This is a genomic window from Pedobacter terrae, from assembly GCF_900100705.1.
Lineage (GTDB): Bacteria > Bacteroidota > Bacteroidia > Sphingobacteriales > Sphingobacteriaceae > Pedobacter > Pedobacter terrae.
On record NZ_FNCH01000010.1, the window covers coordinates 115,343 to 173,013 of the forward strand.

Annotated in this window: 37 protein-coding genes and 1 pseudogene (1 of these 38 cut by a window edge); 20 read left to right on the forward strand and 18 right to left on the reverse strand. The window is 42.2% G+C overall.

All coding sequences use genetic code 11. The annotated features are described in order from the left end of the window. Window positions 1-141: 141 nt before the first annotated feature. Window positions 142-1,776 (reverse strand): ribosomal protection-like ABC-F family protein, encoded by a 1,635-nt coding sequence (gene abc-f / locus BLR60_RS14020; protein WP_090500890.1) that lies wholly within the window; start codon window positions 1,774-1,776, stop codon window positions 142-144. A 216-nt stretch (window positions 1,777-1,992) separates the two neighbouring features. Here abc-f and BLR60_RS14025 point away from each other — a divergent pair, with 216 nt between their 5' ends. Both BLR60_RS14025 and BLR60_RS14030 read left to right on the forward strand, forming a co-directional pair. Beyond that, window positions 1,993-3,009, forward strand: coding sequence for an SDR family NAD(P)-dependent oxidoreductase (locus BLR60_RS14025; protein WP_090500892.1), 1,017 nt, complete (start codon window positions 1,993-1,995; stop codon window positions 3,007-3,009). A gap of 227 nt (window positions 3,010-3,236) precedes the next feature. After that, complete coding sequence (locus BLR60_RS14030) at window positions 3,237-4,049, forward strand: helix-turn-helix domain-containing protein (protein ID WP_090500894.1); 813 nt, start codon at window positions 3,237-3,239, stop codon at window positions 4,047-4,049. Between the two features lie 101 nt (window positions 4,050-4,150). Here BLR60_RS14030 and BLR60_RS14035 read toward each other — a convergent pair whose 3' ends face one another. Continuing rightward, window positions 4,151-5,215, reverse strand: coding sequence for a hypothetical protein (locus tag BLR60_RS14035; protein ID WP_090500896.1), 1,065 nt, complete (start codon window positions 5,213-5,215; stop codon window positions 4,151-4,153). Window positions 5,216-5,513: 298 nt separating this feature from the next. After that, a complete protein-coding gene (locus BLR60_RS14045) occupies window positions 5,514-6,287 on the reverse strand; it encodes an SDR family oxidoreductase (RefSeq protein ID WP_090500901.1) in 774 nt (257 codons plus the stop codon). Between the two features lie 194 nt (window positions 6,288-6,481). Here BLR60_RS14045 and BLR60_RS14050 point away from each other — a divergent pair. Next, window positions 6,482-6,726 (forward strand): annotated as a pseudogene (locus BLR60_RS14050) (winged helix-turn-helix transcriptional regulator). Between the two features lie 640 nt (window positions 6,727-7,366). Here the strand turns inward: BLR60_RS14050 and BLR60_RS14060 are convergent. Together BLR60_RS14060 and BLR60_RS14065 are read right to left on the reverse strand one after the other, a co-directional pair. Further along, a complete protein-coding gene (locus BLR60_RS14060) occupies window positions 7,367-8,008 on the reverse strand; it encodes an alpha-ketoglutarate-dependent dioxygenase AlkB family protein (RefSeq protein ID WP_244155661.1) in 642 nt (213 codons plus the stop codon). Continuing rightward, window positions 7,987-8,481 (reverse strand): hypothetical protein, encoded by a 495-nt coding sequence (locus tag BLR60_RS14065; protein ID WP_090500903.1) that lies wholly within the window; start codon window positions 8,479-8,481, stop codon window positions 7,987-7,989. Before BLR60_RS14065 ends, BLR60_RS14060 begins: the two co-directional genes overlap by 22 nt. A gap of 219 nt (window positions 8,482-8,700) precedes the next feature. Between BLR60_RS14065 and BLR60_RS14070 the strand changes: the two genes are divergently transcribed. The 4 genes from BLR60_RS14070 to BLR60_RS14085 all read left to right on the forward strand — a co-directional run bounded on the left by BLR60_RS14070 (window position 8,701) and on the right by BLR60_RS14085 (window position 16,722). Further along, window positions 8,701-9,429, forward strand: coding sequence for an ImuA family protein (locus tag BLR60_RS14070; RefSeq protein ID WP_090500905.1), 729 nt, complete (start codon window positions 8,701-8,703; stop codon window positions 9,427-9,429). Continuing rightward, window positions 9,429-10,886, forward strand: coding sequence for a Y-family DNA polymerase (locus BLR60_RS14075; RefSeq protein WP_244155662.1), 1,458 nt, complete (start codon window positions 9,429-9,431; stop codon window positions 10,884-10,886). Before BLR60_RS14070 ends, BLR60_RS14075 begins: the two co-directional genes overlap by 1 nt. A 50-nt stretch (window positions 10,887-10,936) precedes the next feature. Beyond that, the gene (locus tag BLR60_RS14080) at window positions 10,937-14,164 is read left to right on the forward strand and encodes an error-prone DNA polymerase (RefSeq protein ID WP_090500907.1); all 3,228 of its coding nucleotides are present in this window, start codon (window positions 10,937-10,939) and stop codon (window positions 14,162-14,164) included. Between the two features lie 284 nt (window positions 14,165-14,448). Next, window positions 14,449-16,722 (forward strand): GH92 family glycosyl hydrolase, encoded by a 2,274-nt coding sequence (locus BLR60_RS14085; protein WP_090500909.1) that lies wholly within the window; start codon window positions 14,449-14,451, stop codon window positions 16,720-16,722. 157 nt (window positions 16,723-16,879) lie between these two features. On the opposite strand, the gene BLR60_RS14090 is transcribed toward BLR60_RS14085, so the two are convergent. The 5 genes from BLR60_RS14090 to BLR60_RS14110 form a co-directional block, all read right to left on the reverse strand. Continuing rightward, window positions 16,880-17,986, reverse strand: coding sequence for a glycoside hydrolase family 88/105 protein (locus BLR60_RS14090; RefSeq protein ID WP_090500911.1), 1,107 nt, complete (start codon window positions 17,984-17,986; stop codon window positions 16,880-16,882). 29 nt (window positions 17,987-18,015) lie between these two features. Next, window positions 18,016-18,339, reverse strand: a complete 324-nt coding sequence (locus BLR60_RS14095) for a hypothetical protein (protein WP_090500913.1) — start codon at window positions 18,337-18,339, stop codon at window positions 18,016-18,018. A gap of 36 nt (window positions 18,340-18,375) precedes the next feature. Further along, on the reverse strand, window positions 18,376-20,049 hold the full coding sequence (locus BLR60_RS14100) for a RagB/SusD family nutrient uptake outer membrane protein (RefSeq protein ID WP_090501000.1): 1,674 nt from the start codon (window positions 20,047-20,049) through the stop codon (window positions 18,376-18,378). Window positions 20,050-20,059: 10 nt separating this feature from the next. Beyond that, window positions 20,060-23,125, reverse strand: a complete 3,066-nt coding sequence (locus BLR60_RS14105) for a SusC/RagA family TonB-linked outer membrane protein (protein WP_090500915.1) — start codon at window positions 23,123-23,125, stop codon at window positions 20,060-20,062. A 208-nt stretch (window positions 23,126-23,333) separates the two neighbouring features. After that, the gene (locus tag BLR60_RS14110) at window positions 23,334-24,905 is read right to left on the reverse strand and encodes a family 43 glycosylhydrolase (protein ID WP_090500917.1); all 1,572 of its coding nucleotides are present in this window, start codon (window positions 24,903-24,905) and stop codon (window positions 23,334-23,336) included. A 259-nt stretch (window positions 24,906-25,164) separates the two neighbouring features. Here BLR60_RS14110 and BLR60_RS14115 point away from each other — a divergent pair, with 259 nt between their 5' ends. Both BLR60_RS14115 and BLR60_RS14120 read left to right on the forward strand, forming a co-directional pair. Continuing rightward, window positions 25,165-28,359 (forward strand): ligand-binding sensor domain-containing protein, encoded by a 3,195-nt coding sequence (locus BLR60_RS14115; protein ID WP_244155663.1) that lies wholly within the window; start codon window positions 25,165-25,167, stop codon window positions 28,357-28,359. 1 nt (window position 28,360) lies between these two features. After that, a complete protein-coding gene (locus tag BLR60_RS14120; RefSeq protein ID WP_090500921.1) occupies window positions 28,361-29,152 on the forward strand; it encodes a response regulator transcription factor in 792 nt (263 codons plus the stop codon). 260 nt (window positions 29,153-29,412) lie between these two features. On the opposite strand, the gene BLR60_RS14125 is transcribed toward BLR60_RS14120, so the two are convergent. Both BLR60_RS14125 and BLR60_RS14130 read right to left on the reverse strand, forming a co-directional pair. Further along, complete coding sequence (locus BLR60_RS14125) at window positions 29,413-30,768, reverse strand: Gfo/Idh/MocA family protein (RefSeq protein WP_090500923.1); 1,356 nt, start codon at window positions 30,766-30,768, stop codon at window positions 29,413-29,415. Between the two features lie 9 nt (window positions 30,769-30,777). Beyond that, a complete protein-coding gene (locus tag BLR60_RS14130; RefSeq protein ID WP_090500925.1) occupies window positions 30,778-31,515 on the reverse strand; it encodes a 3-keto-disaccharide hydrolase in 738 nt (245 codons plus the stop codon). Between the two features lie 745 nt (window positions 31,516-32,260). Here BLR60_RS14130 and BLR60_RS14135 point away from each other — a divergent pair. Further along, on the forward strand, window positions 32,261-33,772 hold the full coding sequence (locus BLR60_RS14135) for a glycoside hydrolase family 43 protein (protein WP_167354741.1): 1,512 nt from the start codon (window positions 32,261-32,263) through the stop codon (window positions 33,770-33,772). Between the two features lie 132 nt (window positions 33,773-33,904). Here BLR60_RS14135 and BLR60_RS14140 read toward each other — a convergent pair whose 3' ends face one another. From BLR60_RS14140 to BLR60_RS14160, 5 genes are all read right to left on the reverse strand, one after another. Then, on the reverse strand, window positions 33,905-34,903 hold the full coding sequence (locus BLR60_RS14140) for a DUF4973 domain-containing protein (RefSeq protein WP_090500929.1): 999 nt from the start codon (window positions 34,901-34,903) through the stop codon (window positions 33,905-33,907). Window positions 34,904-34,922: 19 nt separating this feature from the next. Next, window positions 34,923-37,010 carry a RagB/SusD family nutrient uptake outer membrane protein gene (locus BLR60_RS14145; protein WP_090500931.1) on the reverse strand — a complete coding sequence of 696 codons (2,088 nt, stop codon included), beginning with the start codon at window positions 37,008-37,010 and terminating at the stop codon, window positions 34,923-34,925. Between the two features lie 3 nt (window positions 37,011-37,013). Continuing rightward, entirely contained in the window at window positions 37,014-40,094 is a 3,081-nt protein-coding gene (locus tag BLR60_RS14150) for a SusC/RagA family TonB-linked outer membrane protein (RefSeq protein ID WP_090500933.1), read from the reverse strand. 21 nt (window positions 40,095-40,115) lie between these two features. Then, the gene (locus BLR60_RS14155; protein ID WP_090500936.1) at window positions 40,116-41,501 is read right to left on the reverse strand and encodes an IPT/TIG domain-containing protein; all 1,386 of its coding nucleotides are present in this window, start codon (window positions 41,499-41,501) and stop codon (window positions 40,116-40,118) included. Window positions 41,502-42,388: 887 nt separating this feature from the next. Beyond that, window positions 42,389-42,745, reverse strand: coding sequence for a DUF6597 domain-containing transcriptional factor (locus tag BLR60_RS14160; RefSeq protein WP_090500938.1), 357 nt, complete (start codon window positions 42,743-42,745; stop codon window positions 42,389-42,391). Between the two features lie 121 nt (window positions 42,746-42,866). Between BLR60_RS14160 and BLR60_RS14165 the strand changes: the two genes are divergently transcribed. Then, complete coding sequence (locus tag BLR60_RS14165) at window positions 42,867-43,361, forward strand: nucleoside deaminase (RefSeq protein ID WP_090500940.1); 495 nt, start codon at window positions 42,867-42,869, stop codon at window positions 43,359-43,361. Window positions 43,362-43,561: 200 nt separating this feature from the next. On the opposite strand, the gene BLR60_RS14170 is transcribed toward BLR60_RS14165, so the two are convergent. After that, the gene (locus tag BLR60_RS14170; protein WP_090500941.1) at window positions 43,562-45,052 is read right to left on the reverse strand and encodes an alpha-amylase; all 1,491 of its coding nucleotides are present in this window, start codon (window positions 45,050-45,052) and stop codon (window positions 43,562-43,564) included. 379 nt (window positions 45,053-45,431) lie between these two features. Between BLR60_RS14170 and BLR60_RS14175 the strand changes: the two genes are divergently transcribed. The 9 genes from BLR60_RS14175 to BLR60_RS14215 form a co-directional block, all read left to right on the forward strand. After that, window positions 45,432-46,040, forward strand: a complete 609-nt coding sequence (locus BLR60_RS14175) for an RNA polymerase sigma factor (RefSeq protein ID WP_090500943.1) — start codon at window positions 45,432-45,434, stop codon at window positions 46,038-46,040. 92 nt (window positions 46,041-46,132) lie between these two features. Next, window positions 46,133-47,308, forward strand: coding sequence for a FecR family protein (locus tag BLR60_RS14180; RefSeq protein WP_090500945.1), 1,176 nt, complete (start codon window positions 46,133-46,135; stop codon window positions 47,306-47,308). A 435-nt stretch (window positions 47,309-47,743) separates the two neighbouring features. Further along, a complete protein-coding gene (locus tag BLR60_RS14185) occupies window positions 47,744-51,295 on the forward strand; it encodes a SusC/RagA family TonB-linked outer membrane protein (protein WP_090501002.1) in 3,552 nt (1,183 codons plus the stop codon). 10 nt (window positions 51,296-51,305) lie between these two features. Next, the gene (locus tag BLR60_RS14190; protein ID WP_090500947.1) at window positions 51,306-52,676 is read left to right on the forward strand and encodes a RagB/SusD family nutrient uptake outer membrane protein; all 1,371 of its coding nucleotides are present in this window, start codon (window positions 51,306-51,308) and stop codon (window positions 52,674-52,676) included. A gap of 17 nt (window positions 52,677-52,693) precedes the next feature. Further along, a complete protein-coding gene (locus tag BLR60_RS14195) occupies window positions 52,694-53,662 on the forward strand; it encodes a discoidin domain-containing protein (RefSeq protein WP_090500949.1) in 969 nt (322 codons plus the stop codon). 30 nt (window positions 53,663-53,692) lie between these two features. After that, complete coding sequence (locus BLR60_RS14200) at window positions 53,693-54,829, forward strand: TlpA disulfide reductase family protein (RefSeq protein WP_090500951.1); 1,137 nt, start codon at window positions 53,693-53,695, stop codon at window positions 54,827-54,829. A 25-nt stretch (window positions 54,830-54,854) separates the two neighbouring features. Further along, window positions 54,855-55,988 carry a TlpA disulfide reductase family protein gene (locus BLR60_RS14205; RefSeq protein ID WP_090500953.1) on the forward strand — a complete coding sequence of 378 codons (1,134 nt, stop codon included), beginning with the start codon at window positions 54,855-54,857 and terminating at the stop codon, window positions 55,986-55,988. A 387-nt stretch (window positions 55,989-56,375) separates the two neighbouring features. Beyond that, a complete protein-coding gene (locus BLR60_RS14210; protein ID WP_090501004.1) occupies window positions 56,376-57,326 on the forward strand; it encodes an SDR family oxidoreductase in 951 nt (316 codons plus the stop codon). Beyond that, on the forward strand, window positions 57,327-57,671 hold the 5' portion of the coding sequence (locus BLR60_RS14215) for an arylesterase (RefSeq protein WP_090500955.1). 240 nt of this gene lie beyond the right edge of the window; only the first 345 of its 585 coding nucleotides appear in the window; it begins with the start codon at window positions 57,327-57,329; its stop codon lies off the right edge, out of view. It begins immediately after the preceding gene.

The window sequence follows — 57,671 nt, forward strand, 5'->3', positions numbered from 1 at the left end:
TGGGAATGACGATCTCTTGAGGGATATCACCTGATAAAAATTTATCTGTCAATCATATTGATTTAAATTCAACTTAAAAATTCGATAAAAAAAGCAGTTCTTTTCAGAACTGCTTTCAAATTTTAATATTGGAAAACGCTGTTAGCTTTGCTCGATTTCCTTCAAACTGTTCATTTTTTTATAGGCTAAGAACCCTTTTATATCTTCAAAGTGCTCACGAACCCTTTTATTGCCGAATTCAAATACTTTTTGTACCAATCCATCTAAGAAATCACGATCGTGTGATACCAAAATCAATGTACCATCGAAATCTTTCAGTGCATCCTTAATAATGTCTTTGGTTTTCATATCCAAATGGTTGGTAGGCTCATCGAGGATTAATACGTTTACAGGTTCTAACAACAATTTAATCATAGCTAAACGTGTTTTCTCGCCGCCAGAAAGCACTTTAACCTTTTTGGTCGTATCATCCCCACTAAACATAAAGGCACCTAAAAGATCTTTGATTTTTATGGAGCCGTCACTTAACGGAATCTGATCAATGGTTTCGAATACCGTAAGGTTCTCATCAAGCAAAGCAGCCTGATTTTGTGCAAAGTACCCTATTTTAGCATTATGACCAACCTTTAAACTCCCTTCAAAATCGATCTCACCCATAATAGCTTTAATCATCGTCGATTTACCTTCGCCGTTTTTACCAACAAAAGCCACTTTTTCTCCCCGCTCGATGACCATAGATGCTTTTTCGAAAACAACATGATCGCCATAAGTTTTAGTAAGCTCTTCTACCATGACCGGATACTGACCTGAACGTGGTGAGGGCGGAAACTTTAACCTTAATGCCGATGTATCCACTTCATCAATTTCGATTACTTCCAGCTTCTCGAGCATTTTTACACGCGATTGCACCTGTAAGGTTTTAGAATAGGTTCCCCTAAAACGATCAATAAATTCCTGGTTATCGGCAATAAAACGTTGTTGTTCTTCGTAAGCCTTTAATTGGTGGATACGACGGTCAGCACGCAGCTGCAGGTAATGGGTATATTTAGCTTTATAATCATAAATTCTACCCATGGTTACCTCAATGGTACGATTGGTGATATTATCAACAAAAGTACGGTCGTGTGAGATGACCATTACAGCCTTTGCAGAATTGATCAGAAAATCTTCCAGCCATTGAATACTTTCGATATCCATGTGGTTAGTAGGCTCATCCAGTAAAATCAGATCGGGTTTCTTTAATAAAATTTTGGCCAACTCAATTCGCATACGCCATCCACCCGAAAACTCTGAAGTTTGACGGGTAAAGTCTTTGCGTTCGAAACCCAAACCTTTTAGCACTTTTTCTACTTCTGCATCGTAATTGATTTCTTCAATCGAGTAAAATTTTTCACTCAGTTCCGATACACGCTCAATAAGCTTCATGTAATCATCGCTCTCGTAATCGGTACGGATAGTCAGCTGTTCGTTCAGCTCATCAAGCTCTTTTTGCATCTGATTTACCTCTGCAAAAGCTTTCATGGTTTCCTCAAAAACAGTTACATGATCTTGAGTGAGTAAATGCTGTGGCAAATAGGCAATTACAGCTTCTTTCGGACCTGTTACGCTACCAGAGGTAGGCTTGGCTACGTCAGCAATTATTTTTAGTATGGTCGACTTGCCTGCGCCATTTTTACCCATAAGGGCGATTTTATCGTTCTCATTAATCGAAAAGGTTACATCGCTAAAAAGGGTAGTTCCGCCAAATGAAACGGAGATATTATTTACATTAATCACGAAGTGGGAATATTAAGTTGGTGGCAAAGATAAAGGATAGCAGTTAAATTTTAGTTAGAATAAACTACATAAAGAATAGCAGTACGTCGCACTTCATTTTTGATTTGACATTTGAAACAAAAAATGACCTTCTCAACAAAGCAAATTGACATGCTTAACAAAATCTGCCTATAGTTATCCACCTAAATTTGTCCTATACATTTAATTAAATCAATAATGGAAAATAATAATTATCAAGGCGCATTACAGCAGCCACTGGCTTCAGGTTTTAGCGCAACCACAACAGTAACAGAAGTGATAGCAGGGATTGACCTTAAAGGAAAAATTGCCATTGTAACCGGTGGTAATGCTGGTATTGGTCTGGAAACCACAAAAACACTGGCCGCAGCGGGAGCAACCGTGATTGTACCAGCCAGGGATATTGAAAAAGCAAGAAAAAACCTGGAAGGTGTTTCAAACGTAGAAATAGAGGCAATGGACCTTGCAAAACCCGAAACCATTGATGCATTTGCTGAAAAATTCCTGGCAACACGCAGACCGCTGCATATTTTAATCAATAATGCAGGAATCATGTGGGTGCCTTTGCAAAGGGATAGCCGTGGATTTGAAGCTCAGCTGTCAACAAATTACTTTGGACAGTTCCAACTGGTGGCCAAACTATGGCCAGCACTTAAGAATGCAAATGGCGCACGTGTTGTCAATGTTTCCTCGCTAGGGCATCACATGGCAGCTTTTAATTTCGATGATCCTAATTTCGAACACAGGGAATATCAAACGCTGCTTGGATATGGACAGTCGAAAACAGCCAGTAACCTTTTTGCGCTGGAATTGGATCAACGTGCAAAGGCACATCAGGTAAGGGCCTATTCGCTACATCCTGGATCGATTGCCGGAACAGAACTAGCCAGAGATGCTGACATAGAATTGTTTAAACAAATGGGCTTTTTTGATGAAAGCGGAAACATGCGTCCGGAAATATTAGCCGGCCTTAAAACTATCCCGCAGGGTGCTGCAACTTCGGTATGGGCGGCTACCAGCCCATTGCTTAATCAGATTGGCGGCGTTTATTGTGAAGATGCCAATATTGCTGAACTGCTATCAGACGATCCTTCCCTTCAAACCCAGGCTAAATTACATCAATGTGGTGTAATGGATTATTCGCTGGATGAAAGTAATGCTAAAAAGCTATGGGCATTAACCGAGAAAATGACAGGTATTGAATTTAAATTATAAGCCTGAAAAACTTAGCCGGAAATGTCTCCCTAAATACAGGTGGCAACAGTGGTATTGACTATGCCGCAGCCAAACAGCCCAAAGAAGACAGTGCACACAGATAATCATCACAGAGAAAGAAAGAAGTTTGTTTTGCAGGTTTATTGCAGACCAATCCAATTTAACAGCTATCTGGTGGCGGCCAGTGCATATAATGGAAATGACACAAAAACCATAACTTTATCACAATGGAACATATATCTAAATACCTTACTAAGGAAATTAAACTTTCCTGTTATGAAGATAAGCTGTTTAAATCTGACCTGATGTTCGACGACCACATGCTGGTATGGTTCATTTCAGGAGAAACCAAAATCATTCAGGCGGAGTCTACTTTCATTTTTAAAACGGGTGATATTTTCCTGATTCCAAGAAACGAACTGGCAACCATCATTAACTACCCGAAAAATCGCTTACCGCATAAAACTGTGGTGATGCACCTATCGACCGAGCGATTGAAAAAGTTCTATGAAAAAACCGAGCAGAAAAAGAATATAGAGCCGCAGCAGAAAATTTATCATTTTAACAATCATCCTTTATTGGAAAGCTGCCTGGCTTCGTTGATTCCCTATTTTGATGTGAAGGGTGAATTCCCGGAGAATCTGGCTACCCTTAAAATTGAAGAGGCCATAAATATCCTGCGATTGATCGACCCTACTATAGACAGTGTCCTGGCCAATTTTGATGTTCCCGGTAAAATTGACCTGATCGATTTTATGCAGCGCAATTTCATGTTCAATATGTCATTGGAAAAACTAGGCTACCTAACCGGCCGAAGTTTATCAACATTCAACAGGGATTTTAAAAAGCTGTTTCATACCACACCTCAAAAATGGCTAACGGATAAAAGATTGGAACTGGCCTATTATCATTTAGCAGAGAGAAAGAAAAAACCGACAGAGATTTATCTCGAAGTCGGTTTTGAAGACCTTTCCCACTTTTCCTTTGTCTTTAAAAAGAAATACGGTGTCTCTCCAAATCAAATTTCAATCAATAAGTAAAAACAAATGGTATGCTCAATTATAACCCTAAACTATATTGGTAAAGTAAACCTGAAACCACTTGCATTGAATATACATCACCAGGTGTTTAATTTCAGCTGCTAATGAACATCAATCGCCTTTATCAGAAATAACTGCCTGTAGTTTGGAGCGTAGAATGAAAAACCATTGGGTGAATGATAAAAAGCAGGATGATAAAGTTCAGCGGAAGATCCAGCTTCCCAAACCTGGTATAAATGTGGTTTGTATCCATTGTGCTTCTCTTTCTCTACCACCAGTTCAGGAACCATAAACTCAAAATTCCTGCCTGCAATACCGGTTTCAAAAAATCCCTGCCCGCGCCAGTTATAAGTACTAAATCCACCATTCCCACCGCCAATGATGTGGTAATATTTCATTTTTTCCTGAGGATAAAAATACAAGAGTTTAACATTCTCAGGTATTTCAAAACTTACTTTTCCACTGCGAAAAACATCTTTACGAAACCTATTGCTACTTTCCTCATCCGGTACATTCGTATAACCCTGCATTTTTTGCCATAACAACTGCCATTTTTGATCAGTATAAAAATAGGCTTGTCTGTACCAAACGCCGTCATTTGCAACAGAACTGAAAAACCAATATTTAGCGCTTGCTTTTATTTTACTAATCATGGCTTCCACTTTTTCATCCGACCAGCTCGAATCAGCATTCAGCTCAACCACTTTATGCCTGGTGGTGTCACCATTAAGCGGCCAGGTATTATAATATGCATTGTTGTCACTGGTATAAACCATAAAGCCATCTATGAATTGTGTCCAATAACTATTACCAGCCGCATAAATAGAGTCAGTAATTGATCCTGTTTTATCTATTTTATAATAACGGTTATCATACTTTGTATCTTCATCAACCGTTGCGTCGCAATCTATAATCAGTTGATCATTTACTGATGTAAAAATACGAATGGGATTAGGAGAAGCCGCGCTTGAAACCACTACCTGGGCAACCAGACTTACCTCAAAAACATTTGATCTGTAATGCTCATTGATTTCTTGAAAAGCAGCATATTTGGAAGCTAAAGGTTTACTATTTCGTCCTACAATTAATTTATCAATTGGATAAAAAATATAGATTCCCAGAGCAACAATTAAAATTATACAGATCCATATCCACATTTTTTTCATCTCTTTAATACTTATTCATGTAGTGCATGCTTTCCAAAAAGTTTCATTTTGATTTTTCCCGTCTGAAAATTAACAGCAATATCATTTCCCAACTTTCTATTAATCCGAAATCTACTAAAAATACGCCATTTTAAAAAAAAGCAGCTCTTTTTAGAACTGCTTTTGGTCTTCCTTCTTATTTTCCCAATTGGATGGGCAGGTGCAAAGCTTTTTTTCATAGCAAAACTAAGAATCATTTAACCTACATTTAGGTTATTCGTATTTAGTTCGAAATTAAATCTAAAACAATCAACCGTTTTTATGTTGTTGGTAAAGCACCACCGTCTACAGCATAATTTGTTCCGGTGATATACCTGGCTTCAGCAGAAACCAAAAAAGCCACCAGGCTGGCAATTTCATCAGGCTCGGCCATTCTGCCTAAAGGAACCCCAACTTTGTCCATAACAACTTTAAAAGCATCATCAACCGTAATATTTGAAGAATTTGCGATATTCTCTATGAAATCCATCATTAACGGCGTTTTTACAACCCCAGGAGAAACGACATTGACACGTATTCCTTTTGAGCCCAGTTCATTTGCCAACGCTTTGCTATACGCGTTCAACGCGGCTTTTGCTGAGGAATATGACATGGTCATCTCCCAGATTGGCAATTTTGCGGCTCCGGTAGATATATTAATGATTACACCACTATTTTGTTTGATCATTGCAGGTAATAATAACTTATTAATTCGCACTACCGATAAAAAGTTCAATTGCCAGTCATTATACCAGTGTTCATCTGTAAGTGCATCAAAACCACCGCCCGGACTTAAATTGGCACCTGCATTATTAACAATAATATCTATTTTGCCATATTTTGTAAGAATTTCTTTAGCAATAACTGCAGCACTTTGTGGCTGGGTAAGGTCTGCTGCGATAAAGTAATGTTCATTTAAGTTTTCTTCTGGTGCTGTTCGTGCAGTTACTACCACCTGAGCACCTTTGCTGCTGAGTTTATCGGCAATAGCTTTACCAATGCCTTTCGTTCCGCCGGTTACCAAAGCAACCTGCCCTTTTAATATTGTTTCCATATGATTTATTTTAAATGAGTTGTAAAGTAAATTACAATACTTTACTTTTGAAAGTAGGAACACCTATGTATAGTAATACCATAAAGTAAAGCTTAACTCCAGATCAGATACTTATGAACGAAAAAAAAAATAAAAAAAACGAAGAACGCTGCGCACTTCAGGAAATTTTAGCCATAATAGGTGGAAAATGGTCAATGTCAATTATATATGCATTGTTTCATGGTAAGAAGCGTTTTAGCGAATTAGAGCGGATGATACCTAAAATTAACACCCGGATGTTGGTAAAGGAATTGAAGAATATGGAGGCAACGGAATTGTTACCAGAACCGTTTTTGCAACTGTGCCGCCAACAGTAGAATATGTATTAACTTTAAAAGGGGAAAGATTAGAACCTTCTATCAGCGAACTTTATAAATGGGGCCTTGAGTATGTAAATTGAGGTTGAGGTTAAAAAACGTATTGAGCTAAATGATGAAAATTTACTCCAAGATTTTATTTCCATGCAGCAGCAAATATTAGAAAACCACGTAAGTCAAAATCAACTACATCAGATCGATAATCGGGCATATAACGCAAGCTAAGCACAATACCAAAACATCCATCGGTATATTAATCAAAAATATCCAATGCCACGATAGTTTAACCAATCATATAACCTCCAACAAGCGGACCCAAAAACTGGCCCATGAGTGCAGGTATAATTGCAAAATCAGAAACCACTTACCGGCATAAATACCGCAAGTGTTAATACATAACCGATAATGGCATTTTGCATGTTTAATGAAGTATTGATGAAGATCCTTTGCAATTGCCGGCAGCGATGTTTTGAGTATGGTCGAATCGAGCATCTGCATAAAAATAGCAGTAGCCAATATCATTGGCAGGAAACGTCTCGTAGCCTCTATATTTCTGGGGGTAAATGTTGTGGCATAGCTAAATTTATCTGTTTTGATGATATAACGTTCGGTATTTTTAAGCTTCCAGATTTATCTTGCCCAGGCACTATATTAAATGGTTGTATTTATAACATCTCACATACAAATTTGCTTGTTTAAATCTTAAACTTCACTACAGATATGTCAGACAGATGAATGGATGATTCGTCTAAAAGTCAGGTTTACCCTTGGCCCAATATGTTGGGAGGTCTTGGCAATCCGGTGTTCCCATTTGGCCTGCAGATCCCCTTTCATGACTAAAAGAGATCCATGTTCCAGCCTGACGGCATATTTCTCCCGGTGATTTTCTTTTTTCCTAATATCAAAACTACGTACCGCACCAAAAGAAACGGAGGCGATAACCGGGTGCGATCCCATTACGGTTTCCTTATCGCTATGCCAGGCCACCGAATCATTACCGTTACGATAATAATTAAGCAGTACACTGTTAAAGGTAATTCCAGAAATGGGCTCTACCAATCTTTTAAGTTCTAAAAGTGATGTTGTCCACTCCATCGGCGGGGATTTGCCAAGGGCTCCATAGTCAATGCCCGCAACATCTCCATACCAGGCGGTAAGCCTTGGTGTAAGTACTTCCCTATCGTACATCTTCACGAGCCTTTGCTGCCAGGGAGTGTTTTGAACAAGTTTTGTAAGCAACAGGTCGCTTTGATCCTGATCGATAAAACCTGCATGGTATTCGAGCACATCCTGTGGTAGTCCCGCAGATTGCCCGCTAGGAGCAAAAAAACTCAATTGTTCCATTACCTGTTTACCTCTTCCCATCCAAATGATTCTTTTTTATAAACCAGAGGCTTTGCACGTAATGAGAAATCATCTGAAAAATCATGGTTGAATACCTGGAAATTTACGGCCCACTCATCTTTGAGCAGCCCAGGGACAAACCTGGAGAATATTCGCTGAAAGCTTTTAAAGCTAATCCCCTCTTTACAGATGATCATATAAGCTGTATCAGATCTTAACACCACCTTTTCGACCAGATTTGGCCAGCGCGAACAGATCTCCTTCGGAAGGCAATTAAAATACTGTGCATCAATATGCTTTGTTATACCGATTAGTAGATCTTCGTTCAATTCGTCACCGCTTTGTTGCCTCCAGGTGCCTTGCCATTTTTCCATACAGCCAATCAGTTCACCATCCAGCACAATCTTCCAAGGCTCTCCAGCTCCAAAGCAGATCAGCTGATAAACTGCTGATATTCCATTTTCACCCTCAAAAAAATATTCCAACTCCGTCATAAAAACGATTCTTTTTTATCTTTCAAAGATCAAATATAATTATTTTTACTAAATAAATTAGTATTTATTAACATTTATTATGACTTAAAACCAGTTCATGACACATTTAAAACCATTATCAATTATTTTTGTTAACAATTCATAATACTAATATTTTTAGTATTAATTTTACCTTAAGGTGTTTGTATTATTTTATCATTCACCAGGAAAAAAGTGGATATGGCTATAGTTAAAAAGGAGATCATTAGCAAACTTCAGGAACAGATCCTGAATCTTCAGGGCTTTAAGCGTGAAAGGAATGCTGATGCGATAGACTTTGGACTGGGCATAATTTCTACGGCTTTCCCGGGCAATGTATTTCCATTGGCTGCCCTTCATGAATTTTTAGCCACAAACCTGGAAGATGCTGCTGCGAGTGGGGGTTTTATCTCGGCACTTCTTTCTGCCCTGATGAAAAAAGGTGGCCTTTGCCTTTGGATTAGTACCCAACGAAAAATCTTTCCCGCTTCGCTCATCACTTTTGGCTTGTCGCCCGAACGCATCATTTTTATTGACCTACAAAGTGAAAGAGATGTTTTATGGGCCAGTGAGGAGGCCCTAAAGTGCGAAAGCCTGGCTGCAGTGGTTACAGAACTGGATGAAATCAGTTTTGCGCAAAGCAGGAGACTTCAACTGGTGATTGAAAAAAGCAGGGTTACCGCTTTTGTGATCCGAAAAAATGCTGAAAAGCTCAGTTCTACCCTGGCGGCCTCCAGGTGGCGCATATCAGCTATGCCGAGTGCAGCCATTGATGGACTACCCGGACTAGGTTTCGCCAGGTGGCACGTTGAGCTGCTTAAAGTTAAAAACGGCATACCGGGCAACTGGATGATCGAATATGCATCAGGAGCTTTCAGACCGGTAACCCAGGTACCTTTTGATGGTTTGAAAATCAGGAGGGCGGTGTAATGCAGAAAAGATACATGTCCATATGGTTTTCTACGCTGCTCACCGACTGGATCCGCATTAAGTGCCCACGATTAAAAGATCTGCCGCTTGTTTTTTCAGATAAGGCCGGTAACCGAATGGTTATTACCGCTGCCAGTAAAGAAGCTACTTTGCTCGGTATCCATTTAGGAATGCCGCTGGCTGATGCCAGGGCGATTGCTCCTGATTTGGAAGTTATTGAAAACCAATGCCACAAATCCAAAAAACTATTAGAAGCGCTTGGCAGGTGGTGTATCCGTTACACACCATTGGTGGCTGTGGAGGAAGATCAGGGCCTGATTTTGGATATCAGTGGCTGTTCCCATCTATGGGGCGGCGAAAGCGCATATCTGCGCGAAATCGTTAACCGCCTACGTGGGCTTGGCTATGCCGCCAGGGCTGCTATTTCAGATACCATGGGCACCTCCTGGGCCATATCTCGTTATGGAAAGGTTTCTCCCATTATTAAAAGTGGTGAAGAGCTAACAGCACTTCTGCCTTTACCTCCAATGGCGCTCCGCATTTCGATCATAGCCAGTCAAAAATTGATCAAGCTTGGACTGAAGACCATTGGCAGTTTTATTTCCATGCCCCGATCGGTACTGCGCAGACGGATCGGAGAAGACAGTATGGAAAGAATTGAGCAGGTATTAGGGCAAAAGGAAGATTATTTTTCACCGATTACGATCCCCGAAGTTTATAGCGAAAGATTGGCCAGTATGGAGCCGATCAGAACCCGGAAAGGGATTGAAATCGCCATAGAAAAACTGTTGTCTAACCTTTGTGCCAGCTTGCAAAGGGATGGAATGGGCATACGTTCGGCCCTGTTACAAAGCTACCGGATAGACGGCCGGGTAATTAAAACCCAAATAGGCACCAATAGTCCTAGTATCAATACGAGCCATCTTTTCAAGCTGTTTTCACTCCAGATCGATAATATCGAGCCCAAAATGGGTATTGAGCTTTTCACCATGGATGCGGTTAGGTTTGATCAGCTGGATCCGGGTCAGGAAGCTTTATGGATGACAGAGAAAAGTATGGGCAACCAAAAGGTCATTGAACTTTTGGATAGGCTGGCTGGAAAACTGGGTGCCCAGGTTATTCAGCGCTATTTACCACAGCCTCATCACTGGCCGGAACGATCCATTAAAAAAGTGGATTCCATTACTGAACCTCTTTCTTTACCCTGGCGTACCGACCGCTTACGCCCGGTACAGTTACTCAAAGTACCAGAGCCTGTTCAGGTTACGGCACCTATCCCGGATTATCCGCCAATGCTGTTTCGCTATCAGGGCGTTACCCATCAGGTGAAAAAGGCAGACGGGCCGGAGCGCATTGAACGCGAATGGTGGCTGGAAAAAGGCGAACATCGCGATTACTATCAACTGGAAGATGCAGATGGAAAACGCTACTGGCTTTTCAGGTCGGGGGCATTATAGTTCAGAGAAAGCCTCCCAATGGTTTATACACGGTTTTTTTGCTTAATAAAATGGAATATATAGAACTTCAGGTAACCAGTAATTTTAGTTTTCTCAGGGGGGCTTCACACCCGGAAGAACTGATCGACCAGGCGGCAGCCATGGGTTACCGCAAGCTCGCCATCACCGATCGCAACACCCTGGCAGGAATTGTGCGTGCACATGTAGCAGCCAGAAACCACGCTATCAAGTTGATTCCAGCCTGCAGGCTTGATATACTGGATGGCCCGTCGTTATTGGCTTACCCAACAGACAAGGCGGCCTATTGTCGTCTTTCTGCCCTGCTGAGCCTAGGCAATAGCCGGGCAGAAAAAGGCAGCTGCCACCTTTATCAGGCTGATGTGTTTGAACATTGTGAGGGAATAAAGTTTATCGTAATTCCTCCAGATGAAATGAATTCAATGTTCGATTATCAGGAGAACTTTAAAGCTCAACTGGCAGATTTCAGAAAAAAACTGGCTAATAACCTGTTCTTAGCGGCAACAATGGGTTATACCGGAGATGACCACAAAAGACTGTTCAGGCTAAACCAGTTATCGCAGGTGCTGGATATTCCACTCATTGCCACTAACGATGTACATTACCATCATCCTGATCGGCGCGAACTGCAGGATATACTAACCTGTACCCGCGAAAAATGCACAGTTCAGAACGCCGGATTGCTGCTCCACCAGAATGCAGAGCGGCATTTAAAAGACCAGGCAGAAATGGCCAGGCTCTTCCGGCAGTATCCGCAGGCGATAGCCAACAGTGTATTACTGGCAGAGTGCTGCCATTTTTCACTCGACAGCCTGGAATATGTTTATCCGGAAGAAACTACGACCGATGGAAGATCCCCGCAGGAGGAGCTCATCTATCTTTCGTGGAAAGGCGCCAGGGAGATGTTCGGGGAAGAAATTCCGGAAAAAATTGCGGCCAACATTCGGTATGAGCTTAAATTCATGGAGGAAATGAACTATGCCTCCTATTTTCTTACCGTATATGATATCGTCAGGTTTGCCCGTTCAAAAGGCATATTATGTCAGGGCCGTGGGTCTGCGGCCAATTCTACTGTTTGTTACTGCCTGGGCATTACTTCGGTCAACCCCACCAAGTTCGACCTTCTTTTTGAGCGCTTTATCTCTTCAGCAAGAAATGAACCGCCGGATATTGATGTGGATTTTGAGCATGAACGCAGGGAAGAGGTGATCCAGTATATTTATCAGAAATACGGCCGCGACCGGGCGGCCATAGTGGCCACCGTAACCCAGCAGCATCAAAAAGGTGCGATACGCGATGTGGGTAAGGCCATGGGACTTTCAGCAGATACCGTAGCTAAGCTATCTGGGGCAATATGGGAATTTACCGATGAGTGGTTTGAAGAGGCGCGGATACTGGAAGCCGGACTTAACCCCAAAGATCCGCTTTTAAAAAAGGTATTGCAGCTCACCGGGCAAATGATGGGCTTTCCACGCCAACTCGGCCAGCATACGGGTGGATTTGTGATTACACAAGGAAAACTGACCGACCTCTGCCCCATTATTAATGCGCGTATGGCAGAGCGTACCAATATAGAATGGAACAAAGACGACATTGATGCGTTGGGTTTTTTGAAGATCGATGTGCTTGGGCTAGGCATGCTCACCTGCATCCGCAAAGGATTTGATCTGGCTAAAAAGCATTACAATCTTGATTTAACCCTGGCCAATATTAACGAAAAGGAAGATCCTAAGGTATATGAGATGATCAGCAATGCAGATACGATTGGTGTTTTTCAGATCGAAAGCCGGGCACAGCAGTCTATGCTGCCACGTTTACGCCCCAAGTGTTTTTATGACCTGGTAATCGAGGTGGCCATTGTACGCCCGGGACCCATTCAGGGAGATATGGTACATCCCTATTTGAGAAGAAGGAATAAGGAAGAGGCTGTTGAATACCCCTCACCAGAACTGGAAGAAATATTAAAAAGAACGGAGGGTGTGCCTTTGTTCCAGGAGCAGGCGATGAAAATTGCCATAGTAGCGGCAGGTTTTTCCCCGGCCGAGGCAGATGCTTTAAGGCGCAGCATGGCCACTTTCAAGTTTAAGGGCCTGGTCAACCAGTTTGAAAAAAAACTCGTCGACGGGATGCTGGAACGCGGCTATAGTGAGGATTTTGCCAAACGCATCTTCAAACAGCTGGAAGGTTTTGGAAGTTACGGTTTCCCAGAGAGCCATGCTGCGAGCTTTGCGCTTTTGGTATATGTATCCTGCTGGCTGAAATGTTTTTATCCTGATGTTTTTGCGGCGGCACTGCTCAACAGTATGCCCATGGGGTTTTACCAACCGGCACAGATTGTGATTGATGCCAGGAACCACGGTGTGGAGGTTCGTGCGATAGATGTTAATTATTCGGCCTGGGACAATCTATTAGAGGAAAAAAGTGGAGAATACCATGCCATTCGCCTGGGCTTTCGCCAGATTAAGGGGATTGCCACAGAAGAAATGGAATTGCTGATTAAAGGAAGAACTTCCTCTTATAGCAGAATACATGAAATTATGGATGCCGGAGTATCACAGCATACGCTGGAAATACTGGCTGATGCAGATGCCTTCCGTTCGCTGGGAGTAGACAGGCGACAGGCACTTTGGGAGGTTTCGGCACTGGCAGACCGCCCTGTTGGTTTATTCGAAAAACAAACCTCTGAAAGTGAAAAAGAGCCACAGTTATCACTGCCACTGATGCGTAGCGCTGAGCATGTAGTACAGGATTATGCCACTACAGCACTATCTCTCAAAGCACATCCCCTGAGTTTTGTACGTGAAAAGCTGAATTTGCTAAATATCTTTTCTACCAAAGAAACCGCAGCATCCTGGGATGGAAGGTTGGTAAAAGTTGCCGGGCTTGTACTGGTACGCCAGCGGCCTGGAACTGCTGGTGGAGTCTGTTTTATCACTGTGGAAGACGAAACAGGCGTAGCTAACCTGGTTGTTTTCCAACATCTTTTTGAAAAATACCGAAAGGAAATCCTGGGCGCCAGGCTTCTGATGGTTGAAGGAAAACTGCAGCGTGAGGGTGAGGTGGTACACGTCATCGTTAAACGCTGTTTCGATCTAACGAAGCTGTTGAAAGGGCTAACTGATGCAGGACAGGAAGAACTCCCTTTGCTAACACTTTCAAGGTCGGATGAACGCGCCCCTTTTCCAGCCGAAAACAAACGTACACAGAAAAGAGAGCAGGCAGATGGAACAGTTTTCCCTCCGGCCAGGAATTTTAAATAGTTTCCGTTTTGATAGCCTTAAAGGAAAATCTTCGTCAGGGTTTAACTGCCGCCATGCGAAGATTTTGTTAAAAAAGGTTTTCAGTTCTACCCCACCTAAAAGCCTAAAATTACACCTGATATTTTTTGATTTTAATGTAATTTTGATGATGTTTAATAAATCGTTTTACTAATATCTTTAAAACTTTATTCGATCCATCATTAATAATACATTCAGAAGCGGGAACGAATCCCTTATCTTTTTCAAAAAATATTAAGTTTGCCTCCTCTACGGAAATTTCAAATATGAAAAAATACCTTTACAGTTTAATACTTTCGGTTTTACTGGTTACCATATGTAGTAATCTTGCAGATGCACAGATGGGAAAACAACCTGTAGATTATGTTAACCCATACATCGGAAACATCAGCCATTTACTGGTTCCAACCTACCCCACCGTTCATCTGCCTAATAGCATGCTCCGGGTTTATCCTGAACGTGATAATTTTACGTCCAACACCATAAATGGCTTACCAATAGTGGTTACCAGCCACAGGGGCAGTTCAGCTTTTAACCTGAGTCCTTTCCAGGGCGATTTAAAAAACGCCAAAAGTACCGTTCCTTACGGATATGACAATGAAGTAATCAAACCTTATTATTATGCGGTAGATCTGGATGATTATGGCATTAATGTACAGTTTGCCCCTTCGCACCAGTCTGGAATTTACGCGATAAATTTTACAGATACCAATCGTCCCGCCTACCTTATCCTGAATACAGGAGACGGATCACTGCAAGTAAACGGAAATGTGGTGAGCGGATTTCAAAAACTCGGCAATAACACCAAAGTTTACATTTACCTCGAAACTGATTTACAACCAAGTGCCTCTGGTACACATCAGGATGATGGAATAAATGTTAAAATGCAAAGTACCTCTGGCCGAAATGCTTATCTGATTTTAAAATATGCTGCAAAAATCAAACAGGTAAAAGCACGTTATGGGGTATCATTTATCAGTATAGAACAAGCCAAAAAAAACCTGCAACGCGAAATCAGGGATTATAATCTCGAACAGGTAGCACAGACCGGAAAAAATATCTGGAATGCTGCACTTGGAAAGATTATGGTACAGGGTACAGATGAAACGGCAAAAACGATTTTTTATACCTCGCTTTACCGGACTTACGAACGCATGATCAGTTTATCAGAAGATGGAAAATATTTCAGCGCATTTGATGGAAAAGTGCACAGCGACAATGGCGTACCGTTTTTTACTGATGACTGGATCTGGGATACTTACAGAGCCACACATCCGCTGCGCGTAATTATTGAGCCAAAAATGGAGGGTGATATGATTAATTCCTATCTGCGCATGGCAGAACAAATGGACGATCACTGGATGCCAACTTTCCCTGAAGTTACGGGAGACAGCCGCAGAATGAACAGCAACCATGGTGTAGCCACTATCATTGATGCTTATAACAAAGGACTAAAAACCTTTAATCTGGATGAGGCTTACCGATACTGTAAGGCAGGCATTACCGAAAAAACCCTGTCGCCATGGTCGTCTAAAAAAGCGGGGGTACTGGATCAGTTTTTTAAAGACAATGGCTATTTCCCGGCTTTACGTGCAGGTGAAAAAGAGACCGCGCCAGAAGTACATGGCTTTGAAAAACGTCAACCCATAGCGGTAACCCTGGGCACAGTTTATGACGAATGGTGTTTGGGAAATATCGCCCAACAGCTGGGTAAAACTGATGAGGCAAATTACTTTCTGGATAAAAGCAAAAGCTACCATACCGTATTCAATCCGGATACCCGTTTTTTCCACCCAAAGGATGCCAATGGCAAATTTATCGAAAACCTGGATTACCGCTTTTCGGGCGGACTTGGCGCACGCGAAACTTATGATGAAAACAATGGCTGGCTTTACAGATGGGATGTTTTGCATAATATCGGCGATCTGGTAAACATGATCGGCGGCAAACAGACTTTTGTTGACGAACTTGAAAAAATGTACAATACCCCACTTGGCAAAAGCAGATTTGATTTTTATCACCAGTTGCCAGACCATACGGGCAACGTCGGACAGTTTTCGATGGGCAATGAGCCTGCCATGCATATCCCCTATTTATATAACTATGCAGGCCAGCCCTGGCGCACACAAAAAAGAGTACGCAGTTTATTAACGCAGTGGTTCCGCAACGATCTAATGGGCATTCCCGGCGATGAAGACGGCGGCGGTTTAACTTCCTTTGTCGTTTTTTCTCAAATGGGGTTTTATCCCATTACACCCGGGCTTCCGATGTATGTAATTGGCAGTCCGACATTTGCCAACGTAAAAATCGATATCGGAAAGGGCAAAAAATTTGAAGTGGCCTGCTTAAATTATGCTCCGGAAAACAAATACATCCAATCGGCAAAATTAAACGGCATACCATGGAACAAATCCTGGTTTAGCCATGCAGATCTGATGAAAGGTGGTAAACTGGAACTGGTGATGGGAAAACGCCCAAATAAATTATGGGCTGCTGACGACAGCGCTATTCCTCCATCATTTAAAATGCCTGCGAAATAGAAGATTAAGGGCCTTAAAGCCAGATAAAAATAGCAAATCAATGTCTCGCGAGGAAATAATTAAGATAACCTGGGGACAAGCCCCAGGATTATCGCAATGTGCGCCAACCAGCCCTATGAGAGGGGGCTGAGTAGTACCAAATACAGCACACAAAACTTTACTTTTCCAAAAGAGCGAAAGTACACCATAAGTATGGAGACTGTCCGTGCATATCGCCTATGCTCCTCGGGCGATCGTAATAATACTGTTTATCATTTTTCTTGTTTGTACCTACACATACTTCAGTAACATCACCCTTCTCATTGATATAAGGTACCAATGCCAACCAGGCTTTACGGGCCACAGCTGCATATTCCTGTTTATCCAGCCAACCCTGTTTCACTCCGCTAATCAGCGCATAGGTAAACATGGCTGATCCTGATGTTTCGGCCCAACAATCTGGCTCATCAATCAACTGGTTCCACATACCACCTGGCCTTTGGTAATCTTTCAAACTTTTCATCATTGTTTTATAACCTTTCAGGATCCGCGGGCGGTCCTTGTTGTCTTTCGGTAGTAAACGCAACAACTCTGTCATGCCTGCGGCCATCCAGCCATTGCCACGCCCCCAGTAAAACGGCACATCGGGTGCATGGTAGAAAAGGCCGTTAGGGCGTTGTAATTCATCCAGATAAAGTACCATTTCACGAGCAGCACGATCGATGTATTTCCGGTTGCCGGTGGCTTTATAGGCCTGAGCCTGCACGATGGTAATCATATACATATCATCGATCCATAGGCGGGTTTGCCAGGAAAACCCTTTGTCTGCCCATTCTTTCTGCTTTTGATCAGCATTTTGCGGAAGCGTCCACTGCGTATCTGCATAGGGTATGCCGAGGTCAAAATAACGCTTGTCTTTAGTGATCAGATAGAGTTCTAAAGGCAGGCTGCCAAACATATTTAAATCAACGTGGTTCATAACCGGTAAAAGCTGTTTTTCCTGCGAAGTGAGTTTCTCAAACCTTTCTTCCAAAAGAGATAAGAGCTTGGTGTCCTTTGTTAATCTGGCATATCGAAGCGCCCCTGTCCAATTAAAGGTTTCGGGATAGCTGATCCATTTACCAGCATGGAGCATATGTTTTCTATCAGGAAAGCGGTACGCTAAGCGTTTTCCCACTTCCTCTGGTCCAAATCCTTCCGGAAAATCCTTTAATAGATTGTGCTGGGCAAACAGGAATTTACTGGTAATTAAGAGTAAAAATAAGGCAATTGATTTTCTACACATATACGTTTATATTTTGGTCATCATTTTTTTTAGTGGAAAATTTTTTCTTTTAAAAAAATATAATCAGCTATTACGTTCAGCATGGTCTGATAATAAATATTTTTTTTTGGTCCAGCGTCGCCAAAGCATATCGCATGGCCTGCGCCTCCTTCAATTTCAGAAAAAACGAATTTAAAATCAGGTGAATAAAGCCAGGAATACAGTGTGGCATCGAAATGAACAATGTGGCATTCGATACTGTAAGCCCTGGTTGGTAAACTGAAAAATTCAAGGCAATAGGCTACTTTCAATTCTACAATGCCATAACCGAACAGATCAACCAGGACTTGTATTTTTTCAACCGCTTTTTCCATTTTTTTTAGCTTCACGTTTTGCAGGTAAGCCTATTATTAATAGCCAGGATTCTGTTCCAGTCTTGCCCCATTGTTGCGCTCAATTTCTGAAGCAGGAACAGGCCACAGGTTATAAGTGGTAAGTACATCGTTATAATAAGGATTACATTTCTTTACACGATCGTAAACCAGACCGAGCCTCATCAGGGTGATCCTTCTTTTCTCTTCCGATCCCAGCTCACGCATCCGTTCATCTAAAATATAATCAATGTTTACATTGGCAGGCAATACGGGAGATGCATTTGACCTGGCGCGTACCACATTAATATCAGCCGCAGCTTTATCAGGCTGGCTTAAACCTAAATAGGCTTCGGCCCTGAGCAGGTAGGTTTCTGCCAACCTGAACATATACTGATCAGCATAGGTTCCACCTGCACTCGCTTTAAGCAGCAGCTGCGATTTATCCTGAAACATCCCGTCAGGATGATCGCCGGGGGTGGTTACTTTTGATTGAAAAGCATAAAAATCTCTTCGCGGTACTGTAATCCCCGCTGGCGGGTTGATAGTGGATATGGTTTGCCCAAAGCGTGGATGTGCCGGATTAGTTACCTTAAATTCGCGCACAAAGTTGAATGGTGCATTTCTAAAGTCGTTGTTAAAATCGCTCTGCCAGATCACGTCCGAAAAATATCTGGTGGGTATTGCCCAACCGATTCCTCTACCACCGCTATAATCGCTAATGGGGTATAAAAATGGCTGAATACTACTTCCGGCAAGCCTGAAAGTGAGAAACTGTGGGGCAAAATGCCTTTCCATCTGGTAAGAGCCGCCAATACCTGTAGAAACGGTCCCACCGCCGGGTACATCGGTTTCAAACTGGATTACCCAAAGGCTTTCCCTGTTGGTTCCGTTTTTTCGGTTTTGGTTACCGCGCTGAAAAAGATCCCAATACACATTTTTTGTAGCGTCTGAAGCTTTCACCCCGAACCTGGTCGTCATCAGGCCAACATTGGGGTTACTGATTACGGTAGAAGCTGCATCTACCGCATTTTGAAACTGCCCGGCCGCCAGGTAAACTTCTGACAGGAGATGGTAAGCCGCAAGATTGTTGATTTCCCCATCCTGTACCAGGTTGATGGCAGGCAAATTCGATGAAGCAAATTTAAGGTCGCTGATGGCCTGCTCCAATACCGCGGCTTTAGGTGCACGTACATAATCTGTTTTAGGAGATACCACCTCAGTGGTATTTAAAGGTACACCACCGTACAAATAAGCGAGGGTACGGAAAGCCAAGCCCCTGAAAAATTTCGCTTTGGCTTCCATTATGTTTTTGTCTGCAGGAGACAAAGCCGAAGCAGGAATACGATCGATAATGGTGTTAGACTCCGCAACAATCTTGTAAAGGGATGTCCAATGAATCAAAGGAATTTCGGTACTCAATGGCGAATAAGCTGCAACCATATTGGTATGCCTTGTTATAGACGGCTGACCATCAAAAACAAGATCACAGCCAAAAACATAATCGAAAGGCCGTTGCTCACCACTGTTATAAAACTCGCTTCTTACCCGACTATATAAATTGTTCACGGCAGCATCAAAATCCTTAACATTATTGTAGGCATTTGAGGTACTTAGAAAATCCAGCGGTTCTTCGTCCAAAAAAGATTTTTTGCAAGAGAAAAACGTTATGATGAGGGCAGCAGCTATAATTGTAAAAGTTATCTTTTTCATCGCTTTTTTTTTAAAATGTAACATTAAGACCTAAAGAATAGCCTTTAAACACAGGCCTCCCATCATTGGTCAATCCCTGGTTGGTTTCAGGATCCCAACCGTCCCACTTGGTCCAGGTAGCCAGGTTGCTTCCACTTACAAATACATTCAGGTTTTGCAGTTTCATATGTTCAATCAGTTTTCCGCTGAATTTATAAGAGAGCGAAACATCCTGTAGCCTTACAAAACTGCGGTTCTGAAAAAGTGGTGGGTTTAAAGTTGCGGAAACAATAGAACGGGGATATTTGCCATTGGGATGATCTGGCGACCAGAAATCAATGCCGCTGAGGTAATTATTTCTGATGGAATTATCATCTCTGATCAGCCGCGCGGTATTGCCGGCAAGGTAAGACTTGTCTCCTCCCTGAACTGAATTTAAGAATATACTTAAGGTAAAGTTCCTGTACTGAAAATTGTTCAGCAAACTGATCCTGTAGGCCGGGGCTGATGATCCCAATACCGCTCTATCGCTCGCATTGATTACCCCGTCGCCGTTTTGATCTACAATGCGGTAAGTGCCCGGAGAATAACCGGTGGGAATTTTTTCGCCTACCTGCCAGATTCCGTTTACCTGGTAATCGTAAATTACAGCAGTGGGCCGACCGATAAAAAGACCACTTTGTGGAAGATCATCTTCAACACCATCGCCGTTAAGATCGCCCAATAGCTTAACCACTTTGTTTATGTTCCTTGCAAAATTTAAGGAAGATGTCCATTTAAATTCATTGCTGTTAATATTTTTCGAGTTTAGGGAAAGCTCGATACCTTTATTGTTCAATTGCCCAATATTCGTCAGGATGTTACCAAAACCCGTAATTACCGGAATATTAACCGAGTAAAGGAGATCGGTTGTTTTGGTATCGTAATAATCGATTACACCCGATAACCTGTTTTTAAACAGAGTAAATTCAAGACCTAAATTGGCGCCCGTGGTACGCTCCCACTTTAAATCCGGATTGGATAAGGAATTTACCTGCTGACCAAATTGTGTAGAACCGCCATCACCAAAAACATAGGAGGCACTTACGCCCACGTTGGCAAGAGATGAATATCTTGTGGTCTGATTTCCGGCAACGCCGTAGCCTACCCTAAATTTGAGGATATCTACCCAGCTAACCTTAAAAAAAGGTTCCTTAGAAATATCCCAACCAGCTGATATGGATGGAAAAATACCGTATTTGTTGTTTTCTGCAAAACCCGAAAAGCCATCTCTCCTAACGGTACCGGTAAACAGGTACTTACTGTCGTAATTGTAATTGAGGCGGAACATCTGGTAGTTCAGCGTTTCCTTCCATGCATTGGATATGGCAAAGCGGTTGGTACCCTGTTGCAGGTTATCATAACCAAGGGTTAACCTCGAAAAACCTGTTGAGTAAGCCCTGGTATAACTGTTATCACGTTCTATGGCACCGTATAGCAAAGTCCCGGTAAAGCTGTGTTTACCAACCGCTTTATTATAGGTTAAAAGGTTATCAAAGGTATAATCATAATAGGTGGTATTTTCTTTTGAGGCCTGCCCGGTAAGGTTGGCATCGTACATGTTCGAAATATTTTTAAAATCGAGGCGGTAATTATTACCAAAACTGATTTTATAACTCAGGCCTTTAACGGGCAGTTGTACATTACCATAAACATTGGCAAAAAAATAATTGTGCCGGTCGTAATCTTTAGCCTGGTAATTCAGTAACGGATTAACCACATTGGTATTGAAAGGATTGATTTTAAAGTTCCCGTTGTTATCCCAGGGCAGAATTAATGGCGACATGAGATTAATATCCACAAAATTTGGCTCTACGCCATCTTCATTTACAAAAGTACCAAACGATTGCAGGCCGATGGTCAGCCAGTCTGTCGCTTTGGTCTCGATGTTCGCCCTGATGGTTTTCCGTTTGAAAACATCGTTATTAATAAAACCGGAATTCCGCGTTAAACTGCCTGATAAAAGGTAATTAATTTTATCCGTTCCACCTGATACGCTGAGTTGGTTATCCACTATTGAACCTGTTTTAGTGGCTTCATCATACCAACTGAAATCGTTAGGCAGCAGATTGCCCTGTGCATCTTTCATGGAAGCATCTACTTTGCTTACCAGATTAAATGCAGGATTAGGCCTGGTAAAATCGGGCGCAAGAAAGGCTTCATCGTAATATAGATATTTAATATGATCTAAATATTCATCCCTCGCCATTGGCTTTAAATCAATATTAGGTTTTTGGGTGGCGTATTGGGTAGAAAATGAAATTCTGGTCCGGCCGATGGCACCTTTTCTGCTGGTGATGAGGATTACACCATTCGCCGCCTGTGCACCATAAACTGCAGTGGCACTCGCATCTTTCAAGATGTCAATAGAAGCGATATCATCCGGATTAATCGAAGTCAAGGATCCGTTATATTGTACCCCATCCAGAATAATCAGCACGTTCTGGTTGCCGCCCAATGTATTTTGCCCACGTATGCTGATGCCTGGTGTGGCACCTGCACGGTTAACCTGCCCCACGTTTAACCCTGGTACCGTTCCCTGTAAAAGATTGGCCACATTGGTGGTGGGTGCATTTCTAAAATCATCAAGATTTGCCCGCACGACTGATCCGGTCACATCTGCTTTTTTCTGTGTTCCATAACCCACCACCACCACCTCATCCAGGTTGGCCTGTGCCGACTTTAACACCACATTGATATTCTTCAGATTACCGACCGTTACCTCCTGTACATCATAACCGATATAAGAAAATACCAGCACCGTTTGCGCATCAGGTACACTGATTTTGTACACCCCGTTTTCATCTGTTACAGCAGTGGTGGCTCCATTTTTTACCTTAACCGAAACGCCGGGTATCGGTGATTTTGTTTTTTCGTCTGTTACCTTACCGGTGATGCTGATATCAGCCGGGCTGAGGACAGCAAATCCAGGTTTTATATTCAGCTCCACAGCAGCCATACCATTATTGCTGGCGTTTGCTGTAGTGAAAATGGCCAATATCATGACAGGCAAAAAAGTGATGACTATAATTCTTTTAGGTAGAATTCTATATCTCATATTTGGTTAAAATTATTGAATGCGCGAAACCTCATAAATGGGCATTACTGGCTTAGCGAAATAAATAAAGCAGTGATGCAGGTTTTTTATATCTGGTTTCCTGGTATCAAAGTAAAAAAATGCTGTTTACAAAAAATGTTCATTTCTTTGTCGTTTTATCTCAAAATGATACGGGTGGTTGAGCATGATGTGGATCGCTCAACCCTTCTTATTCGCCTGCAGGAACCGGAATATTCACGCCGGTTGCCGTGGCCGTTCCAAAATTGGGTGAGCCATCTGCATTCCAGGTCAGCCTTTGCATCCTTGGCGTTCTTGATCCATTGCTGGTATTGGCCACGCTGCGGGCATGGTAAATAAACCAGTTTTCGCTATGCAGCACGCCATTCGGATCGGTATAACTACTGGTAAAAAAACCATTGTGGCCAGGTCCATAAACCCCATTGGCATCGCTTTTAACAAATACCTGCTTTTTATTAATCCAATCGGCTGCTACCATCGGGTTGCCCCCATCTTTTAGCTGAATCTGCGCCAAACAATAATTATCGCTGCTGTAGCGGCTGGCAGAATAAATAATAAATACCGGACTGCTGGCATCTTTTCTAAGCATAATAGGGCCCTCGTTAACACCCGTCCCCAAAGAGCCACTCGGTTCATATTTTTCCCAATTATTGGTGGGCGATGATATTTTTACCCTGTCGCTGTTTATTGTCCATGGGTTGGACATCTGAGCGATGTAGATGTATTGTTTGTATTTAGTAGCCACATTTTCCCATCCCGACCAAATGAAATAATTTGAAGTGCCAACAGTTAAAACAGATCCGTCAATTGCCCATTGATCGCTGGGATCGCTGATTTTACCTTTAAATGTCCAGGTACCTGTAGTAGGATCGGCATTGGCATTCTCAAGCACATACATGCGGTGGGTAACATCGCCTCCATCATTCGCGGCAAAGTAGAGGTACCATTTCCCAGAAAGGAAATGCAATTCGGGTGCCCAGATATTAGACGAATAAGCTGCACCAGCCGGAGGTGTCCATACCACTGTTTCTGCTGCTGTAGAAAGCAGAGACATCGTTTTGGTTTTCCTCAACCCGATATTACTCCCCCGCGTATACATAAAATAATAATAACCATCCTTTTGGGCAACATAAGGATCGGCCCGGCTTGCATTAATCAGCGGATTCTGGAAATTGGTATCGTGAAAATTAAACATACCCTGTGTACCGGTTAAGGTGGTTTTCTGCCTGATTTTAGCACCAGGTGTACTGCTTTCGGGATCAACAGCCATTTTCATCCCAGTGGCTTTGTTGGTAAGGGTATATACATTATTACTGCCGGTATAATCAATAGCCCATTGTTGTGCATCGCTGCCATCATCGGTACCCTGTTGCAAAATAGCGCCTGATGTAGCTGATGGTGATTTAAGGCACTTATTGCTGGTCATATTAACCAGTTTGTAATAAGTGGCGTCAGTTTTTACCAGCTTCCATTTTTGGCCATTGTTCGGAAACCACGACCATTGCTGGATTTCGGCATTTTCTGCCGTAGAGTTACCGGTAACTTCTACTACGGGGCCATTGGGTAAAGATGAAGTTCCACGGATGCGGTATACTGCCCCATCAATTAAGGTTCCCAATGGAGGTGCTGCGGCAATTACATTTAAGGCCGCCAGTTTTCCGATTTTGTTTGCGTCAATACCTTCGGTTGATGGTCCTTTCTGACAGGAACCTGTTAAAACCACCAGAGCGGTTGCCAGATGAATGAATACTTTGTTTCTCATAAGAAAATACTAAAACTGCAAAGGCGCGGGTAAGCTGGTTGAAGGATTTGCAGCAAGGTTATTAATTTGGTTAAATCAGATCAAAGTAAAGGAATGATACCTGTAAAATTTGTTCATCTTTTTGTCGATATGTCTCAAATCACCATCTCAAACCTACACAAACAACTGATAATCAACACCTAAAAAACCGCTTATTTAAAATCCGGCCAGAAGGTGCCAAAACATAGATTACACCACAAGCGATTTATATATATTTGATATGAACTTGAATATGCGTTTTGTATTATTTTTCCTGTTACTGAGCTCATTCTTTGCAGTTTCTACCTGCGAAGGGCAATCTCATTATTTTAAGCAGTACCAGGCGGATGATGGTTTGGCGCATAATTCAGTCAATACGGTAATACAAGATAAAAAAGGCATGATCTGGGTGGGCACCCGTGGTGGTTTAAACCGCTTTGATGGTTATACTTTTAAAACCTTTAAAGATGACAAAAGCAGGTTCGGAAACATTGGCAATAACATTATTGTTAGCCTAGCTGAAGATAAAAACGGCATATTATGGGTAGGAACCGGTCGTGGTATTTTTAAATATGACCCCGTTAAAGAGCTGTTTACACCGCTAAAAACTGACTTTAAAAAATATATCAATGCTATTCTGCTCGATTATGAAAACAACCTTTATTTTTTAGCGAACCGGGTACTTTTTAAATATGTACAGCGGGATCACAAGATAATAGACTTAAAAATAAGTGCAGCCTGCATAGCCATTGATGAACATCGGAACATTTTGGTTGGCAATGATAATGGCGAACTGGTTACCTACAATCCGGAGGATGGATCAAAAAAGATTGTTAGAATTATTGGTGAACATGTACCATCAAACCTGCGGTCGATCAGCAAAATATATCCAACGGGCAACCATAATATACTGGTAGGATGTTTTAAGCGGGGATTGAAAAGTTATAATACCAAAACCGGCCTGATCAAATCGCTAATCTTTAAAAACAGCGACAACACGGATATTTACGTACGCGATATTACCCCAGGTGAAAAAGATGAGTATTGGATTGCCACAGAATCCGGTATTTATGTGTATAACCTGGCCACAAATACCAATGTGAACCTGCGTAAACAGCCTGGCGATCCTTATTCCCTTCCTGATAATGCAGTATACACAGTTTGCAGGGATAATGATGGTGGCATGTGGGCCGGTACTTATTTTGGGGGATTGGGTTATTTCTCCAGGAATAATGCACGATTTGAAAAATATTATCCGCTATTAGGTAATAATTCTATTTCCGGCAATGCAGTGAGGGAAATCTGCCCTGATGATAAAGGCAATTTGTGGATCGGTACTGAAGATGCCGGTGTAAACAAATTCAACCCTAAAACCGGCCTGTTTACCAATTACAAAGCCAACGGCAAAGCAGGCCATTTATCTTACCCTAATATCCATGGCCTGCTCGCTTTGGGAAATCAATTGCTGGTGGGACCGTTTTTACATGGCATGGAAATTATGGATATAGATAAGGAAAAAGTGACTGACCGTTTTAAGACCATTGGCGAAGAAAACGAGGAAACCAGCGACTTTGTACTTTCGATCCACCGCGCTAAAGACGGTACCATTTATGTGGGTACGGGTTATAACATGGGTTCGGGGTTATTTATCTTTAACCAAAAGAAAAGAACATTTAAACGGATTAAAGAGATTCCGGTAAATTCATATGTTTACGATATCTGGGAGGATCGGTTTGGCAATATCTGGACCGGAAGCGTATCGCGTGGGGCATTTTATTTTCACCCCAAAACGGGTAAACATGGCAACATTTCTTTTGGCGAAAAGGTTAACAATAAAATTATCCATGATTTTCCGGTCTGCGGCATTATAGAAGATAGTAACCATGCCATGTGGTTTACTACGGAAGGCGGTGGCCTGATCAGGTTGAGTGCAGACCGGAAAGTACTGAAAAAATTTACAACCGAAAACGGACTGCCCACCAACATCCTGTTCCGGGCATTAGAAGACAACTCAAAACATTTATGGATCAGCTCGCTTAAAGGGTTGATCTGTTTCGATCTGCAGACCGAAAAATTTAAAATCTACACCAAATCAAATGGCCTGATTACCGATCAGTTTAACTTCAGTTCGGCGTATAAAGCGCCAAACGGCAGAATGTATTTTGGATCGGTAAGGGGAATGATTTCTTTTGATCCAAAAGATTTTGAACACAAAGACCCTGCCCCCCCTACTTTTATTACCGGCTTTCAGATCAACAACAAGGAAGTTCTTCCTAATGTTGAAATTAGTCCGCTGGGCAAATCCATTTCTTATACAGATACGATTGTATTGGCGCACAACCAGAACAACTTCAGTATTGAATTTGCTGCGCTCAATTATTCTTCTCCTGAAGTAACCAGGTATGAATATTTAATGAAAGGTATAGACCAGGCCACCACTTACCTCAACAATAACCGAAAAGCCTATTTTACAGATTTATCGCCGGGCAATTACACTTTTTTGGTCAGGGCGAAAAGCAATGTAGACAGCTGGACAGGCAAGGAGCGTCGTCTTTTTATTCAAATCCTCCCGCCATTCTGGAAAAGCACTACGGCTTATATTTGCTATCTGCTGATGATTGCTATAGGCCTGTTTATAGCCATTCGTTATTATCACCGCTATATTGAGCGAAAAAACCTGAATAAATTACAACTGTTCGAACACGAAAAGGAAAAAGAGATTTATCAGGCCAAGATTGAATTTTTCACCAATATTGCCCATGAAATACAAACGCCACTTACACTGATTTTAGGTCCGGTGGAAATGATGCTGGAAGAAGCACCGGCACAGCCCCTGAAAAGCAGCTTGCTGATGGTTGAAAAAAATGCAAACCGCCTAGCAAAACTAACCAATCAACTGCTCGATTTCCGCAAGACCGAGATGCACCAGTTCGGCTTAAACTTCGTGAATACCGATATCAACAACCTCTTGAAAGAACAGGTAAATGCTTTTAAACAGGAAGCGCTGAAAAGTAACATTTCACTTGATCTCGAAATGCCCAAAAACCATATCATTGCATTTGCCGATCGGGAAGCATTGATCAAGATTTGCAACAATTTAATCTCCAATGCCATCAAATATGGAACAAGCCAGGTCATGGTACGTCTCAGTATATCTGGCGAAACTGATGGTCACTTTAGCATTACCTTCACCAATGATGGCAAGGGAATTCCCCTGCAATACCGCTCACAGATTTTCGAACCATTTTTCAGGTTATACGGCAAAGATAAACCTGGTACAGGTATCGGGCTCTCACTGGCAAAGTCGTTGGCAGAACTGCACAACGGTTCCCTACGGCTTTTGGAAAGCGATATGGATAAAGTGGTTTTTGAATTGATTTTGCCTATACACCAAAAATTTGAATTTAAATTGAGCAGCTGGAAAAAGATAAAATAGCATGATGGAAAGCATTTTAATTATTGACGACAATGAAGATATCCTCGAGTTTTTAACGCAGGTATTCGGAAACACGTATAAATTGCATTTGGCCATTAACGGGGAGCTTGCTCAGGAAATTCTGGACAATGAAATCGTTGATCTGATTATTTCGGATATTATGATGCCTGGTATTGACGGATTTGAACTTTGCAGGCTCATCAAATCGAACGTAGAATACTGCCACATCCCCATTATCTTGTTAACCTCCAAAAATACGTATAAAGCTCATATTGAAGGGTTGGAAGTGGGTGCTGATCTGTACATTAAAAAACCATTTTCACCACAGCTGTTACGGGTACAAGTGGCTAACCTACTCCAGAACCGGTTAAAAATAAAGGCCCATTTTGCCAGTTCACCTTTTGAAGATGTGCGGGTGGTGGCCAACTCTAAAATTGAAGAGGCCTTTTTAAAAAGACTGGATGAATATGTCCGTAAGAATATTCAGGATCCTTATCTGGATATCGACCAATTGGCCGAACACATGCATATGAGCCGTCCAACCCTCTACCGTAAAATAAAAGCCATTTCTGCACTATCACCAAAAGAACTGATTGATGTAACCCGTCTTAAAAAAGCAACCAAACTGATTGCCCAAAACGAATTCACTTTTTTTGAAATTGCAAAATTGGTCGGTTACAGTTCACAAAGTTTATTTAATAAAAATTTTCTCAGGTATTTTAAGGTTACGCCGCAAGAGTATATGAATTCGCTTAGCAAGGATACTGACGGCCAAAATCCGGCACCTTATTAGCTTTATAAACATCAAGTTTTATGCGAAAAGTCTGTGAGGACACAGACCCTGGCAACTTAGTGAGCTTAGGTATGATAAAAAAATGCTTTTTATCAATAGCATTGAAGACAGATCTCTGTATGCAATTGCAACATGTAAGAAACATCAGAACATACAAGCTTATGTGTCCGTTAAACGTCTGATATGTTAAAAAAACAAAAGACAAATAGTTTAATCAAGGTCTGTGAGAACACAGACCTTGGCACTTTGTTATTGAGCTGTTAATATTTAAAAACTTTTCCTTCTACCATTACTTCCTGACGGGTGGCATCAAAAGTGGCCTTTCCGCCGGTGCGTACCGCGGCATTGGTCATTATATTTGCAACAGAATGTTGATAACCTGCCTCTACCGGGGCGTTAGGTTCTTTCCTGCTACGGATACATTCCAGCCAGTTGCGCATGTGATTGGAGCTTAATACATCGGCACCTGTATTGGCCGATGCTGCCGCAGCAGATGGGGCTGCAAGTTTAATTTCAGGCAATAGGTTCGGCTTCATTTTCATGGCGGCTGCCGCTCTTTCACTCAAGCCCCCATGCGGTGAGATGGTATTGGTAATCAGGTTGAGTTCCCCTCCGTTCGAATAATAGATCTCCGCCGGTTTTTCATCACCATTGTGCATCCTCGAGCTAAATACCACCTGAAAACCTTTGGTAAGGTCATCAAATGGTCCGTAATCAAAAACAGCCGTAGTGGTATCCCAATTGCGGCGACCATCTTTCCATTGATAAATGCCGCCGTTGGCAGTTACGCTGCGCGGATGGGATAAACCCGTAAACCAATGTACCGTATCAATCTGATGGCTCATCCATTGGCCGGGCATACCAGATGAATAAGGCCAGAAAAGACGATACTCCAGGTAAATCCTCGGATCAAAGGCTTCGTAAGGGCGGTTTAACAAAAACCGTTTCCAATCCGTGTCTTCTTCTTTCAGTTTGGCCACCAGATCAGGACGGCGCCATCGGCCAGGCTGGTTCACATTCCAGCTGAGTTCTACCATGGTAATGTCGCCAAACTTACCCTCTTTAATAAAATCGGCAGCGGCTTTGTAATTTTGTCCACTGCGTCGTTGTGAGCCGATCTGCAGAATCTGTTTAGAAGACCTTACTGCTTTTAACACCGCACGGGCATCTTCCATAGTTTCGGCAAAAGGTTTTTCGCAATACACGTCCTTTTTATTTTTTACCGCTTCAATGGCATGCAATGCATGTGCAAAATCAGGTGTACTAATGATCACAGCATCGAGATCTTTCAGGGCGTAAAGTTCATCGTTATTTTTACAGGAGGTGATGTCATGGCCAATTTTACTTTTGATATGCGCAGCTCCTAAAGCACGGCGATAATTCCAGAGGTCGGAAAGGGCAACAATATCAAAGTTTAGTTCTTTATGGTGGTTTAAAAAGCATGGAAAAAGCGTATCCTTAAAGCGGTCGGAAAAACCGACTACTCCAACCCTCACGCGATCGTTAGCACCGATAATATTCGCATAACTCTTAGCCGACATCCCAAAGGTGCCCACATAGGTGCCCGCCGCAGCAATTGCAGCCTTTTTTATAAACTTTCTTCTTGATTCTTCCATCATGCCTGGTTATTTAAGTATTTTTATTTTGAGGTTCCGGTAAGAAACCTTGTTTCCATGATCCTGTATCAGGATATGGCCTTTTTTAGCCTCTCCAAAATTTTTCCATGTTTTGTATTTACTTCCAGCCACCAATTTTCTAAAATCTTCCGATCCACGCTCATATTCCACTACTTTTACCCCATTTAGCCAATGCTCGACATGATTGTCCGGGTAGACCCGCACTTCGCCACTGTTCCACTCACCAATCGGTTTAATTACCGAAGCAGGTTTGTTGGATGGAATAAGATCGTATAAAGAAGCCAGTTTGCGGTTACCGTTTTTGCCCAGTTTTGCATCCGGATGTTTTTCGTCATCCAATACCTGAAATTCGAGACCAATGCCTGATAGATTTGTTTTTTCTTCTTCGGTTACAAAATATTTTATACCGCTGTTTGCACCTGGAGTAAGTTTGAAATCGAACTTTAAAATAAAGGCCGAAAATTCATCCTGGGTTACAATATCGCCCCCAGAGCCCTGCTCCTGTCCGTTTGATGCCAATACCGTTAAAACCCCATCTTTCATTTCCCAGCCTTTAGCCGGAAACTGTCCTTTGAATATGGCACGCCAACCGGTTGCGTCCCTGCCGTTCCAAAGCAGTTTAAACCCCTCTTTTTTCTCGCTTTTGCTCAGTATATTTTGAGCATAACTTAGGTTTATGGCAAAAGTGCCCAGCAATAGCATGTAAATTAACCTGTAGTTTTTCATTGAATTTAGTTTATTGTATTTGTTTATGTGTTTAGAGAACCTGGTTTTTAGGCTGTGCGCCAGGTGCTTCAGCCTACCATAACCAAACAGGAAAAGCCTGATTTAATCGATGCCGCCATACTGATGTCCATCACGTCTGCACTTAATACGCTTTACTGGTTTATAATTGGTTCTCCTGCCAAAGTAAGCCAATGGACTTTGTAAAATATGTTCAATTTATTGTTGATTTGTCTCATTTTACCTGATCAAAAAGGAGGAATGAAGCCATATGCCCGGTTTAACAATGAATGATATAAAATATAATCAAACGCGCATAAACAAAATCAAAACACTATAAATCAACAACTTAAAATTAAACACATCACTAAAATAGAAACTAAAATACAGCAAAAAATGTGGTATTCAACATTAGTAAATACTGCATTTAAGCTTACCAGCTGGCCTTGGCTGTCATCTTCCCTGTATTTAATTGTTTATTTTCGGGCAAATAACCAACTCGCAAAAAAGAATTAATATCTGCAAATACATGCTCAATTTTCGATTATCTACATCTTTTAAACAACCTCTAAATGGCTTTAAGTGCACACAAAAGCAAGGAGATTTAGTCGCACAAACACCTCATCATTTTAATATGCAGCCTTTGGTCATTTGCCTGGTTGCTTTGCTGATTAGTTTTTGCCTCTTTTCCTGCGGGTTAAAAAAAGTACGATCAGTTAGTTCGTATACCAGAACTCAACAACCTGCATTGATAAATCCCGCCTTACCCGGCGATAATCCGGATCCTTCTATCATTAGGGTCGGAAAGGTATATTATGCCACCTCGACCACAAATGAATGGGCGCCTTATTTTACCATTTATAAGTCCACCGATCTTAAAAACTGGAAACTGATCAATCATGTTTTTCCAGATGGCTATAAGGATATGAAAAACCAATGGGGAGAAAATAATTTTTGGGCATCTGAACTGGTTTACGATCAAAAACAAAACCGGATTTACGCCTACTATACCGCGCATAACCGCGAAACAAAAGGTAACCCAGGTTTACAATGCGGCACCGCATGGATAGATGCGGACAAAATTGAAACCGGTAAATTTACCGATAATGGCCCTGTGATTATTGAAGATGAATGCGGTGCCATAGATGCCTTTGAATTACAGCAAAACGGCAAAATTTACGCTTTCTGGAAAAACGATGGTAATGGTTGTGGTAAAGAAAGCTGGATCTGGAAGCAGGAAATTAACGATAGCCGTACCAAACTGCTGGGACAGAAAAGCAAGGTATTTACCAACAGTCAGCCATGGGAAACGGGATTGGTGGAAGGCGCCTGCTTTTTTACATTGGGAGAATATGTGTACAGCCTGTATTCGGTTGGCGGCTGCTGCGATGCCAAATGCAATTACAAAACCGGCATCGCCAGAACAAAAGACCTGAACAGCGGCATATGGGAAAAATATAGCCGTAACCCGGTTATGGTGAGCAATGATAAGTGGAATTGTCCCGGCCACGGCACGGTGGTAAAAACTGCCGATGACAGGCTATTTATGCTCTACCACGCTTTTAATAAAAACTATGATGTTTTTGTAGGTCGCGAAGGCATTATAGAAGAACTGATTGTTGGGGCTGATGGCTGGCCTGTACTGCACAACGCTACCCTCCCCAACCGACCAAAAGCTGATCTTGATTTTATTGACAATTTCGAAAAGGATCAAAAACTGGATCTGGCCTGGCAGTGGCCTTCCAAATCGCAAAGACCAGCAATGGTTTTTAATGAGGGCCTAAAGCTGTCGGCATCTAATGAAAACCATGGGCTTGGTACCTTTTTGGGACAATACATTAAAACTGTGAATTTTAGTATCAGCGCAGAAGTGAATCCTGGGGATGCGAAAACCGGCATTTGCCTGGGTGGAGCAATTTTTAAAAGTAAATGGCCGGGAGAACTTGGCGGAATAGGCATTACGGTATCGAAAGATAGCGTGGTCGTTTTCGACAATTTTGAGGGGAATTACACCATTCTTAAAGCATCAGCCGAACATTTAACTAACCCGGTGCAGCTGAAAATGCAGATTAGTCATGATGGCAGACAGATCGAATTTTTCTATAAAAAACAAGCAGCAGAATGGCTTAGTTTTTATCGTACGGATTTTCTAGCCGACAAATATGTGCCCTGGGGAATGGGCTACCGGGCTGGCATTCTGGTAAAGGGAAATCCATCCCAAACCGGCACTTTTAGTAGCTTTAACCTAACCAATAATTAGTTTATGCTTTCTATTGGTTGGTGTTTCACCAACCAGTCAGTTTCCCGCTGACCAAATATTCATTATTGCGATAACTATTTTATAATACTGGTCGGTAAGACACCGACCAGTAGATGTACCTAATCATAGTAGTTACCATTGAATTTGCTGATCTTCATCCGGTATCAGCGTATTCAGGTCACGCTGCATGGATAAAGTTCCCTCTACTTTATATTTCAGCCTTTGGCCAGGAACAGTGGTGTAATCTTCAAACTCATAAGACAGGTAAAGGGTGGTATAAATATGTTTTAGATAAGGAAGTTTCGGATCCATAGCCTCATCCCTGGTATAGTAAGATGGTGTTGCCCCGATCTTGAATTTATTATTCCCGGTATTGTCGCTCCAGATTTCCAGTTTCTTCTTTTGAATATCAATTTTCTCGTCGGTAAATTTTATAAATACCTTATACTTCTTACGGTCCAGGTAATCGATATCCCTGATCCCTGCATAGAGAAAAATAGTTTTGTCATCCACCACATAAGTTCTGTGGGTGTTTAAGGTTAAAGGTTCGGTATCTCCTTCCAAAAATATTTTGTACAAGGTGCCGCCGTATTCACCTGAGTAATCATTAAAAGGCGTAATGCGTAACATGGTTCTGCGGTAATATTTATTTGGATTCGCCTGGTAATCGTACGAAGGATCGCTTAAAATCTGTAAGGGCAATACCCATTTATCTGCCTGATCAAGGTTACCCAGGGTAAAATCAATTGGTATGGTAACCGTACTTACGCCTGCAGGCGCCGTTATGCTTTGCGGCATGCTATAATAATTTTTATCCAGCTGCCTGAAATACAGTTCCTGGCGATGGCCATATTGTTCCTGGTTCAGTTTGGCAAGGGTATCAGGATCCAAACCGATATGGATCGTACGGTCTTTAACGTTTGGGGTAGAGCCGCTGATAATAACCGGTAAGTTAAATCTTAATTTCCCCTGGGCATTGTAACGGATGTAACACCAGGTTACGCCCTGGGCAGTTGGGTTTGATTTAAATGATGCCATTTGGACGAATTGCTCTTCTTTCCACTCATCACGGCATGATACACAGCATATCACTGTTGTTACCATGAAAATTAGTTGATATATACGTTTCATTTTTATAAAGGCTAACGGGTTATTCAGGATTTGTCCAACCAGGGTTTTGGGTAAGGTATTTATTACGTTTTAATTCATCATAGTGAATTGGCCAGAACCACATTTTAAGCGTAAAGATGGAAGGCAGAGATGGCGTTTCTACCACGGTATGAAAAAGGTCTGCCTGTGCTTTGGTAGCATAAGCATTGTATCCGTAAACCGGTGCAGATTCTTCTGATGGAGCATCCGTCCAGCGACGCAGATCGAAATAACGTTGCCCTTCTGCAAAAAGCTCAATCTGACGTTCTCTTTTTAATTTGATACGGAACCGGTTCGGATCAGCATATACATCGCCTGCATAATCAGACAGTCCGGCACGGATGCGGATGGGCTGGATTCCCCTTTTCATTTCTGAAATGTTACGTGATATCGCGTGTGTCCGGCTTCCATCCCACGAAGGGATATTGTATGAACCATTTAGTTCATTTAAAGCCTCCGCGTAAATGAGCAATACTTCTGCATAACGGATGGAAGGATCAACTTTTTGCTTCATCCTGCTTTGATCATAAGCCGTAACAGCTACATTACTAATGTCGTCGGGATGGATGTATTTTTTGATTCCCACACCTGTTCTGGGCCAGTAAGAAGTATTTTTGTAGCCGTTAGGGTCGCCTCTGTAATAAAAAATCTGCATGTTACTTTTTTCATCTTTTACGCTTTCGGCATTCAATAAATTCCAGGTAGAACCGTTGTAAGAAACCGAAGCATAAAAGCGGGGTTCGCGACGGGCAAACTGTTTGTTTACCCCAACACCCAGTGGTCCAAGTTCGGGATAGCTGGCCAGCTCTTCCTGTTTTACATAACCTGTTGCACGAGGTGCCGAATTGTAACGGCCTTCATAACCCTGCCTACCGGCGTACATGCTGTTCATCCCTGGTATATCATTTCCATCGTTCGTATAATAGGCGTCTACCTGTTTCTGCGTCATGCCATGCGAGTTGTAACCTTTTCCTTCCAGGCGCGGCAACTGGTGCAATACCAGCACATTAATCCCTTCCCCACCCTGGTTTTGACCATGGGTAAAAATCAGTTCCGGATTTTGGTAAGCCGGAACCGTTCCGTTAAACAAAGAGCGATAAGATTCGAAAGGATCAATATCGCTCCAGCCAGAAGGCCAGGCACTGTTAGAAAAGTTGCTGTCGAAAGGTGGCGTTACCGTTGCCGGATAAGCGGCATCACCTGTTGCCTTTTTATAGGCTACGTATAAGCGGTACTGCCCTAAATCTATCACATCTTTTGCCGCGGCGGCTGCCCTCGCCCATTTTGATTCATCATACGTACGCGAAAGTAAGGGCTTACCATCTTTGGTTACCATTGCTGCCGCTACTTCTGCTGGTGCTTTTCCGTTAGCCAACGGACTTGCAGCATATAACAATATTCTGGCCCGCAGTGCCAAAGCGGCGCCTCGGGTAGGCCTGGCAACCTGTTGTATACCCTGTTGAGCAGAAAGGCCTCTGGCAGCTTCCGCAAGTTCATTAGCGAGGTAAACGGCACATTCTTCATAAGAATTTCGCGGTTGGGCAATATCATCATATTCTTTGGTGTAATCGATACCTTCGCCGGCTATAATGGGTACAGGACCATAGGTACGTAACAATACCCAATAAAAGTAAGCCCTTAAAAAGCGGGCCTGCCCTTTTAAATCAGCAATTTCTTTTGCTGTAAACTTGGTATTGATATCGATGTTATTAATGAAAATGGAAGCTTGCCTGATTCCTTTATAAGCTGTATTCCATATTTCTTTGCTTTCACCGTTCAGCCCGTTCTCAGTATACTGCCCGTTTTTCCATCTTTTATATCCATCACTTTCATCACCATAATACATGTCATCAGCAAAATTAAAGGGTACTGTTTTTTTGCTGCTTACATCCTGCATATAGTTGCTGCCTAAAAAAGAGTATGCCTGTGCAAGCCATCTGTTGGCATAATCGGGGTTAGTAAAAACCTCTTCCGTGGTTAGCCTTTCATTAAAAAGGTAATCGGAGTCGAGAAATTTCTTACACCCACTCATAGTGACAACAGCGATCAATAGGCCCGATACCACCATTTTTTTTTTCAAATTTTTCATTGCTTATAAATTAACTGATACGCCTAATGATAATGTTTTGCTCAATGGATAAACTTTGCCGGTTGAGCTTCCTAACTCCGGATACCAAAGTTTAAACTTGCTGAAAGTAAGCAGGTTGGTACCGATTAAAAAGAAACGGACATTGTTTAAATGCGCCCTGTTAACCAGGGTTTTGGGCAATGAATAACCAATATCTAATGTTTTTAAACGCAGGTAAGAACCATCCCTGAGCCAGAATGTTGATGCCCTGTAATTATTGGCATTTGGGCCATACGTTAAACGCGGATAATCGGCATTGGGATCTTCATTAACGCCTAAGGTCCAACGGTTACTATCGGCAATATCGTTTAAAATATTTCCCCAGTTCTGACCTAAACTGAACATGTAAACCGAAGAGCCATTGATAAAATAAGTCGATTTGCCTACCCCCTGAAAATGCACATTGATATCCAGGCCTTTCCAGCTGGTTGAAATACCAAAACCATAGGTAAAGTTAGGGCGGGTGGTTGCGCCAATGGCTACAATGTCATTGTCGTCAATCATGCCATCCCCGTTGATATCCTTATATTTGATATCGCCAGGCATTACCTCGCCAAAGCTTTGCCTCGGACTGTTACGGATATCATTATAATCGGTGAACAGGCCTAAATCGATCAATCCCCTCGCCTGGTCCACCCGGTGGCCTTCCTGAAGTTTGTAGCTGTAAATGGTGTTTTCTTCATCCCTTTCAATAATTTCATTTTTGCTATAAGTGGCGTTGCCACGCAGCGTAAAATCAACGTTATTGAGCTTTTGTTTAAAGGTAAAACTCCCATCAAATCCGTGGGCTTTTACCTTACCTACATTGGCTGATGGATTATTTTCCAATCCTACAAATCCCGGAAGGAAATTCCGGCTCATGTAAATGCCGTCACGCCTTTCCCTAAAATAATCTACTGCTCCGCTGATCTTGTCGTGAAATAAAGCATAATCTATCCCCAAATCTTGTTTCGTCGCCACTTCCCAGGTTACATTTGGGGAGGCTACTGATGAATAACGGATGCCGGTCCAAGGATTTGAAGAATCGAAATCTCCAAAATTATAACCACCTGCCGCCATCTGTTCTAAGCTGTAGAGATAAGGAAACCGGATATTACCTAAATTATCATTCCCTGTTTTTCCGTATGAATAGCGGATTTTAAACATATCTACCCAGCCCAATTTCTTTACCAGTGGCTCCTCGCCCACATTCCATGCACCAGAAATGGCCGGAAAAAACCCAAACCTGTAATCTTTATGAAAATTTTCAGAACCAGTGTAGCCGAAATTGAAGTCCACATAGTAGCGTGAATTCCAGTTGTAGTTCACCCGCCCTGCAAGGCCCTGGTTGCGGCGGGCAATTGCGTTTTTTAGATCCGTACCAATATTTTGGGTAAAGACCCTTGAGGCCTGGCTATATTTGATTACAGCGCCAAAATTATGCGATGCAATATTGCGGTTGTAATGGGTTTCCCATTCGAAAAATTCATTTTTATTGCCATCCGAACCAGCCGACTGCGTCATTTTTTGTTCTTCTTTAATCCGTTTGAACACCAGTTCGCCTGCAGTATTCCGGTAACGGTTTGCGCTCCACAACTCCGGGAATTTATAACGCTTGATGTAATTATTGTTATAGGTATCGTACCCGAAACGACCTATAAAACGGAGTCCCCTGGTAATGAAATCTAGACTTTGGTTCAGGTTTAGCGTGGTTTGGATATTGTTGCTCCAGCTTTCGTTATAACCGGTCATAGTACCCTGTACCCAGGGGTTAAACCGATCCATATCATTATCCGGATTCGTGTCGCCATCATCACTGGCGGGAATTTTCCCGTCAGAGTACCTCATCGGCGAGGTGATGGCATTATAGCCCATAAGCGCTGTCCAGATGGCATCGCTACCTACCCCGGGGTCGTTTTGTTTACGCAACGAGCCCGATACCCCTACGGTTAACAGGGTAGTTTTGGTAATGTCCATGTCTACGCTTAAACGGTAGGTATATTTATTAAAACTGGCGTTGGTATTATAATCTTTTAAGGCATCGTCTACCTTGTACATCCCCTGCTGGTTCTGGTAACTACCCGACAAATAATAGCGGGCTGTTTTTCCGCCCCCGCTCAGGTTAAGCATACTGCGTTGGCTCTTGGCTGCGTCCCGCAGCACAACATCCATCCAGTTTACATTTGGAAAGAGGTCCGGATCGAGTCCCAAACGCAGAATTTCAAGCTCCGAACGGGAGAAAAGTGGTTCCTGATTACGTACAATTTTGGCTTCGTTGGCCATTGAGGCATATGTATAACCATCAACAAACTGCGGAAGTTTAGTAAGCGTGTTATAAAAGCCTTCTACTTTTGCATTGATATTCACCTTACCCTCTTTTCCCCTTTTGGTTTTAATCAATATTACTCCATTTGCACCTCTACTACCATACATAGCGGTTGCTGAGGCATCTTTTAATACCGAAAAAGATTCTACATCTTCTACATTGATTTCGTTCATATCGCGTTCAAAACCATCAATCAATACCAAAGCTGCATTGCTGGCACCAAAGGTAGATATACTCCGCACCCAAAATTCGGAAATGCTGCCCGGCCGCCCTGAAGTTTGCATGGCCTGGATCCCTGGTACCACGCCGGCAAGGGCATCGGCCATTGAAGTGGAAGGATTGGATTTCAGCTGGTCGACGTTTACTGTGGTAATGGCGCCTGTAATGGCAATCTTTTTTTCGGCACCGGTAGCCGTTACCACCACTTCGTTGAGTACACTCGCATCCGATTCTTTTAAGATAACATTCACCACACGCTGTTCTTTTACCAGCACCTCCTTCTTCTCATAACCTACGTAAGAAAATACAAGGGTCTGGTAGGCAGGCATTTTAATACTGAATTTACCTTCTCCATCAGTAATGGCTCCCAAACCAGGCAGGTTACTCACAGAGATGCTTACCCCTGGAATAGGCAGTTTTTTTTCATCAGTTACCGTTCCTTTAACAATAACCTCCTGTGCCTGGATGGTAAAGGAAATTCCAAGCATCAAAAGGCAGGTTAACAAAATAAATCTCATCATTATATCTGGTGTATTTTAAAATTATTCTTCTTTAGCTATTTTGCGGATCAGCCAGTTTCCGGTGTCGCCGATATAAAAGCATTTCCTGGTTTCATCATAGGTAATGGCCTGAGGATTATTGAAACGGGCCTCTGTACGTAAGTCGCCGTCAGCGTAACCACTTGTTCCATTATTGCCACGTCCGGCAAAGGTGCTTACCCTTCCCTGTGGTGTTAAGGTGCGGATGGCATGGTTGGCTTTATCGCAGAAATAGAAATCGTATTGATCTCCTCCAGCAGCTTCATAATCGGGGTTTTCCACAAATACCCCTTGCACAGGGCTGTTTAACCGCGCATTTGTACCTATTCCATCGGCATAACCGGCAGTACCCGCCGCTCCGCAAATGGTATATGGTATTTTAAAAGTCTTGGTAGCGCGATCATAATCGGTACGCATAATGAAATGTTTATCATATTCAACCAGATAGGCATAATCTCCCGACGGGTGCATCACCATATAAACGGCTACAGCACTGTAAGGATTGGAGAACACCGGTTTATCCTCTTTGGTATTAAAATCATACCTGCGAATATCGCCGGCCCTAAACCTTGAATAATAAAGTTCACCATTCTGAGGGTGTATCATGGTTCCATTTACCCCGCGGGCATAAACTTCGATCGCTTTCTTTTGTAGAAAATTAGATTCGCGACTAAAGATATAATTGCCATATTTCGTGTCGCTGGAATGGTTATGCGAAACAATCATGTCCTGGTTGCCATCAATTCGCCAATTGATAATAGATACCCTATCAAGATCCGTCCTGAAATAACTCACATATTTCTTATCGAAATCGATAAGGCGACAACTGTTCACATCTGCTGAAAAGTACAGGCGGTTTGGGTTTTTCGGATCAAGGGTGAGCCAGGTGATTCCTTTAAATGCGCCACAATCATTAAATGGTCCTTCTTTTTCTTCAAAGTTAGAAGCTACCTGGTAGTATTTACCTAAAAAGGTAGATACCAGCAATTTTCGGGCGTAAGCAAACACCTCTTTTGATATCACCTGGGCAAGCTGCTGGTTGTTGCCATCAAGTAGGGTTACTTTGATATCGCCATCATAAGCCTCTTCGGGAATAACACAATAAATACTATTGTTTTTTACCCCGATCACTTTAGCCACTTTTCCGCCAATGGAAACTTTTATTTTCGAAACATCATTCCCGAAATTACTGCCATAAATAACCAGATTATTCCCTACCCCACCTTGTTTGGGGTAGAAATCGGTAATCAGCACTTCTTTTGACGGATCATAGGCGTCCTCCTGCTGCAATTTTTCGTGTTTACACTGTGTTAAAGAAAGTGCAATCAGCCCGAGCAATATCCATCGGATCTGCCAGCGCATGGTTTTGACATTTGTTTTTGTTTTCATATACACTTATCGCTTTTTCCGGCTCAAACCGGCTTGCGTAATTTTAATTGTTAACCAATTGCGGTATGTTGGTCGCCTACCGTGAGGTATGCCATGATATATCCTTTTCCAGGGGTAATTTTAAGGAAGTGTTTGTCGATATTAATTGAGCGGTTTACCAAACAGCGATATAAAGCATGTCTAAATTTCGGGCAAAGAAATTCCTTTCGGCCTTAACTATAGCGCCAATAGTAGATATAGCCCGGGCCTACCGATCTTGCCTAAATAAGATTGCTCTTTGCCAAATACGATTGCTTTAAGACAGGCATGAACACTGAAACGTTTTTACAAAACATAACCAGCCACGTTACTAAACGCGGGTTATCATTTGATAATAATTAAAAAAGTTAATATCGACTTACGTTAAGCAACAATTTCAGCTTGATTTGTTCAGGCCGTAAACTGGCTGCATTAGTAGTCAGGCCTTTCTGTTATCATAAAAAGCCACTCGGCAGCGTTTTACTGAACAATAAACGTATTTAGGATAGGTAGGTAATTGTGGAGCATCATATCAATTTAGTTTTCTTTTTCCCTGGTTAGTAATACATTAAGAAATTGAAGATCAGCTGTCTGAAATAAATATCTGTTTTCTCATAATACATTTTGAAACTGCAAAAAGCATGGTGTTGCCTATTGAAGATTTGCAGTAAGGTTTGCTATTTGGTTAATTGAATCAAAGTAAAGGAATAGCGATTTTATTATCTGTTCAATATTTTGTCGATTTGTCTCAACTTTGGCAAACTGATCTTACGATCTTCATCATAGGCGTAACCGGCGTTGATCGATGTTTTTGTTCATCAGGTGAGTGAACGTTATGCAGGTTTTATCATAGAAAGCTGAAAAGTCGTCTATATCCGCTTTGCAAAGCCTATAAAATGAGTTTCGAATACATGTCTTTTATTACGGAGATCTGCGAAAGACTGTTTAAACAGGTATTCTGCAGCTGTAGGATAAAAACTGACGGCAAACATGCGTGATTTGGGAAAAGCAGGTTTCCGGATCGGCTCATCACAAATCCCACTAATAAAAATTTCAAAATGATCTTGCTCATCTAGAAATAGGAATAAATCTATTTTTCCATCCGGAAGAATAATCCCGTCTATACTTTGCTCGGCATCATTTGTCACCATCCATATGCTTTCAATAAGAGGATTTAAACGCGCTAGAGGCCGCTTTGAAAGGTATGAAATTTGATATTTCGACATACACGCTTAAAATGGAACTGGTATATATTGCAAACTATCATTTTTATTTATTATTACTAATCATCGGTAATAGCGATCAGCACTTTGGTAAACCAATAGCAAAAAGCACTGTTGTTATAAGATGAAAATACATGAAAAGTTTATGGCTAAAGCCATTGCATTATCCGAACAGAATCTGCGGACGTTAAAAGGAGGACCATTTGGAGCTTTAATTGTGCGTGACGGTAAGATTCTGAGTGCTGAAGCCAATTCAGTTACCCAGGACTGTGATCCGACTGCTCATGCAGAAATAAATGCAATCAGGCAAGCATCAAAAAAAATCGGAAAAGCCGACCTGTCAGGTTGTACGATCTATACCAGTGCCGAACCCTGTCCGATGTGCCTAAGTGCCATTTATTGGTCCAATATTAAGCAGGTATACTATGGAAATACCAGAACTGATGCAGAGTGGGCAGGCTTTGGTGATCAATTTATTTTGGATGCCTTAAAGCAACCGATAGAAAAACAACCGATAGCATTTGAAAGGATTATGCCCGGAGAAGCAATAAAAGCATTTGAACAATGGCGCGCGGGAGGCCAAATGCTTGAAGACAAAGTTAAAGATGGATCGTTATAATTTATTTAATCATGTCGCCGTTAAGATGCTAAAAATTATTCCTTATCAAATGATCAGCTGTTATAAAACAGCATGTAAAACCAATTAACCAGACCATGCTACGGGTTCCCCTCCTTAATTAGGAGGGGAGTAAACTACCGCATGCTGTAACCTGATTTATGTCTTAAGTTAATGTGAGAAATGCGCTATGTTCGGATTATTCAATCCGCTTTCAGGGTATAAACCGACACGGAGCCTGCTTCGCAGTAAAATTCTGCCCACCCATCCTGATCTATGGTAATTTCTCTGTCGCAATGCCCCAGATAATCGCTGAAAATCTTGCCTGCAAACTCAACACCCATTTCCATCCGCTTATTTCCAGCTTCACCGTTTGATAAAACCACCGCAAGGCCCGAACCCTGATGTTCCTCATCTCCAGAACGTGTCCAGCCAATGCAACTTGGATAATCAAAATAATCGCGTTGAAAACCATAGGCAAATGTTTTTCTCAACTGTAGTAATGCCTCCAGCTGAGGAAGTGCCTCCATCGTTACCTCATGATCTTTTCCATCGTTCCCTTTGTCGGTATATTCTGATCCGTATACATCTGCATAAAAAACACAAGGATATCCTGCTTCCCGAAGTAAGATTATTGCATAAGCATGTGCCCTGAACCATGGCTCTACCGTCTGTTCTAAAGATTGGAGTGGTTGGGTATCGTGGTTTTCAACCAAGGTTACGGCTAACTCTGGTCTTACCGAAACCAGCGATCCATTCAATATGGTGCTCAGGTCATATTGTTCGCCTTCCTTGCTGGCACGGGAGAAATTAGCCTGAAGACTGGCATCGAATAACGACATCCGGCCCTGGGTAGCATCAATATAATCCAACATGGCCTGCGGATCGTATGGCGACCAATATTCACCCACTGTAAACAGTTCTTTGCCTGTTTCGGCCCGAAGATAGTCCAGCCATTCATTATAAAAACCAGCAGGCATATGTTTAATCGCATCTAAACGCATTCCATCAAAACCTGTGGTTTGGTAAAACCACATCCCCCATCGCTTTAACTCCTCTCTTACAGCAGGATTACGAAAATCAATATCGGTCAGCATCAGGTAATCATAATTTCCATTTTCAGTATCAAGCACATCTTCCCATCCTGATCCATATTGGTTTTGAATACTGTACACCGCTGACTCCTGGGTACGCGCATCGTAATCTACCCCCGTAAAACATTGAAAATCCCATTTAAATTCGGAATATTTTCCACCACGGCCTGGATAGGTAAATTTGGTATAAGCATCGATCTCAAAAGGTTCAGAGATGAATTCATTTCTGTTTTCCGGGTTTACCTTGCGCACCATTACCGGCTCATGGTCATCTGCTCCGCCAAGGTGGTTCAGCACAATATCTACGTAAACATTTATACCGGCCTCCTGCGCAGATTTGATCGCCAGAAGATATTCTTCTTTAGTTCCGTATTTTGTGGCAATGCTCCCTTTTTGGTCAAATTCGCCAAGATCATATAAGTCGTAAGAATCATAACCAGTTGAATCTTTGCCATCCATCCCTTTGTGCGCCGGAGGCAGCCAAATAGTGTCTATCCCCATTTCTTTTAATTTAGCAGCATCTTGTTGTACCTTTTTCCAAAGGCTGCCATCGTTGGGATAGTACCATTCAAAGTACTGCAACATCGTATGATTTTCCATCTTTAAATAAATTTAGTAGTGCATATACCTTGTAAATGGTGTTATTGTTTTGAAATTCACCAATACCTGATTAATTTGTTTTATAATAGGCAGTTTTGAGATACAGATGACTAACCGCCATACCTTTTCAGCGTGGAAACAGAATGGTGCAATACCAAACGGCCACACCATTTGCCTGTTGTTTTGTAATACACTTAAACAGACCGTCCAAGCTGAAAGAAAAAATACAATAAGCGTCTTGGTTAGTGATACTAAATTAAATAGAATTGGCCATTTATTTAATATACCAACGAGGTAATTACTGCCTGTTTCATGAAATTTGTCAATTTTTGGGTAACTTAGCAACAAGTTACTAGTTGATTTTGGGAAATAACCAATAATGGGTAAGATAATTCAGCAATTACATAATGAGACCGAACTTTTTGCAAAACTTGCTACGGGTGATGAGCAATCTTTCGACATTATTTATCGCCATTATGTAAAAAGGTTATATCCGTATATTGAAAAGCTGGTAAAAATTCCCGAGCTGGCCGAAGAATTGGTCCAGGAGATTTTTGTTCAGATATGGATCAACCGACTTGCATTTTCAAACGTACAGCACCCCACGGCCTACCTCTTCAGTATCGCAAACAGACAGGCCCTGAAATACCTTAAAAAGATTGCAAATGATGAGCGGATTTTACAGCGCATCACGAGCCATATTGAGCCTTCCAGAAACGAAACCGAAGAACAAATGGTATTACGTGAAAGCGTGGAAGTGATTAAAGAAGCCGTTGCACAACTTCCGGATCAACGCCGTTTGATATGGGAATTGAGCAGAAATGAGGGGCTTAGTCATGAGCAGATTGCAGCAAAGCTTAACATCTCTAAAAATACGGTCAAAAATCAAATGGTCCATTCCCTCAGGTACGTACGGGAATTCCTCAGTAAACGTGATATCTCGTTGCCAATTTTAATAATTATCTTTCTGATTAACAGGAAAATATAAGTTTTTCATCATTTCGAATAGTCCTATATAAGCTATTATCGTACTTATCAATTAAACAGCGTAAAATAAATCACGGGCTACATTGATATCAAATGCAGAAAGAATCATCCTCTATTGAAGTACTATTTACGAAATATACCCGTGGCGAGGCTACCACTGAAGAAACCCTTCAGCTTTTTAAGCTCATTGGTTCAGGTTGCCATGATGTTGACATTAGCGAACGTTTAGCCTCCGAACTAGACCATACCGACCCAGCCGATAGATACGAAACTGCCTGGGAAACATCTTTAGCTCGTATTAAAGCGCAAGCTTTTGAACCTAAGCAAAGCGCCTTAAAACGAAAGTACATTAGACTGTGGCCCCGGATTTTAACAGCTGGCGCAGCACTCTTAATCCTTGCCTTTGGAATCAATCATTTCATGTCCAGAGAGACTGCCCATAGTTACGAACATTTAACGCAAAATGATATTGCACCCGGTAAAATTGGTGCAACCTTAACACTGGCCAACGGCAAAACCATCAATTTGGGGACTATAGCCAGTGGAGAATCGATCAAGGAAAATGGCATTGTTATTTCTAAAACTTCTGATGGACAATTGCTATACCAAAGCCATCAAAACAAAAATGATACGCAAGATCTGCACACCTTATCAACTGCGTTGGGGCAAACCTATGCCCTTACCCTGCCAGATCAAACCAAAGTGTGGTTAAATGCCGCCTCAAGTTTAACCTATCACAGTACGCTCAAAGGGAAGGGCGTACGGAGCGTTCAGCTTAAAGGAGAAGCCTATTTTGAGGTAGCCAAAGATAAAACCCGCCCTTTCTTAGTAGAAAGTGGAACACAAATAGTTGAAGTATTAGGTACACATTTTAATGTCAATGCCTACGCGGATGAAAAAACGTATAGAACAACTTTGCTCGAAGGTAGCGTCAAAATTACAGATCACGCTCAAAGCAGTATAATACTTCCTGGATACCAGGCTGCTACGTCAAACGGAGAGATCAAATTAAGCCAGGTGGATACAGACTTTGCCGTAGCCTGGAAAAGCAATAATTTTACATTCGATCGCCTCGACATTAAGGAAATTATGCGAATGATAGCCCGATGGTACGATGTTGAGGTCATCTACAAAGAAGAAATTCCTTCTGGTAAATTCTGGGGATCTGTATCACGATTCGACCGTATTTCTCAAGTATTGATTCCGCTAGAAGCCACCGGAAATGTGCATTTTAAAATCGAAGGCAGAAAGGTGTATGTCTATCGATAATCGCGCTGGTGTAACAGCTGCTGCAGATAACAGACAATTCATTTCCAATACCCATTAAAAACCAGACCGCAAACAACAAATTTCCGGACAGAAATAATCAATCAATTAACCACCAAACAAACCAAACTAATGAAAGAAATGATACGAAAGCCATACTAAACAACATTTAACTGGAGGTAACCATACCCTGATTGCAGTCAGGATATGGTAGATACTGGCCTCGAAATAATTATCAACGATTTGCAGATGTTATAGTCTACCTGACAACGGCATCATGCATTAACCAGACAACCAAACTTAGACAATAATGCGCACTAAAGCAATATTGACGGTATTCCATTGTACCGTTTAAGTCCTTGTCGCAACCTAAATAATGTGTTAAAAAAACTAAAAATTAAACAGGATATACGCAGGTGTATTCATAAAATTTGGCTGATGATGCGATTAACCACCGTAATTTTAATAGCCCTGCTGGTACAGGTAAGTGCCGCCGGCTTTGCTCAAAAAATCAGCTTAGACAAGTCGAAGGCCTCGCTGGAAGAGGTAATTAAAACCCTTCGTGTACAGAGTGGATATAACTTTGTAGTGCCTGGCGATTTACTGGACGATGCAAAAGCGGTTACCATAAGGGTTCGAAATGCAGACTTCAAAAAGGTGCTGGAACAGATTTTCGAAAATCAACCCATTGCATACGAAATCAATAACAACACAGTAACATTAAAATCCAAACCAAAAACTATTTTTGAAAACATCTTTGAGCGATTACGATCCATCACCGTAACCGGAAAAGTAGTGGACGAACTTACAGGGAGTCCGCTGGCTGGTGCCAACATTATGGTAAAGGGCCAAAAGCAATTTACGCGTGCTGGAGCTGATGGTCATTTTGTGCTTCAAAACGTTAATGAAGATGCCATTCTGCTTATCAGTTATATTGGTTACACGACCAAAGATGTTAAAGCTGCAAAAGATCTTGGGGTGATCAGACTGGGTGTTGATGTCGGCAAATTAGAAGACGTAGCGGTTACAGTGAACACCGGTTACCAGAGGATAAAACCAGAACAGAGTACCGGTTCAGTTGCTCAACTCGGCACAAAAGAATATGAATCGAGGGTAAGCTCCAATTTCCTGGACGGATTGGTAAACAGATTGCCTGGATTGCTAATTAATAACGACGTACAGTTTACAAGTACGGTACCAGGCAGCGGACAATCGACACGGCCGCTATTTAATATCCGCGGCATTTCTACCATGTCGGCGAACCAAAGTCCGCTAATTGTTGTAGACGGTTATCCAACCGAATTAACCCTGGAAATGATCGACCCCAATGAGATCAAATCTGTAACCATCCTTAAAGATGCAGCTTCAGCAACCATATATGGCGTAAGGGCATCAAATGGTGTGATTGTTATAGAAAGAAAACAGGCCAATCCCGGCGCTGCACAGTTCAATTTCAGGACGACACTGGGTTTAAGACCCGAAGAAAATTATAGCCGTTACCGTTGGGATCCACAGGCATCAGCCATTAATGCCAGCTACCTGCGGGAAAGGCAAGCACTAATTATCACACCAACGAGCTGGTCCTCTTTATATGGAACGGCATCGGGTGTAGGTGGAAATGTCAGGCGCTCTACCCCTTATTACATCCAGGCGCAGCTTGCTGCTGGAATTATTACCGCTGAACAGGCCGAAAGTTCATTTGCAGAACTGGCAAATTATGACAACCTGGATGATTACAGCCGCCTGTTCCTAAGAACTGCGGCGACACAAACCAATACATTAAATGTTTCTGGTGGTACGCCTAATGCACTGTATTACATTACAGCGAATTACACCAATAACCGGGACAATAAAATTTTAAACGACAACAACAGATTTTTACTAACCGGCCGTACCACACTGAAGTTGAGCCGAAAATTGACCCTTGAGCTCACCACCGAGTATCAGGAACAGCGCACGAATGGTGCACCAGTGCCTGGTCCGGCCGATTTTGCAGGTTACGAACGTTATGAAGATGTGAACGGTAACCCTGCTCCCATCATCTCTAAAAGTTATGCGCCGGTTTTCAATACCGTACTTTTGTCACAAGGTTTGTTAGACCAGAACTATTATCCACTGGTTGATGCGCAGTTAGTGAATGATAAAACGCAAACACTGAACAGTAAAACCATTGCCAACTTTAATTATGACCTTGGAAAGGGCTTTAATCTTCTGTTTGGGGGAGTATATGAAACCTCCAGGTCCGAAATCAGGCATTTAGCCGGACGCGGTTCTTCAGAAGTGAATGCCTGGGTGAATAACTATACGGTTACGCCTACAACTGCCAATCCCTCGCTGGCTTTCAAAAGAAACCTGCCTGACGGCGACTTCCTTCGGCAGCAGAACGCCAGCAATACCGGATATACTGCCCGTACCCAGTTAAATTTTAATAAAGTAATTGGGAATCATTCATTTAATGCCATAGCCGGGGGCGAATTGCGAAATATCATCAGCAAAGGTAATTTGGCTTCCTACTTTGGTTACAATGATCAAAGTTTGTTGCAACAACCGGTAGATTATGCTTCCATTTTTGGTGGCTTAGCCGCCGTACGCGGCACGCTGGTTACCAGCAATACACTTGGACAACTGACTGACTTTTTTAATCAATCGTATAACGAGGATCGGTTTTTATCTGCTTTCTCCAACGTGGTTTATTCTTTTAAAAATAAATATTCATTATCAGGAAGTATCCGTATCGATCAATCCAACTTGTTTGGTAGCGACCCTAAATATAAATACAAGCCCTTATGGTCGGTCGGTGCAGCCTGGAACATAGACCGGGAGCACTTTCTGAGTAAGCTTAACTGGCTTCACCAATTAAAGTTGCGGAGTGCTTTTGGCTTTAATGGAAATGTGGCCAAACTTTCGCTTCCACAGGTTATTGCGCAGGCTCAAAATAATATACAAAACACCCCGACACTAAGCTCCCTGATATTGGTTTCAAATGCCAATACCGGCCTGCGTTGGGAACAGACTGCAAACTTTAACCTGGGTCTTGATTTCAATATTTTTAAAAATATTAGTGGCAACATAGATTATTATACCAAGAAAACAACTGATGTGATGGGCAACTCGTCCATCGATCCAACTTTAGGTGCCCCTTCAGCCTTGGTCAACTATGCCAGTATCAGAAATAATGGATTGGAATTCAGTCTGAAAGCGGACTGGATAGCTAACAAAAACTTTAACTGGAACACGGGCGTGGTGATTGCCAAAAATAGCAGCAAAGTACTTGATGTTTATCGAACCGGACGCTACGACCCACAAATAATAGATGTATTAGGTTTTGTAAGTGGTTATCCCGTAGGTGCAATATTCTCTTATAATACCAAAGGTCTAAATAGCGAAGGACATCCCATTATTTTAGATCCAAAAGGCAATGAATATGTAGTCAATACTAGTAACTCAACCAATCCGCTGGCGATTGCCATGTCGAGCAAAGATTCCGGATTGGTACAATATTCGGGAACTACGGTTCCAAGTATTAACGCCGGACTGAGTAACCGTATAGATGTGGGTAATTTCTACTTCTTCGCCATGGTAAATTACTATGGGGGATTTAAAGTGCGGGTACCCAGACCTAATCCGGCAGATGTGAGGCCTTTGGAAGGCTCCAATAACTTTTGGCGGGCTGCAGGTGATGAGTTGAAAACAGACATTCCCAATCTGGTTGACTTAAACAGTCCAAACCCATCATGGGCTTACCGGTACAATAGTAATTACCTGGTACATGGCGATTACCTGACCATTGGAGATATTACTGCTTCTTATCGTTTGAATGACCTCAATTTTATAAAAAAGGCAGGCTTCAAAAATTTCGAAATAAAGGCTCAGGTTTCGAATCTCTACACGGTTGGATTTAACCGTTACAACTATAGCCCTGGTACCGGAAGTTACGCTAAATCATATGTAACCCCTACCTATACGCTGGGCTTATTCACTAACTTCTAAAATTATACTGATGAAGATCATTAAATATATAGGCGTATTGTTGCTTATTTCAGGACTGCTGCTAAGCGGTTGCGATAAATACCTGGATGTTGAACCGAAGGGGAAACAATTACTAAAAACAGCAAATGACTATGACCTTTGGTTAAATAGCCCCGTTTTCACCACCGAAACAGAAACGAACATTCTAAACTACATGACAGATAATATTGATCTGCTAAATGTTGGTAATCCGCCCACCTCTCTGGCAGATTTGATTTATACCTGGGCACCTCAGTTCACCACAGATATCACTGCTGTCACCTATCTTTGGGGCGAACACTACCGAAGAATTAGCCTATACAATACGGTATTGATTGGTATAGACGCCGCTCAGGGTGGTACCGAATCACAAAAGAACACCCTAAAAGCGGAAGCATTACTCGGCCGTGCGCATTCATACTTTTATCTTGTAAACGAGTATGCTAAACCTTACGATGCCGCAACTGCTGCTACTGATTTGGCCGTGCCTTACGTAACCTCGGATAATGTTAGTCAAAAAGCACCGCCAAGAAGCACCTCTGCTGAAATTTATCAACATATCATCAACGATATTAATGAAGCTATTCCGAACCTGCCGGCCGATAACAGCAATGCCAGGTTTCGGGGTTCTAAGGCTGCGGCTTACAGTGTGTTGGCCAGGGTTTACCTCTATAGAAGAGAATATGCCGAAGCGCAACGTGATGCAGAGCTGGCTTTGGCAAACACCCGCGCAACAATGATCGATTTAACTACCCCATCAAGTTTTCCAACCACCTTAAATGTCGTATCGCATCCTGATGTCATCTACGGTAAAGGTACAAATGCCGCTGGATTGCCGCTGGCTCAGGAATTAAAAAGCACGTTCGCTGCGAATGATGCGAGAAAGACCGTGCTATACTCGAATTGGGCAAGCACTGTTAGAGGATCAACTCAGTTTTACGCTGCCGCAGTTACCCCGGCTTTTCAACTCACCAATACGGGAACCACGGTGCAGGAAATGCATTTAATTGCTGCTGAATGTGCAGCAAGAGCCAACAATTTGACGGTTGCACTCAGCCACCTGAATGAAGTTCGTAGAAATCGCCTCACCGGCACACCAATCTCCAGCAGAGATTTCAGCTCAACAAATCAAACGGCGATACTGGATGAAGTACTGGCAGAACGCAGAAGGGAATTACCTTTTCACGGCCTCCGCTGGTTCGATATGCGCAGATTAGACATGGAAAACAGAATGACTTCTATAACCAGAATTAATGCGCAAAACGTTGTTATTGCCACGCTCGAACCGCACAGCAGTAAATATACACTTCAAATACCAGTGCAGGTATTAGCGTATAACCCAGACATGGTACAGAATCCATAATCACTAAAACTCAGAAAATGAAGATATCTAAATTTTATATACTGGCAATCTGCTCAATCTTAATGCTTTACTTATCATGTAAAAAAGACAAAGTGGCACGGGAGATACTCCCAGACGGAAGCGTTACCTTTGATCTGCCGGCAGCGTCAGACGTTGTGACAAGAGCGCTGGACATCAAAAATATTGCTGTAGTTAGCATAGAAATAAAAGCTATTTTAAAAGTCAACAGCTCCGCTGATGTACACTATGTTACCTTCGCACCTGACACCAGTAAAATTGGTGATTATAGAGCGAAGTATGGCAGCAATGCACTACTGCTGCCTACCACAACTTATCTGTTTTACAAACCAACTGTAGCTATAGCCGCTGGAACAAATGTTTCGGAAACTGCTGTACTAAATCTGGGTTTCCAAACTAACCTGAAAAAGTTTAGCACCTATGTGCTTCCACTTACCATTACCGCTATAGATGGACAAAATCAAGATCCAAAGAAAAGTAAGGTGGTTTATTATGTATTTAACACTGGTGATGCACTTTATGTAGACCATACTGGTTTTACGCTTACCGCAGCAGCTTCTTCAACCGGGGGCGTAAACGTTGCTGGAAGAGCTGTAGATGCCAATACCACCGGAACCTATTGGTTAAGTGCCACTACAGCTTCCCTGCCCCAATTTGTAACCGCAGACTTTGCCAGGGATGTTACTTTCTCAGGATTAGATTACTTTATTCCGACGGCTGTAACACCAACAACCGGGGGCTATACCACCTCTGCTAAGATAGAAACAAGCAGTAATGGCACTACCTGGACAGATAAAGGCACCTACGCGGTTGATGTAACCAATGCGGCCAGAAAACAGACCATTAATTTACCTGCACCAACCACCGCGAGGTATTTGCGTTTCACCATTTTAACCGCAACTCCATTTGTGCAATCAGGCACCAGCTATAGTGTTGGTTTTGTGGGCGGAATTGTTTTGAGGAACTAAAAGAAATTTTTTATTTTAAAATAATTAAACATGAAAAAATTAATGATTCCAATCTTTATGCTGTTACCTTTTGTGGTAGCCGCTCAAAAAAATTATACCATTAAGGGAAATGTGCCTGCACTAAAAGAACCGGCAAAGGCTTACCTGGTGACGCTTCAGGCAGATAAATGGAAAGAAACCGATTCTGTTGAAATTAAAAACGGGAAATTTGAGTTTACAGGCCATGTTATCGAACCGCAACCGGCCCTTATCGCCATTAAGCCGCTCCGCGCTAGACCAGGCGCCACGCTTGACGATACTAAAGATTTTTTCCTGGAAAATGCTGCGATTACTTTTGATGGGGCAGACTCCATTAAAAATGCAAAAGTGAGCGGTTCTGTAGCTGATCGCGAAAATAGCGAGCGGGAGGCTATGATTAGTAAGGTTACGGCAAAAATAATGATCCTACAAAAGGAATATGGTAAAAAAGCTCCTGATGGAACTTACCTAAAATCTGTTTCAGATCGCAAATTGGCAGCTGATAGCATACAAAAACTCGTCGCTCAAAACAGAGCAATAAATATGAAGTTTGCCGAAGACCATCTGAATTCATTTGCAGGCTTATATGCGTACAACATGTATGTGCTTGACAGTAAATTTGAAGCGGCAAAAGTAGAGCCTTTATTTCATAAATTCTCTCCTGAGTTAAAATCATCGCCGTTAGGCAAAAAAACGGCAGAAAAAATTGAAATTGGAAAAAGACGTCAAACTGGCGCTAAAGTGACCGATTTTACTCAAAATGACATCAACGGAAAACCATTCAAACTTTCTTCGTTAAAAGGAAAATATGTATTGGTAGATTTTTGGGCAAGCTGGTGCCTTCCCTGCCGTGCAGAAAATCCAAACGTGGTAAAAGCCTATACTGCACTCAAGGATAAAAACTTCGAGATTGTTAGTGTATCACTCGATTACCCTGGAGGACAAAAGGTATGGGAAGATGCAGTGAAAAACGATGGCATGCCATGGATCCACGTCAGCGATTTAAAAGGCTGGAAAAACGAAGTTGCCATGATGTATGGAATCAATTCTGTACCACAAAATGTTTTGGTTGATCCTCAGGGCGTAATTGTAGCGAAAAACCTTCGTGGCGAAAACTTATTGGATCAGCTGAAAAAATTTATCAATTAACCTAAAAAATAGATTTCAAAAAATTATGAAAACCAATCTAATGAACATCCTTGCGCTGTTCACATGCCTGATTACCGGCAGAACAATGGCACAAGATAAATTTACCATTACGGGTACATTGCCGAAAGCAGGAACGGAGAAAATGGTATCGTTAACTTTTGTCAATGCTGATGGAAAAAGCGTAGTAGACAGCACGATTTTAACCAACGGAAAATTTGTGTTTAAGGGTACCACCGCTTTTGGAAATAAAGCTTATCTCGAATTAAAGGCGATTAAGAAAGATCCTTCAAAAAGAACAAATCCTGATTTTATAGATTTCTATCTTGAAAAGGGAACAACAACAGCAAAGGGTGTTGATAGCATAGCCAGGGCTAGCATTACAGGCACAAAAGTACAGAACGAATATAATCAGTATAATGCACAAACAGCCGGGTTAATTGCTCAATTTAAAGAAATCAGCGCGCGATTTACAAAGGTTTATTACGCAAAAGTGAAAGATTCGGTAGAAATAAAAAAGATACAGGCAGAAGCAAAGCCTGTACATGCCAAAATTGAAGCTGCCCTGGATTCATTTATTTTTAATCATCCGGATTCTTATGTGACTGCAGATCTGATTCACCAAAATAAAATGGCGGTAATTGATGTGGTTAAATTTGATCCTTATTATCAAATCTTAACGCCCCGGATACTCGCCAGCTTTACGGGAAAAAAAATTACCGGTAAGTATGAAAAGGCAAAACAATTTGCAGTAGGCAGATCGATTGATTTTACCTTGCCAGACAAAGATGGTAAAGAATTCAAATTATCTTCACTCAAAGGAAAGTATGTACTTGTTGACTTTTGGGCCAGCTGGTGTGTACCCTGCCGTGCGGAGAATCCGTTTTTAATGAAAGCCTACCATGAACTGAAAGATAAAAATTTCGAAATTGTAGGGGTTTCGCTGGATGATACAAAGGCGGCTTGGATGAGAGCTGTTGAGCAGGATAAATTACCCTGGACGCAAGTGAGCGACGTGAAGGGTTTTAAAACAGAGGTAGCTGTCCGCTTCGGTATTACTGCTATTCCCCAAAACGTACTGATTGATCCGGCCGGAAAAGTAATTGCAAAAGATTTAAGGGGTGAAGATGTAAATAAAAAGATAGCAAACTTTATCAAATAGTGATAAATACCTGTTTATAGATTTGTAAACGGGGCCAGAGGCCTATAACCTGACCTCAAAACTACTTAAGTGCAAAGACCTGGTCAAACTGAAATTACTTTAATAAGCAGATGACCAGGTCTTACATTGGCCAGGTAATATTGCGCTAAAAATTCAGAATACCATAAAAAAATTTACTGAGTCCTCTGCTATGGCAGATTACATAAGGGAAAAAAAAAGAACTCATCGTCATCCCCACCATTCCCTGTTTAAGTTGAGTTAACCTTTGTCCCCGAAGGGGTGGTAACAAGCCAAAAAACTTCCTAACAAAAATGAAGTCTACGCAAACATTCGTCTTTTAAAGACAGTTAGGTAGATATGGAACTGGATCAAAATAAAAAAACAACCATGAGAACCGTCGTTATTACCGGCGCGTCGAGCGGAGCCGGACGGGCCATTGCACTGGCCTTTGCGGCAAACGGTGACCATGTGGTAATTTCTGCGAGAAATATTGATGCGCTGAAAGAGCTTGCTGCCGAATGCGAAAGTCTTGGTGGATCGGCAAAATGTGTCGCCTGCGACGTCTCTGATTATCATCAGGTACTCAACCTGGCGGCAGAGGCTGCAAATATCGGCAGCACTATTGATGTATGGGTTAATAATGCAGGTGTGCTCGCTATTGGTAGTTTCGACCAGACGCCCATGGAAGTAAGTGAACAGGTAATCAAAACCAACCTTTTGGGTTATATGTATAGTGCCCACGCGGTTATGCCGTATTTTAAAAAACAGGGCTTCGGAATCCTGATTAACAATATATCTATCGGCGGGTTCCTGCCCGTCCCCTTCGGTACTGGTTATTCTGCTGCTAAGTTCGGACTCCGCGGCTTCTCTGCCTCATTAAAATCTGAGCTTCGGAAATACCCTAACATTCATGTCTGCGATGCTTTCCCTGGCTTTCTTGATACGCCCGGCATGCAGCATGCAGCCAATTATACGGGCAAAGTGCTCAAACCTGGCCCGGTAGTTTACGACCCTAACCGCCTGGCCCATGAAATATTCAAACTCTCGCTCAACCCGAAATCAGAAAAAATGGTGGGCAGCTTTTCCATATTCATGCGCTTATCCCGTGCCTTGTTCCCAACTCTGACCACTGCAATTGCAGGAGGTGTAATCCGTACCTACCTCAAACATGCCCAGGCCATTGCACCTACAAATGGAAATATTTTCAGTCCGGTAGCCTATGGCAATTCGGTACACGGAGGATGGGGAATTCCCGGAAAACCCAAAGCGCACCGTAAATATGTGGCCCTGGGTGCAGGGCTACTGCTCAGTGCATTACTCATTAAAAGGAAATGGTAAATGGAGAACAAAATTGTTTTCTTTGGCGATAGCCTAATGGCAGGTTACGGACTAAAAGATCCTTCTTCAGCATCCATCCCAGCCCTCATTAAAGTAAGACTAAAAAAACTCGGACTAAACTACAGCGTCATTAATGCAGGCGTAAGTGGCGATACGACCGCGTCTGCCCTATCCAGACTTGACCAGGCCCTGAATGAAAAACCCGCGATTTTCATCCTTGAACTTGGCGCCAATGACTTTCTGCGTGGCATTAGCCCGGTAGTAATCTTATCCAACCTGCAGCTCATTATCAGCAGAGTTAAATCTACGAGTCCCTCAGCATCCATATTGCTATTGGGCATCGAA

Coding starts and splice junctions, on each gene's coding strand:
- BLR60_RS14205 (WP_090500953.1), top strand. CDS start 54,855: ATGAAAACCAATCTAATGAACATCCTTGCGCTGTTCACATGCCTGATT.
- BLR60_RS14195 (WP_090500949.1), top strand. CDS start 52,694: ATGAAGATATCTAAATTTTATATACTGGCAATCTGCTCAATCTTAATG.
- BLR60_RS14165 (WP_090500940.1), top strand. CDS start 42,867: ATGAAAATACATGAAAAGTTTATGGCTAAAGCCATTGCATTATCCGAA.
- BLR60_RS14045 (WP_090500901.1), bottom strand. CDS start 6,287: ATGGAAACAATATTAAAAGGGCAGGTTGCTTTGGTAACCGGCGGAACG.
- BLR60_RS14145 (WP_090500931.1), bottom strand. CDS start 37,010: ATGAAAAATTTGAAAAAAAAAATGGTGGTATCGGGCCTATTGATCGCT.
- BLR60_RS14060 (WP_244155661.1), bottom strand. CDS start 8,008: ATGGGAAGAGGTAAACAGGTAATGGAACAATTGAGTTTTTTTGCTCCT.
- BLR60_RS14160 (WP_090500938.1), bottom strand. CDS start 42,745: ATGTCGAAATATCAAATTTCATACCTTTCAAAGCGGCCTCTAGCGCGT.
- BLR60_RS14120 (WP_090500921.1), top strand. CDS start 28,361: ATGATGGAAAGCATTTTAATTATTGACGACAATGAAGATATCCTCGAG.
- BLR60_RS14200 (WP_090500951.1), top strand. CDS start 53,693: ATGAAAAAATTAATGATTCCAATCTTTATGCTGTTACCTTTTGTGGTA.
- BLR60_RS14115 (WP_244155663.1), top strand. CDS start 25,165: ATGAACTTGAATATGCGTTTTGTATTATTTTTCCTGTTACTGAGCTCA.
- BLR60_RS14210 (WP_090501004.1), top strand. CDS start 56,376: ATGAGAACCGTCGTTATTACCGGCGCGTCGAGCGGAGCCGGACGGGCC.
- BLR60_RS14105 (WP_090500915.1), bottom strand. CDS start 23,125: ATGAGATATAGAATTCTACCTAAAAGAATTATAGTCATCACTTTTTTG.
- BLR60_RS14095 (WP_090500913.1), bottom strand. CDS start 18,339: ATGGAAAAAGCGGTTGAAAAAATACAAGTCCTGGTTGATCTGTTCGGT.
- BLR60_RS14025 (WP_090500892.1), top strand. CDS start 1,993: ATGGAAAATAATAATTATCAAGGCGCATTACAGCAGCCACTGGCTTCA.
- BLR60_RS14185 (WP_090501002.1), top strand. CDS start 47,744: ATGATGCGATTAACCACCGTAATTTTAATAGCCCTGCTGGTACAGGTA.
- BLR60_RS14110 (WP_090500917.1), bottom strand. CDS start 24,905: ATGAGAAACAAAGTATTCATTCATCTGGCAACCGCTCTGGTGGTTTTA.
- BLR60_RS14090 (WP_090500911.1), bottom strand. CDS start 17,986: ATGTGTAGAAAATCAATTGCCTTATTTTTACTCTTAATTACCAGTAAA.
- BLR60_RS14140 (WP_090500929.1), bottom strand. CDS start 34,903: ATGAAACGTATATATCAACTAATTTTCATGGTAACAACAGTGATATGC.
- BLR60_RS14085 (WP_090500909.1), top strand. CDS start 14,449: ATGAAAAAATACCTTTACAGTTTAATACTTTCGGTTTTACTGGTTACC.
- BLR60_RS14100 (WP_090501000.1), bottom strand. CDS start 20,049: ATGAAAAAGATAACTTTTACAATTATAGCTGCTGCCCTCATCATAACG.
- BLR60_RS14190 (WP_090500947.1), top strand. CDS start 51,306: ATGAAGATCATTAAATATATAGGCGTATTGTTGCTTATTTCAGGACTG.
- BLR60_RS14175 (WP_090500943.1), top strand. CDS start 45,432: ATGGGTAAGATAATTCAGCAATTACATAATGAGACCGAACTTTTTGCA.
- BLR60_RS14155 (WP_090500936.1), bottom strand. CDS start 41,501: ATGAAAACAAAAACAAATGTCAAAACCATGCGCTGGCAGATCCGATGG.
- BLR60_RS14150 (WP_090500933.1), bottom strand. CDS start 40,094: ATGATGAGATTTATTTTGTTAACCTGCCTTTTGATGCTTGGAATTTCC.
- BLR60_RS14030 (WP_090500894.1), top strand. CDS start 3,237: ATGGAACATATATCTAAATACCTTACTAAGGAAATTAAACTTTCCTGT.
- BLR60_RS14130 (WP_090500925.1), bottom strand. CDS start 31,515: ATGAAAAACTACAGGTTAATTTACATGCTATTGCTGGGCACTTTTGCC.
- BLR60_RS14170 (WP_090500941.1), bottom strand. CDS start 45,052: ATGGAAAATCATACGATGTTGCAGTACTTTGAATGGTACTATCCCAAC.
- BLR60_RS14125 (WP_090500923.1), bottom strand. CDS start 30,768: ATGGAAGAATCAAGAAGAAAGTTTATAAAAAAGGCTGCAATTGCTGCG.
- BLR60_RS14035 (WP_090500896.1), bottom strand. CDS start 5,215: ATGAAAAAAATGTGGATATGGATCTGTATAATTTTAATTGTTGCTCTG.
- BLR60_RS14065 (WP_090500903.1), bottom strand. CDS start 8,481: ATGACGGAGTTGGAATATTTTTTTGAGGGTGAAAATGGAATATCAGCA.
- BLR60_RS14080 (WP_090500907.1), top strand. CDS start 10,937: ATGGAATATATAGAACTTCAGGTAACCAGTAATTTTAGTTTTCTCAGG.
- BLR60_RS14070 (WP_090500905.1), top strand. CDS start 8,701: ATGGCTATAGTTAAAAAGGAGATCATTAGCAAACTTCAGGAACAGATC.
- BLR60_RS14075 (WP_244155662.1), top strand. CDS start 9,429: ATGCAGAAAAGATACATGTCCATATGGTTTTCTACGCTGCTCACCGAC.
- BLR60_RS14180 (WP_090500945.1), top strand. CDS start 46,133: ATGCAGAAAGAATCATCCTCTATTGAAGTACTATTTACGAAATATACC.